We start from the raw sequence: 56268 nt of genomic DNA, 5'->3' as shown, positions 1-56268 counted from the left end.
GATCGCGGCGCTCGACCAGCTCGAGCACGGCGGCGTCCCGGCCGGGGCCGTGGCCGGCGGCAAGGAGGAGAGCAAGTGAAGATCCAGGGCAAGATGTTCCTCTGGCTGAGCGTCTTCATCCTGGCCGTCGCCGTCCTGTACGGCGTCTGGTCGAAGGAGCCGGTCGGAACCACCGCACTCTTCCTGGCCTTCGGCCTGGCCGCCATGATCGGCTACTACCTGGCCTTCACGGCCCGGCGGGTCGACCAGATGGCGCAGGACGACAAGGAGGCCGACGTCGCGGACGAGTCCGGCGAGGTCGGGTTCTTCTCCCCGCACAGCTGGCAGCCGCTGTCGCTGGCGATCGGCGGTGCGCTCGCCTTCCTGGGCGTGGCGATGGGCTGGTGGCTGCTCTACTTCTCGCTGCCCGTCATCCTGATCGGCATCTTCGGCTGGGTGTTCGAGTACTACCGCGGTGAGAACCAGAACCAGTAGCGCCGTGTCCTAGACCCGGTGCCGCGAACGGCGCACCGTCCGCCCGGTCGGACGGCCCGAGGGCCCGGAACCGCCTCGCTCGACGAGGCGGTTCCGGGCCCTCCGTCACTCCGGAAAGGTGGTTGCGGGCCCCTCGTTCGGAGTCATCCAGCGCGCCGCTGCTGACAGCCGTCCATAGCGTGTGCTCATGAACCACACGCCGCGATTCCGTACCGCAGTCGGAGGCATCCTGCTGGTCGTGACCCTCGGGACGGTCGCGACCGCGTGCGGCGACCCCGACGCCCACCCGCTCTCCGCGCAGCCCTACGACGCCGCGCGGCAGATCGCCTTCAACACCGAGACCGACGGCCGCAAGGTCGACCCGGACAAGCCGCTGGAGATCACCGCCAAGGGTGAGGGCGGCCGCATCACCGACGTCACCGTCATGGACGACGCCGGGCGCTTCCTCGCCGGCGAGCTCTCCGCCGACGGCGTCCGCTGGCGCTCCACGGCCCCGCTCGCGGCCGGTGCCCGCTACACCGTGCGGGTCTCCACCGAGGACGAGGACGGCGCCCCCGGCGTCCGGGTGCTGACCTTCGAGACGAAGCCCGCCGAGCGCTTCCTGGCCGCCGAGTTCGGCCCCGAGGCCGGCACCTACGGCGTGGGCCAGCCGGTCACCGCCAAGCTCAGCCTGGCCGTCAAGGACGAGGACGCCCGGCGCACCGTCGAGCGCGCCCTCAAGGTGACCTCCAGGCCCGCCGTGGAGGGCTCCTGGTACTGGGTGGACGACAAGACGCTCCACTACCGGCCCAGGGAGTACTGGCCCAGCGGGGCGACGGTCACCGCCTCCAGCAACCTCAAGGGCGTCAAGGTGACCGGCCAGCTCTACGGCGGCCCCTCGAAGCCGCTCGAACTCTCCATAGGCGACCGCATCGAGGCGGTCACCGACGCCGCCGCCCACACCATGGTGGTCAAGCGGAACGGAGAAGTGATCAACACCATTCCGGTGACCACCGGCAAGCCCGGCTTCGACACCCGCAACGGGATCAAGGTGGTGCTCGGCAAGGAGTCCTACGTCCGGATGCGCAGCACCAGCATCGGCATCGCCGCGGGCAGCTCCGAGTCCTACGACCTGCCGGTCTACTGGGCCACCCGGGTCACCTGGAGCGGGGAGTACGTGCACGCCGCGCCCTGGTCGGTGGGCTCGCACGGTGCCGCGAACGTCAGCCACGGCTGCACCGGCATGTCCATGGCGAACGCCAAGTGGTTCTTCGAGACCGTCCGCCAGGGCGACCTCGTCTCCGTCGTCAACAGCTACGGCGACATGATGACCCCGTTCGGGAACGGGTTCGGGGAGTGGAACCTGTCCTGGGAGAAGTGGCGCGAGGGCTCGGCGCTGACCGGGGGCACCGCCGAGGACACCGGTCCCAGCGCCGCCACGGCCCGTCTGCGGCCCGTGGCCCTGTAGCCCGGCCGGGTGCCCGCGACGTCCGGCCGGGGAGCGGGAGGCCGCTCCGCGGCCCCGTGCGCGCCCCCCTCGGGCCCGCCGGGCCCGAGGGGGGCGAAGGCCGCGAGGGCGGCCCGGACCGCCTCAGACGCCCGAGGAGAGCCGCTCACGCAGCAGCGAGGCCAGGGCCTCGGCCAGCTCCACCGGCTCGACCGGCAGGGTGACGGCGGCCTCGGCCCGGCTCCAGGTGGCCAGCCAGGCGTCCTGCGGACGCCCCATGAGCAGCAGCACGGGCGGGCAGTCGTAGATCTCGTCCTTGATCTGCCGGCAGACGCCCATGCCGCCCGCGGGGACCGTCTCGCCGTCCAGGACGCAGGCGTCCACCCCGCCCTGCTCCAGGGCCTTCAGGACGGCCGGCAGCGTCGCGCACTCCACGAACTCCACCGGCGGCACATCGGCGGCCGGCCTGCGCCCGGCCGCGAGGCGCACCTGTTCGCGCGTGTTCGCGTCGTCGCTGTAGACCAGGACCGTGGCGCTCGACTGCATGGTTCCTCCGCCTCGTACGAACAGAGCCTGTGGACGCGGATGCTACTCCCCCCGACTCGCTGTCAACACCGGTTCGGACAGCCCTTCGATGGGCCGTTCGGGCTGGACAGCGCCCACGGACACACCGAACGGCACCCCCGGAGTGAGGGCGGGATAAGCGACCGACATAATGTCGGTCGTGGCGACAGCAACGACAGTAGAAACCGGGCACGCGCACCCGTCGGTCAATCGGCCGAACCTCACCAGCGTCGGAACCATCATCTGGTTGAGTTCCGAGCTGATGTTCTTCGCGGCCCTCTTCGCGATGTACTTCACCCTGCGATCGGTGACGGGTGCCGAGTTCTGGTCAGAGAAGGCCGACACGCTGAACCTGCCGTTCTCGGCGACCAACACCACGATCCTGGTGCTCTCCTCACTCACCTGCCAGCTCGGCGTCTTCGCCGCGGAGCGGGGCGATGTGAAGAAGCTCCGGACGTGGTTCATCATCACGTTCGTGATGGGCGCGGTCTTCATCGGCGGCCAGGTCTTCGAGTACACCGAGCTGGTCAAGCACGAGGGGCTCTCCCTCTCGTCCGACCCGTACGGCTCGGTGTTCTACCTGACGACCGGCTTCCACGGCCTCCACGTGACAGGCGGCCTCATCGCCTTCCTGCTGGTCCTCGGCAGGACGTACGCGGCCAGGAGGTTCACCCACGAGCAGGCAACCGCCGCCATCGTCGTGTCCTACTACTGGCACTTCGTCGATGTCGTCTGGATCGGCCTCTTCGCCACGATCTACCTGATCAAGTAAACGGCGGAGGCGCCGGCCCGGAGCCGAGCCGCCCGAAGCAGACACAGTCCAGAAGCATCGACGCAGAAGATCCTGACACCGGGGTAATCCGTGAAAAAGCTCTCCGCACGACGACGCCATCCGCTGGCGGCGGTCGTCGTCCTACTCCTCGCGCTGGCGGCCACTGGGGGGCTGTACGCCGCGTTCGCACCCGCGGACAAGGCGCAGGCCGATGAAACCGCCCAGTCCCTCGCCATCAAGGAGGGCCAGAAGCTCTACACCGTGGGCTGCGCCAGCTGCCACGGAACCGGCGGTCAGGGCACCAGCGACGGTCCCTCCCTGGTCGGCGTGGGCTCCGCCGCGGTCGACTTCCAGGTCGGCACCGGCCGGATGCCCGCCATGCAGCCCGGCGCGCAGGTGCCGAAGAAGAAGAACATCTACTCCCAGACGGAGATCGACCAGCTCGCGGCGTACGTCGCCTCCCTGGGCGCCGGACCGATCACTCCGACCGAGGAGCAGTTCGACCCGGCCGAGGCGGACATCGCCAACGGCGGCGAGCTCTTCCGCACCAACTGCGCCCAGTGCCACAACTTCACCGGCAAGGGCGGTGCGCTGACCGAGGGCAAGTACGCCCCGGCGCTCGACGGCGTGAGCCCCAAGCACCTCTACGAGGCCATGCAGACCGGCCCGCAGAACATGCCGTCCTTCCCGGACACCGTGATGCCCGAGCAGGAGAAGCGGGACATCATCGCCTACGTCAAGGCCGTGAACAGCGACGACACCCCGTCTCCCGGCGGCTTCGGCCTCGGCGGCCTCGGCCCGGTGAGCGAGGGTCTGTTCGGCTGGATCTTCGGTCTGGGCTCGCTGATCGCTGTTGCCGTCTGGGTTGCGGCCCACACCGCTAAGGCCAAGAAGTCATGAGTAGCCAAGAGAATCCTGAAGAGAACCTGCCCGCAGAGCAGGGCTCCGCGCACGACGCGGCACACGCCGGCGGTACGACCGTCGTCCAGCACGACGAGGACCCGCTCGCCGACCCGGGGCTGCCGGCCCACAAGCCGCGCATCCAGGACATCGACGAGCGGGCGGCCAAGCGCAGCGAGCGCACCGTCGCCCTGCTGTTCACGCTGTCGATGCTGGCCACGGTCGGCTTCATCGCCTCGTTCGTGATCTTCGACATCGACAAGATCATCTACGTCTGGCCGCTCGGCCACATCAGCGCGCTGAACTTCTCGCTGGGCCTGACCCTGGGCCTCGCGCTGTTCTGCATCGGCGCCGGCGCCGTCCACTGGGCGCGCACCCTGATGTCCGACGTCGAGGTCGCCGACGACCGTCACCCGATCGAGGCGGCGCCCGAGGTCAAGGCGAAGGTCATGTCGGACTTCGCCGACGGCGCGCGCGAGTCCGCCATCGGCCGGCGCAAGCTCATCCGCAACACCATGTTCGGCGCGCTGGCCATGGTCCCGCTCTCCGGCGTGGTGCTGCTGCGCGAGCTCGGCCCGCTGCCCGAGGACAAGCTGCGCAAGACGCTGTGGGCCAAGGGCAAGCAGCTCATCAACATGAACACCAACGAGCCGCTGCGTCCCGAGGACATCACGGTCGGTTCGCTGACCTTCGCCATGCCCGAGGGCCTGGAGGAGGACGACCACGACTTCAACACCGAGATCGCCAAGGCCGCCCTGATGATCGTCCGGATCCAGCCGGAGGACATCAAGGACAAGCGCGAGCTCGAGTGGTCGCACGAGGGCATCGTGGCGTACTCGAAGATCTGCACCCACGTCGGCTGCCCGATCAGCCTGTACGAGCAGCAGACGCACCACGTGCTGTGCCCGTGCCACCAGTCCACCTTCGACCTGTCCGACGGCGCCCGCGTCATCTTCGGCCCGGCCGGCCACCCGCTGCCGCAGCTGCGGATCGGTGTGAACGCCGAGGGCAACCTCGAGGCGCTCGGCGACTTCGAAGAGCCCGTCGGTCCTGCCTTCTGGGAGCGCGGATGAGTACTGCAACGGCAACAGACAGCAACAAGAAGGCGCCGGCCGGCGAGCGGGTCGCCGACTGGGCCGACGGCCGCCTCGGGATCTACTCCCTGGCCAAGGCCAACATGCGGAAGATCTTCCCGGACCACTGGTCCTTCATGCTGGGCGAGATCTGCCTCTACAGCTTCATCATCATCATCCTCACGGGTGTGTACCTGACGCTGTTCTTCCACCCGAGCATGAACGAGATCGAGTACCACGGCTCGTACGTGCCGATGCAGGGCATCCGCATGACCGAGGCGTACGCCTCGACCCTGGACATCAGCTTCGACGTCCGCGGCGGCCTGCTCATCCGGCAGATCCACCACTGGGCCGCGCTGATCTTCCTCGCGGGCATGTTCGTGCACATGATGCGCGTCTTCTTCACCGGCGCGTTCCGCAAGCCGCGTGAGATCAACTGGCTGTTCGGCTTCCTGCTGTTCGTCCTCGGCATGTTCACCGGGTTCACCGGCTACTCGCTCCCGGACGACCTGCTCTCCGGCACCGGTGTGCGCTTCACGCAGGGCGCGATCCTGTCGGTGCCGATCGTCGGCACCTACATCTCGATGTTCCTGTTCGGCGGGGAGTTCCCGGGCCACGACATCATCGCCCGGTTCTACTCGATGCACATCCTGCTGCTGCCGGGCATCATGCTCGGCCTCGTGGTGGCGCACCTGATCCTGGTCTTCTACCACAAGCACACGCAGTTCGCGGGCCCCGGCAAGACCAACAAGAACGTCGTCGGCATGCCGCTGCTGCCGGTCTACATGGCCAAGGCGGGAGGCTTCTTCTTCCTGGTCTTCGGCCTGATCGCGATCATCTCCGCGCTGTTCACGATCAACCCGATCTGGGCACTGGGCCCCTACCGCTCGGACCAGGTGTCCACGGGCGCCCAGCCGGACTGGTACATGGGCTTCGCCGAGGGACTCATCCGCGTGATGCCGGGCTGGGAGATCAACCTCTGGGGCCACACCCTGGTCCTGGGCGTGTTCATCCCGCTGGTGGTCTTCGGGCTGGTGCTCGGCGCGATCGCGCTCTACCCGTTCATCGAGTCCTGGATCACCGGCGACAAGCGCGAGCACCACATCCTGGACCGCCCGCGCAACGCGCCGACGCGCACCGCGCTCGGTGTCGCCTGGGTCACCGCCTACGTGATCATGCTCCTCGGCGGTGGAAACGACATCTTCGCGACGCACTTCCACATGTCGATCAACGCGATCACGTGGTTCGTCCGCATCGCGTACTTCGTCGGACCGGTCCTCGCCTTCGTCATCACCAAGCGCATCTGCCTCGGCCTCCAGCGCCGCGACAAGGAGAAGGTGCTGCACGGGCGCGAGTCCGGCATCATCAAGCGCCTGCCGCACGGTGAGTTCGTCGAGGTCCACGAGCCGCTCTCGCAGGCGGACCGCTACAAGCTGACGGCGCACGAGCAGTACGCCCCGGCCGAACTCGGTCCCGAGGTCGACGAGAACGGCGTGCGCCGCAAGATCGGGCGCATGGAGAAGCTGCGCGTCAAGCTCAACAAGGGCTACTACGGCGGCGACAACCAGGTCGCCAAGCCCACGTCCGAGGAGTACCGGGAGATCACCAGCGGCCACGGCCACCACTGACCCCCCCCCGGCACACGCGTCGCCACACGCCCGAAGGGCCCCGTCCATCCGCTGGACGGGGCCCTTCGGGCCGTCCGGCGCTGGATAGGGTGGAACCCGAACCCCATTGGCTGTGGACCCCAGGAGCGGACCATGAACGTTGTGACCCCGGACGGCGGCGACAGCGTGGCGGACCTCTCCTGGCCCGCCGTGCTGAACGCCGTCCTCGACGGGAGCGGCCAGGGCGCCGAGGCCACCGCGTGGGCCATGGACCGGATCCTGCGGGGCGAGGCCACCGACGCGCAGATCGCCGGCTTCGCCGTCGCCCTGCGCGCCAAGGGCGAGACCGTGGAGCAGATCTCCGGCCTGGTCCGCACCATGTACGCGCACGCCAACCTGATCGAGGTGCCCGGCCGCAGCGTCGACATCGTCGGCACCGGCGGCGACGGCGCCAAGACGGTCAACATCTCCACCATGTCCGCGATCGTGGTCGCCGGCACCGGGGCCAAGGTCGTCAAGCACGGCAACCGGGCGGCCTCCTCGGCGAGCGGCGCCTCCGACGTCCTGGAGAAGCTCGGCGTCAACCTGGAGCTCACCCCCCAGCGGGTGGCCGAGGTCGCCGAGGAGGCGGGCATCACCTTCTGCTTCGCGGTGCGCTTCCACCCGGCGCTGCGGCACGTGGCCTCCGCCCGCAGGGAGCTGGGCATCCGCACCGTCTTCAACTTCCTGGGCCCGCTGACCAACCCGGCCCGGGTGAAGGCCCAGGCGACCGGTGTCGCCGACGCCCGCATGGCGCCCATCATGGCCGGGGTGCTCGCGGCCCGGGGCTCCTCCGCCCTGGTCTTCCGGGGCGACGACGGCCTGGACGAGCTGACGACCACCGCGACCTCCCGCGTGTGGGTGGTGCGGGACGGCGCCGTCCGCGAGGAGCGCTTCGACCCCCGGGACATCGGAATCGACCTGGTGCCCGTGGAGGCGCTGCGGGGCGCGGACGCCTCCTACAACGCCGATGTGGCCCGCCGGCTGCTGGGCGGGGAGACGGGACCGGTGCGCGACGCGGTGCTGCTCAACGCGGCGGCCGCGCTGGTGGCCCTGGAGCCCACCGACGGCACCCTGGACGAGCAGCTCGCGGCAGGGGTGGCGCGCGCGGCCCGGTCCGTCGACTCGGGCGAGGCCCGGGCCGCCCTGGAGCGCTGGGTGGCCGCGAGCAACGCCTGAGGTCCGCGGCGGCGGTGGGGCGGGGGCGGGGTCCGGATGGCGGACCCCGCCCCCGCCCGGTCCCGCGCGTGTGGCAGGATGCCCACCAAGGTCATGAGTGACAGCGACCACGGCCCCGGCCCGCTGTCCGGCAACCCTCCGTCCGTGGCGGGGTGCCCCGGGTGAAGACCAGGCCGCAGGCAGCGAGGTCTGCGGCAAGCGCGGACCCCTCACCGCTCCGGGGTCCTGGTCGAGGAGCTGTCCCGTGAGCAAGCGAATGCGCTAGGGCGTCGTTCGGCGGCCCCGTCCCGCCCTGCCGCGGACGGCGGCGCCCGCCCGAACCACGCCCCGGAGGTGCCCTCGGGGCTCCTCCTCCGCCCCCTCCGCACACCGCTTCCGCGTGTGCGTCGAGGCATCCCCGTACGCCGCGACGGGTCGTCGCCGCCCGTTCGCCCTTCCCGCCGGGAGACTCCGCCATGTCCGTGCGCCCCGCCACCACCGCGACCCCCTCCGTCCCGTCCGCCCTCCGCGCCCCGGCCGCCGCCACCGGCGCCGCGGCCCGTCGCTCCGAGCCGCTCGCCGTCCTCGGCAGGGACGTCACCGTGCCCCTGGCCACCGGCGGGGAGACCGGCTACGCCTCCCTCGACTACGCGGCCAGCGCCCCGGCGCTCCAGCGGGTCTGGGACGACGTCGCCGCCTACGCCCCGTACTACGGCAGCGTCCACCGGGGTGCCGGGTACCTCTCCCAGCTGTCCACCGACCTCTTCGAGAGCAGCCGGGCGGCCGTGCGCACCTTCCTCGACTGCCGCGAGGACGACCAGCTCCTCTTCACCCGCTCCACCACCGACTCGCTCAACCTGCTCGCCTCGGCCCTGCCCGCCGGCTGCCGGGTGTTCGTCTTCGAGACCGAGCACCACGCCTCCCTGCTGCCCTGGCGCGGTGCGGAGGTGACCGTCCTCGACGCGCCCCGCACGCCCGACGGGGCCGTGCGCGCCCTGGAGCGGGCACTCGCCGACCGGGACCCGCACGGACCGGCCCTGGTCTGCGTCACCGGAGCCTCCAACGTGACCGGCGAGCTCTGGCCGGTGCGGGAGCTGGCCGCGGCGGCCCACGCCCACGGCGCCCGGATCGTGCTGGACGCCGCCCAGCTCGCGCCGCACCGCCCGGTGTCCCTCCGGGAGACCGGCGCGGACTGGGTGGCCCTCTCCGGGCACAAGCTGTACGCCCCGTTCGGCTCGGGCGTGCTCGCCGGGCGGGCGGACTGGCTCCGGGCCGCGGAGCCCTACCTCGCGGGCGGCGGAGCCTTGCGCACCGTGACCCGGCGCCCGGAGGGCGGGGGAGCCGGCGGGCTCGACGTGGAGTGGCACACCACCGAGGCCCGGCACGAGGCGGGCTCGCCGAACGTGATCGGCGCCTACGCCCTCGCCTCCGCCTGCCGGGCGCTGACCGAGGCGGGCTTCCCCGGCCTCGTCGCCCGGGAGCAGCGCCTGGTCGCCGAGGTGCGCGCGGGGCTGGCGGGCATTCCCGAGGTGCGGGTGCTCTCGCTGTTCGGGGACGACGCGCCGCGTGTGGGCGTGCTGTCCTTCACCGTCGACGGCTGGAACAGCTCCCACTTCGCGGCGGCCCTCTCCGCCGAGTACGGGATCGGCGTCCGCGACGGCCTGTTCTGCGCCCATCCGCTGGTGCGCACGCTGCTCGGCGCGGGCCGGGGCGAGGCGGGGGAGTGCGGGGCACCGGAGCCGGCGCCCGGGGGCTCGGTGCCGCTGAACGCCGTCCGGGTGAGCTTCGGCGCGGGGACCCCCGACGAGCACATCCTGCGCTTCCTGGCCGCGGTGCGGGAACTGGTCCGCGACGGCGCGCGCCTGCGCTACCGCACCGAGGGCGGCCGCTGCGTGCCGGACCGCGGCTGACCGCCGCGTACCGGGACCGGCCGGGTGGCTCCCGGGCGGCTCAGGCGTCGAGGCCGATCGCGAACGCGGCCTCCAGGTCGTGCTGCGAGTACGTCCGGAAGGCGACGTGGGTGTCGGTGCCCTCGACGCCCGGGATCTTGCTGATGCGCCCGGGGATGACGTCGGCGAGGTCGTCGTGGCGCGCGACCCGGACCATGGCGATCAGGTCGTACGTCCCGGTCACCGAGAAGACCTCGCTGACGCTGTCCAGCGCGGCGATCGACTCGGCGATCTCGGGGATGCGGTCCACGCTGGTCTTGATGAGCACGATCGCAGTGATCACGGCTTGCCTTCTCCCTCGCTGGCCGCTGTAGACGACCTCACTCTAGCCCCAGCCCGGAAGCGGCCCCAGGCACAGAGGAACCCGGTGGTGAACCCCGCCAGGTGCGCGAGGTAGGCGACGCCCGGCCCGGGTCCGGCGTTCTGCGCCGCCACCCACTGGACCGCGAACCAGAAGACGAGCACGGCCCAGGCCGGGAAGCGCAGCGGAACGAAGAACAGGAAGGGGAAGAGGCTGGTCACCCGTGCCCGGGGGAAGAGATGGAGGAAGGCGCCCAGGACCGCCGAGATGGCCCCGGAGGCACCCACCAGCGTCTGCGCCGACTCGGCGTTGGCCACCGCGTACACCAGCAGGGCGACATAGCCCGTGCCGAGGTAGAACAGGACGAAGCCGCTGCGCCCCATGCGTTCCTCGGTCATGGCCCCGAAGACGTAGAGGAAGAGCATGTTGCCGAGCAGGTGCAGCCAACTGCCGTGGACGAACGGTGCGGTCAGCGGGGTCAGCAGTGCCCGGGGCGAACCGGACAGCAGCTCCGCGGGGACCACCCCCCAGCGTGCGAAGTAGGAGGACTGCGCCTCCAGCAGCTGCTCCGCGCTCCCGTGGGCCGGGTTCAGCCCCGAGACGGGGCTGACGGCGAAGAGCGCGCAGCACAGGGCGATCAGGGTGTAGGTCGCCACCGGGGTGCGCACCGCCCCGGTGACGGCTCTGCTCGCAGTGGGCCACCGACCGATCATGGACAGAGCATGGCGCAGCGGGAGGAAACGGTACAGCGTGCCTCGCCGTGACCGCGGGTACCCGTGAGGCCGTAGGGTTGCAGGGAGTACATCCGCAGTTCGACGGCGCACCGCGGGTCCCGGCACCGTGAGACGAAAAGGACGGCACGATGACGACGGTTCCCACGCCGACGGCCGACACCCGGTGGCGCTGCACGCTCTGCGGCAACCTCACCCGCTTCGACGTCACCCGCTCGTCCAAGGTCGTGGAGTACGTCCACCTCGACCTCGCGGGGGAGCCGACGGTGGAGGAGCGCGAGGTGGTCAGTGAGACCATCGAGTCGGTCCGCTGCCGCTGGTGCAACGCGGTGGACCAGATCGAGCTGGTGGACAGGCCGGGTGCCGCTTCCTGAGAGAGCGGCCCCCTGAGGGTGTAGGGGTGACGGATCGTGGAGCAGCCCGCAGGCGACGCGGAACCGGCCGGTGCGGCCGCAGGCGCCGCGGAGGCCCTCGACCGCCCCCTGCCCGAGGGTGTCCGGCGGAGGGTCGTCGCCCTGGTGTCCGACGCCTTCGGCGGCCTGACCGTCGCCGAACTCCCGCCCCAGTTGCGGCAGTACGCCCGGTTCACCCCGACCCGCAGGGCCAAGTTCGCCGGGAACGCCATGGCCGCCGCGCTCGACGGGGACCCCGTGTTCCGCCGGCGCGTCGCCGAGCGGCTCGCGAAGGGCCAGCCGGAGCTGGCCGGGGCGCTGGAGGCGGGGGCGCCGCCCGGGGCGGCCGACCCGGTGGACGTGGCGGCCGCCGCCTATGTGCTGCGCCCCGCCGGATGGGTGAAACTCGTCGCGGCCGCGGGCGAGGAGGTCGAGCGCGCGGACGCCGAGCGGGCCGAGGAGGAGGGCCGGCGCGAGCTGGAGCGCCTGCGGGCGGAACTCGCCGAGGCCCGCGGCCAGGTCAGGTCCGAGACCGACCGGCTGCGCGCGGAGCTGGAGGCGGCCCGCAAGGAGGCCGACTCCCTCGCCCGCAAGCTGCGCAGCGCGCAGGCGGACGTCAAGCGGGGCGAGGCCGCGCTGCGGCGATCGGCCTCCGAGATCGAGTCGGTGCGGGCGCAGGCGGCCGCGCAGGTGTCGGCCGCGGAGAGCGAGACCCGGCGGCTGAAGGCGCGCCTGGGCGAGGCGGAGGCGGCCGTGGAGGCCGGGCGCCGCGCGGCCCGCGAGGGGCGCTCCGTGGAGGACATGCGCCTGCGCCTGCTCCTGGACACCGTCCTGGACGCCGCCCAGGGGCTGCGCAGGGAGCTGGCGCTGCCCCCGGCGGGCATGCATCCGGCCGACACGGTCGACGCGGTGGAGCCGGGCCGGATGTCGCCCAAGGACATCGCGGCGCGGGCGCTGTCGGAGACCGATCCGGCGCTGCTGGACCAGCTCCTCGAACTGCCCCAGGCGCACCTGGTGGTGGACGGCTACAACGTCACCAAGACCGGCTACCCGACCATGCCGCTGGAGAAGCAGCGGCTCCGGCTGCTGGGCGGCCTGTCCGTGCTGGCGGCCCGCACGGGGGCGGAGGTGACCTGCGTCTTCGACGGCGCCGAGCTGGCCGCCCCGGTGCTGCTCGCCCCGCCGCGCGGGGTGCGGGTGCTCTTCTCCAAGCCGGGCGTCACCGCCGACGAGCTGATCCGCCAGCTGGTCCGCGCCGAGCCTCCGGGGCGGCCGGTGGTGGTGGCCTCCACCGACCGCGAGGTGGCCGACGGGGTGGCCAAGGCCGGCGCCAGGCCGGTCGCGTCCCTCTTGCTCCTGAAGCGCCTTTCGCGCCTCTCGTAACTCTCGCCTCACATGCCCGAATTGATGCGCCTTGTGGGGGACGGCGTGTCAAGTTTCCGCTACGGCGCGTGGGGTGAGGGTAAAGAATGGTGTTTCCGGGGGAGATTTTCCCGATGAGGATTTGAAGTGATCACAGGAAGGTCACTAGGGTCTGGCCTCGAACCTTCGCGCGGTCGATCACCCAGCCGGGGTGGCAGCGAAGGAACCGCCGAGTTCGTACAGTTCGACCTCTCTGTCCCGGGGCTCCGACGTGCGGACGCCGGAGGCTGGGTGCCCCACACAGGCCCGGTAGGCGGCTGAGGCAGAAGGAGCTCGCCTTCGTGGCGTCCCACCGTCGTCCCAAGCAGCCGAGCCGCGCCCGTGTGACCGTGCTCACCGCGACCGCCGCAGCCGCCGTCGCCCTCACCGCCCAGAGCGCCCAGGCCGATCCGACCCCGAGCAAGAGCGAGGTCAAGGAGAAGGTCGACAAGCTCTACGAGGAGGCGGAGAAGGCCACCGAGAAGTTCAACGGGGCCAAGGAGAAGCAGGACAAGCTCTCCGAGCAGATCGACGCCCTGCAGGACAAGGTGGCCCGCGGCCAGGAGGAGCTCAACACCCTCCGGGACAGCCTCGGCTCGGTCGCCAGCGCGCAGTACCGCTCCGGCGGCATCGACCCCTCCGTGCAGCTCTTCCTCTCCGGGGACCCGGACACCTACCTGGACAAGGCCTCCGCCCTGGACCAGCTCGGCGCCAAGCAGACCGCCGCCATCCAGGAGATCCAGTCCAAGCAGCGCATCCTCGCCCAGCAGCGCCAGGAGGCCCAGGGCAAGCTGAAGGACCTGGAGGAGACCCGGACCGAGCTCGGCAAGAAGAAGCAGGAGGTCCAGAGCAAGCTCGCCGACGCGCAGAAGCTCCTGAACTCCCTCACCGCCGCCGAGCGGGCCGCCCTGGTCGAGGAGGAGACCCGCGCCGACCGCGCCAGCGAGCGCGCCGACCTCGGCCCGTCCGTCCCCGCCTCCCAGCGGGCCTCCTCCGCCTTCGCCGCCGCCCAGTCCAAGGTCGGCTCGCCGTACGTCTACGGCGCCTCCGGACCCAGCTCCTTCGACTGCTCCGGCCTCACCTCCTGGGCCTTCGCCCAGGCGGGCGTCTCCATCCCGCGCACCTCGCAGGCCCAGGCCAACGCCGGTACCCGCCTCTACTCGCAGAGCGAGCTCAAGCAGGGCGACCTGGTCATCTTCTACGGCGACCTGCACCACGTCGGCTTCTACGCCGGCAACGGCCAGGTGCTGCACGCCCCGAAGCCCGGTGCCAACGTGCGCTACGAGTCGATCAACAACATGCCGTTCCAGTTCGGCGTGCGCATCTGACGCAGGCACCGCGCCGTCCGGCCCGGGCGCCTCGGCCCGGCCGGCGCGCGACCCGTCCGAACGGGCGAATTCCGCCGCCCTCCCGCTGACGCCCCGCCCCGCCGATGACCTGTGGTCCGTCGACGGGGCGTCACCGTGCGCGCCCGCGGCGGTCGTTGGCCGCAGGGTGACGGCACGGCTACTCTCTGCCGCGCAACATGCCCAGTCCTTGCGTCCCAGCGACGTGTGCGGAAGGGAGCGCGGCCCGTGGTGTCCCACCGCCGACCCTCACAGACCGGTCTCGCAGCGAGCGCCCGGGTCACCGTGCTGTCCGCGGCGGCGGCCACCGCCGCGGCCGCCCTGGCCTCCGCCCCCGCGGGCGCCGAGCCCCGGGAGACGGCCGCGGCCACCCGTGCCGAGGTCGACCGCCTCTACACCGAGGCCGAGCGCGCCACCGAGCGCTTCAACCGGGCGGACGAGGACGCGGGGCGGCTCCGGGAGCGCGTCTCGGGCGCCCGGGACCGGCTCGCCCGCGGCCAGGAGCGCATCAACGGGATGCGCCGCACCCTCGGTTCGGTCGCCGGAGCGCAGTACCGCTCCGGAGTCGACCCCTCGCTGGAGCTCTTCCTCTCCTCCGACCCGGACAGCTACCTGGAGCGGGCGGCCGCGCTGGAGCGGCTCGGCGACCGCCACTCCCGCACCCTGGCGGAGTTCCGGGACGCGCAGCGCGCGCTGGACCAGCAGCGGGCCGAGGTGGCCCGCGACCTGACCGAGCTGGAGCGCAGCCGCTCGGCCGTGGCCCGCCACAAGCGCAGCGTCGAACGCAAGCTGGCACAGGCGAGGCGGCTGCTGGAGCGGCTGCCGGCCGCCGAGCGCGCCTCGCGCTCCGGACGGGACGGCGGCGCGCCCGGGCCCGTCCTCCTCGCCTCCGGGTCCCGCCACGCCTCCTCCGCCGCCGCGGCCGCCCGCGGCGCGGTCGGCAGCCCGTACGTGTGGGGTGCCAACGGGCCCTCAGGTTTCGACTGCTCGGGCCTCGTGCAGTGGTCCTACGCCCAGGCCGGGGTGGCACTGCCCCGCACCTCCCAGGGCCAGGCGAACGCGGGGCGGCGCATCCCCCTCTCCGAGGCCCGGCCCGGCGACATCGTCACCTATCGCGGCGACGCCAGCCACGTCGGGATGTACATGGGCAACGGGCAGGTCGTCCACGCCCCCTACCCGGGCGCGGCCGTGCGCTACGACCCGGTGGGCATGATGCCCGTCCACGCGGTGACCCGGGTCTGAGCGGCCGGGCCGTGCCGGGGCCCGGCCGCGGACCGGGCCCCCGCCCCGCCGGTTCCGTACGATCGGCAGGGTGGCAGGTCAGGGGCGCGTCCGGCGCGCGGTGATCCGCGGCACGGCGGGGCTCGGCCTCGCCGCGCTGCTGCTCCTGCCCGCCTGCTCTCCCGCCCCGTCCCCGCTGGACCCGGCGGCCGAGGGCATCCAGCGCACCCTGGACGCCCGTGCGGAAGCCGTCCTGGACCGCGACCGCGACGGCTACCTCGCGGCCCTCGCCCCCGGCGACCGGCAGCTGCGCACCGCGCAGGGCGAGGAGTTCGACCGGCTGGCCGAGGTGCCCGTGGGCACCTGGGAGTACCGCCTCGCGGGCGTGCGCCACGAGGGCGGCAGGGCCGTCGCCGACGCCGAGCTGCACTACCGGCTCGACGGCTACGACACCGAGCCCATGACCGCCTCCCGGGTCCTGGAGCTGACCGAGCGCGGCGGACGCTGGCTCATCACCGCCGACCGGCCCGCCACCGGCGCCGCCCAGCAGCTCTGGCAGCAGGGCGGGGTACGGGCCGTGCGGGGCGCGGACAGCCTGGTGCTGGGTGTCGGGCAGGACCGGGAGCGGCTGCGGGAACTGGCCGGGGTGGCCGACCGGGCGGTGCCCGCCGTGGAGGACGCCTGGCCCGGGAGCTGGGACGGCCGGGTCGTGGTGCTCGTCCCCGCCTCGCTGGAGGACATGGGGCGGCTGCTCGGGGGGCCCTCCGCGAGCTACCGGGGCATCGCGGCCGTCACCACGGCCGAGACCGGCGCCGGCGCCCCGGCCGACCGCGTCGTCGTCAACCCCGAGGCCTACGGACTCCTCGGCGACCTCGGGCGCCAGGTGGTGCTGACCCACGAGACCACCCACGTGGCCACCCGCGCGGACACCTCCGCCGCCACTCCCATGTGGCTGTCGGAGGGCTTCGCCGACTGGGTCGCCTACCGCCGCTCGGACCGCACCGATGCGCAGATCGCCCCCGCCCTGCACCGGGCCGTTCAGGCCGGGCGCACGCCCGCGGCCCTGCCCGAGGACGAGGAGTTCGCCTTCGGCGGCGACGCGGACGCCCTCGCCCGCGCCTACGAGGGAGGACGCCTCGCCTGCACACTGATCGCCGAGCGCTGGGGGGAGGACCGCCTGGCGGCCTTCTACCGCACCGTCGGCGCCGCCGAGCACCGGGAGGGCGCCGTCGAGCACGCGCTCCGCCGGGAGCTGGGCACCACCCTGGAGGCGTTCACCGGGCAGTGGCGCGACCATCTGCGGGGGCGGCTCGGCTGAGCCCGTCCCCGGCGCCGCCCCGCCCTGCCGAGGTCGCCCGCCACAGCCCCCGGCAGGCCCCCAGCGCGGCCGCCGCCAGCAGCCCGTTGCGCACCACCAGCATCGACACGCCCAGGGCGTCGCCGGCCACCACATGGGCGAAGAGGACGGGGAACTCCAGCAGCGTCACCCCGGTCGCCGCCAGTACCAGCAGCGCCGGGCGCACCATCCGCGTCCGGGGGTGCGCCAGGCAGACCGCCGCCAGCCCCACCAGCCACACCAGGTACTGGGGGCTGAGCACCCGGCTGGTGACCGTGAACAGCAGCACCGCCGCGAAGGCGGCGTCCGCGGGCACCTGGGGCCCCCAGTCGCGCGCCCGCAGCCGCCACAGGACCAGCCAGGCCCCCGCGGCTGCCGCCGCCGCCAGCGCCAGCCCGCTCACCAGCCCCACGTACGGGCCCACGAACTCCACCGACCCGTAGTTCAGCAGCACCTCGCCCTCCCAGCCGGCGTGCCGTGCCAGGTGGAACACCAGCGCCCCGAGCGACTCCACCTCCGTCCCCCGGTCCCGCTGGAAGGCGGCGAAGGCCAGCGCGCCCGGCAGCGCGGCCGCCAGCGCCGCCGTGCCCGCCCCCGCCACCACCAGCGCCGCCGTGAAGCAGCGGCGGGCCGCCCGCCCCCGGGGGACGCCCACCAGCAGCAGGGCGGGCCACACCTTCACCAGTGCCCCGAACGCGGCCAGCGCCCCCATGGCCCGCGGCCGCCGCACCCCCGCGGTGAGCGCCGCCACCGCGACCGCGGTGACCATCAGGTCGTAGCGGGTGTAGGCGGTCGGCCCCAGCAGGGGCAGCCCCACCACCCACGTCCAGGTGCCGCGCCGGGTGCCCGCCCGCAGGCCCGCGCGGTGCACCAGCACCAGGACCGCCAGGTCGCACAGGAGCAGCAGCACGGTGAAGGCCGCGACGTAGTCCAGCGGGCGCAGCAGGCCGGGGGAGAGGATCGCGAGCGCCGCACCGGGCGGGTACTGCCAGGTGACGTCGTCGGCCGGGTAGGCGCCCCGGCTCAGCACCCCGTACCAGCCGCGGTAGATGACGTCGACGTCGCTCGTGACGTCCGGACCGGGCAGGACGAGCACCCCCGCCGCGCACAGCAGCAGCAGGGCCCGGGTCCCCGCCCAAACGACGGGCGCGAGCACCCCGCCGGGGACCGGTGCCCTCGCCATGCCGTCCCCCTCGCGCCGCCGTCCGCGGCCCATCATGCCGGGCGGGGCCCCGCGGACCGGGGAGGACGCGTTCGGTACTGTCGGCGGCGATGGACAAGACCCTGATCGTGACCAACGACTTCCCGCCCCGGCCCGGTGGCATCCAGGCGTTCCTCCACAACATGGCCCTGCGCCTGGAGCCCGGGCGGCTCGTCGTCTACGCCTCCACCTGGAAGCGGGGCCGGGAGGGCGCGGAGGCGACCAGGGCCTTCGACGAGGAGCAGCCCTTCACCGTCGTCCGCGACCGCGCCACGATGCTGCTGCCGACGCCCCGGGTCACCCGCCGGGCCGCGGGGCTGCTGCGCGAGCACGGCTGCACCTCGGTGTGGTTCGGCGCCGCGGCCCCGCTCGGCCTGATGGCCCCCGCGCTGCGCCGTGCGGGCGCCCGCCGGATCGTCGCCACGACCCACGGGCACGAGGCGGGCTGGGCGCAGCTGCCGGTCGCCCGCGGGCTGCTGCGGCGGATCGGCGAGGGCACGGACACGCTCACCTACCTGGGCGAGTACACGCGCACGCGGATCGCCTCGGCGCTCACCCCGGAGGCCGCCGGGCGGATGGTGCAGCTGCCGCCCGGCGTCGACGAGAAGACCTTCCACCCCGGCTCCGGGGGCGACGAGGTCCGCGCCCGGCTCGGCCTGGCCGACCGCCCGGTGGTGGTGTGCGTGTCGCGGCTGGTCCCGCGCAAGGGCCAGGACACGCTCATCCGCGCGATGCCCGCCGTGCTGTCCGCCGTCCCCGACGCCGTCCTGCTGATCGTCGGCGGGGGCCCCTACGACGGGGAGCTCCACCGGCTCGCCGAGGAGACGGGCGTGGCCGGCTCCGTGCGCTTCACCGGCGCCGTGCCCTGGACGGAGCTGCCCGCCCACTACGGCGCGGGTGACGTCTTCGCCATGCCCTGCCGCACCCGGCGCGGGGGCCTGGACGTGGAGGGCCTCGGCATCGTCTACCTGGAGGCCTCGGCCACCGGCCTGCCGGTCGTCGCGGGGGACTCCGGCGGGGCGCCGGACGCGGTCCTCGACGGCGAGACGGGCTGGGTGGTGCGCGGGGACGCCCCCGAGGAGTCCGCCGAGCGGATCACCGCCCTGCTGGAGGACCCTGCGCTGCGCCGCCGCATGGGCGAGCGCGGCCGGGCCTGGGTGGAGGAGCGCTGGCGCTGGGACCTGCTGGCCGAGCGGCTCAAGGAGCTGCTGTAGGGGCCGGCGCGGGTACGCCGGGGCCCCGGCGGCCAGCCGCCGGGGCCGTGAGGGGCTGCGGGGTGCTCAGGAGGCGTAGATCGACTCGATCTCGTCCGCGAAGTCCTTGGCCACCATGGCCCGCTTCAGCTTCAGCGAGGGCGTGATGTGCCCCGCCTCCTCCGTGAACTGCGCGGCCAGGACGCGGAACCTGCGCACCGACTCGGCCTTGGACACCGCCGCGTTGCCGTCGTCCACCGCCCGCTGGACCTCCGCCAGCAGCTCCGGGTCCTCGCGGAGCGAGGCGGCCGTGGAGCCGGCGGGCTTGCCGTTGTCCGCGGCCCAGCGCGCCAGGAACTCCTCGTCCAGGGTCACCAGCGCGCCCACGAAGGGTCGGCCGTCCCCGACGACCATGCACTCCGCCACCAGGGCGTGCGCCCGGATGCGGTCCTCGATCACGGCGGGGGCCACGTTCTTGCCGCCCGCGGTGACCAGGATCTCCTTCTTGCGGCCCGTGATGGACAGGTAGCCGTCCTCGTCGAGGGTGCCGATGTCCCCCGTGTGGAACCAGCCCTCGGTGAGCGCCTCGGCCGTGGCCGCCTCGTTGTTCCAGTAGCCCGAGAACAGGTGCTCGCCGTGCAGCAGCACCTCGCCGTCGTCGGCGATGCGCACCACCGAGCCGGGCAGCGGCTGGCCGACCGTGCCGATCTTCTGGCGGTCCCAGGGGTTGAAGGCGGTGGCCGCACAGCTCTCGGTGAGCCCGTAGCCCTCCAGGACCGTGAAACCGATGCCGCGGAAGAAGTGGCCGAGGCGCTCGCCGAGCGGCGCGCCGCCGGAGATCGCGTACTCGCCCCGGCCGCCGAGCACCGCGCGCAGCTTGCCGAAGACGAGCTTGTCGAAGACCTTGTGCCGGATCCGCAGCCCGAGGGAGGGGCCGGACGGGGTCGCCAGCGCGCGGCTGTAGTCGATCGCCGTGCGGGCGGCCCGGTCGAAGATCGCGCCCTTGCCGTCGGCCTGGGCCTTGGCGCGCGCCGCGTTGTAGACCTTCTCGAAGACGCGCGGCACCCCAAGGATGAGCGTGGGGCGGAAGGAGGCCAGCTCGTCGGTGAGGTTCTTGATGTCCGGGACGCACCCGAGCTTGATCGGCGCCATCACCGAGGCGACCTCGACCAGCCGCCCGAAGACGTGCGCCGCGGGGAGGAAGAGCAGGACCGAGCACTCGCCCGTGCGGAACAGCGGCCTCAGCCGCTCCACGACGTTGCCGCACTCGGCGAAGAACGCCCGGTGGGTGAGGACGCACCCCTTGGGGCGGCCCGTGGTCCCTGAGGTGTAGACGATGGTCGCCGGGTCGTCCGCGCCGGCCGCGGAGCTGCGCTCGTCGACCGTCTCGTCGGAGATCCCCGCGCCCGCCGCGGTCAGCTCCCCGACCGCCCCCGCGTCGATCCCCCAGACGTGCCGCAGCTCCGGGAGGCTGCCGCGCACCGACTCCACGGCGGCCGCGTGCGCCTCGGTCTCCACCAGCACGGCGACGGCGCCCGAGTCCCCGAGGATCCAGGAGACCTGCTCGGCGGAGCTGGTCTCGTACACCGGCACGGTCACCGCCCCGGCGCTCCAGATCGCGAAGTCCAGCTGCACCCACTCGTAGCGGGTGCGGGAGATCAGGCCCACCCGGTCGCCCGGGCGGATGCCCGCGGCGATCAGGCCCTTGGCCGCGGCACGGACCTCCGCCAGGAACTGCACGGCCGTGACGTCGGTCCAGACTCCGGCGACCTTGCGGCCCATGACGGCCACATCCGGATGCTGAGCGGCATTGCGGCGGATGAGATCCGTCAGGTTGCCGTCCGTGGGGACCTCGTACAGGGCCGGAAGGCTGAACTCGCGCAAGACTGCTGCTCCTCATCGGGCTCCGGCGCCACGGCTCTGTGGTGCGCCGGCTGCGGTCCACAGTCGGGCAGGTGCTCAGTGGGGGTGAGCACGACTGGACTGCCCGGACGTTACCCATCGGTAGTCGGTTCTCGATAGGGGTTCCCGGCCAATGTTCCGCGCGTCACACGGCCCCGGCCGGACCTCGGGGGAAGTATTCCACTCTCCGATGGCGGCCGAGTAACCGCAGGTGAAAGCCTCTGTCGGAGGGCGGTGGCGCCCTCGTAGGCTGGCGGCCATGCGAGGGATGCGAGTCAACGTGGTCAGCGACGTGCACGGCAACGCCAAGGATCTGGCCACCGCGGGCGAGGGGGCGGACGCCCTGCTCTGCCTCGGTGACCTGGTGCTCTTCCTCGACTACGCGGACCACTCGCGCGGCATCTTCCCGGACCTGTTCGGCGTGGAGAACGCCCACCGGATCGTGGAGCTGCGCACGGCCCGCAGGTTCGAGGAGGCCAGGGTCCTCGGCCGCCGGCTGTGGGCGGAACTCGGAGCCGACCGCACCGAGGTCATCGAGTCCGCCGTCCGGCGGCAGTACGCGGAACTGTTCGCCGCCTTCCCCACGCCGACGTACGCCACCTACGGCAATGTCGACATCCCCCGTCTGTGGCCGGAGTTCGCCCGGCCCGGCACCACCGTCCTCGACGGCCAGCGGGCCGAGATCGGCGGCCGGGTCTTCGGCTTCGTCGGCGGCGGCCTCACCACTCCCATGCGCACCCCCTACGAGATCTCCGACGAGGAGTACGCCGCCAAGGTCGAGGCCCTCGGCGAGGTGGACGTGCTCTGCTCGCACATCCCGCCGGACGTGCCGGAGCTGACGTACGACACGGTCGCCCGGCGCTTCGAACGCGGCAGCCGGGCGCTGCTGGAGGCGATCCACCGCATCCGCCCGCGCTACGCCCTCTTCGGCCACGTCCACCAGCCGCTGGCCCGCCGGATGCGCGTCGGGGCGACCGAGTGCGTCAACGTCGGCCACTTCGCCTCCACCGGGCGGCCCTGGTCGCTGGAGTGGTGAGGGCCCCCTCCCGGGTCCCGCTCCCGGCCCGCCGCCCGCTTCCCCGCCCCGGCCGCGCGGCCCCTCCGGCCGGTCGCCGCCCCGGTGGACCGGGGGCCGGGGCGACCGCGCGGTCGCGATAGCCTGCACCCCGTCACACGCCCCCGGTACCACCGCACTGTCAAGGAGCCGCAGCGATGGCGGAACACACCAGTTCGAGCATCACGATCGATGCGCCTCCTGCCGAGGTGATGGGCGTGATCGCCGACTTCGGCCGCTACCCCGAGTGGACCGGCGAGGTGAAGGAGGCCGAGGTGCTCGCCTCCGACGCCCAGGGCCGCGCCGAGCAGGTCCGCCTGGTCCTCGACGCCGGTGCCATCAAGGACGACCACACCCTCGCCTACACCTGGCACGGTGCCGACGAGGTCAGCTGGACCCTGGTGAAGTCCCAGATGCTGCGGGCCCTCGACGGCACCTACCGCCTCGCCCCCGCGGGCGGCGGCGACCGCACGGAGGTCACCTACCAGCTCACCGTGGACGTCAAGATCCCCATGCTCGGCATGATCAAGCGCAAGGCGGAGAAGGTCATCATCGACCGCGCCCTGGCCGGTCTGAAGAAGCGCGTCGAGAGCGGCGCCGGCGCCTGATGCGCAGGGTCCTCGTCACCGGCCTCGGCGGCGCGGGCCGCACCACCGTGGCCGCCTCCGCGGCCCTCGCCTGCGCCGCCCGGGGCGGGCGCACCCTGCTGCTGTCCCCGGCCGCCGACGTCCCCCTGGAGCGGCCCGTGACCGGCACTCCCGAGGCGCCCACCCCCGTGGCCGACCGCCTCTGGGCCGCTCGGACCGACCCGGCCGGCGACTTCCGGGCCGAGTTCCTCGACCTCCAGCAGCGCCTGTCGACGGGCCTGGACCTGCTCGGCGCGGCCCGGCTGGAGGAGGCCGAGCTCACCGAACTCCCCGGCAGCGGCGCCTTCGCCCTGCTGCGCTCCCTGGCCGCCGCCTCCCGGGGCGACTGGGACGTCCTCGTCGTCGACCTGCCCCCGCTGGCGGAGGCGCTGGCCGCGCTGGCGCTGCCCGAGCAGCTCCGCCGCTACCTGCGCAGGCTGCTGCCCCCGGAGCGCCAGGCGGCGCGCGCCCTGCGACCGGTCCTCGCCCAGCTGGCCGGGGTCCCGATGCCCGCGCAGTGGCTCTACGAGACGGCCGCGCGCTGGGACGCCGAACTCGCCGGGGTCCAGGCGCTGGTCGCATCCCGCGGCACGGGGCTGGCCCTGGTCGCCGAGCCCGGACCCGCCGCCGCCGACGCCCTGCGGACCGGCCGGGCCGGGCTGAGCCTCTTCGGCCACCGCCTGGACGCCCTGGTCGCCAACCGCTGCGTGCCCGGCGACTCACCGGACCCGTGGCTGGCCTCGCTCGCGGCCCAGCAGCACAAGTGCACGACCGAATGGCGGGCCGTCCCGCCCGGCGGGTCCGCCGGCGCCCCGCTCGTCGAGGTGCCGCACCTGGGCCGCGACCCCCGCGGGCCGGAGGACCTCGAAGGACTCGGCACCGGCCCGCTCGCCCCCGCCGGGGACGGTGCCGGCCCGCCGTCCGCGGACGGGGCGGACGGGGCACGCCCCGCGCCCTGGACCGTGCTGGACCGGCGCGCCGAGGACGGCACCCTCGCCCTCCGGCTGCCGCTGCCCGGCGCCGTCAAGGAGGAGCTGTCGCTCGTCCGCCGCGGGGACGAACTCCTGCTCACCGTCGGGCCGTTCCGCAGGATCGTTCCCCTGCCCTCGGTCCTGCGGCGCTGCACCGTGTCCGGGGCGGCCCTGCGCGAGGGCGTCCTGGGCGTCCGCTTCACGCCCGACCCCGGCCTCTGGCCGCGGACCCGCTGAAGGCGGCACCGCCGTTCGGGTACCGTCGAAGCAGCGGGCAGCAGCCCGCCGACCGCCCTGCCGCAGGAGTACGCCATGAGCGATGCCACCCAGCGCCCCGACGTCGACGAGGACGCCTGGGCGACGGCGTGCGAGGAGGATCTGCGGGCGGAGCAGGCCCGCCGCCGCGCGACCCACGGGGCCCCGCCCGGATCCGCCGCGGACGAACTCCGCAGGCTGCTGGACGCCGTCGCCGACAAGGTCTCCGCCTTCCCGTCCTCGCTGCCCGGCAAGGCCGCGCAGAGCGCGGTGCAGCAGTTCGTGGACCAGGCGAAGGCCGTGGTGGAGCCGGTCGTCGAGCGGAACCCGCAGGTCTTCGACCACCTCGCCGCCGCGGGCGGGGAGCTGCTCGCCGCCTACCGCTCCGCCGTCGAGGGCCAGGAGCAGCGCTGGACCCGCGGAGCCCGGGAACCACAGGCGCCCCAGGAGTCCGGCCGCGGTCCCGGCGAGGACCCCGGACCGACCGAGCGCATCGACCTGGACTGACCGGACGGGGGCCGCCCCTCGGGTACGGTTGGCCGTAGCGGGGCTCGACCGAATACTGAGGGACACATGGGACTCACCATCGGCGTCGACATCGGCGGCACGAAGATCGCGGCGGGCGTGGTCGACGAAGAGGGCACCATTCTCGAAACGCACACCGTGCCCACGCCGTCGACGCCCGAGGGCATCGTCGACGCGATCTGCACCGCCGTCGCGGGAGCCGGCGAGGGGCAGGACATCGAGGCCGTCGGGATCGGCGCCGCGGGCTACGTCGACGACAAGCGCGCCACCGTCCTGTTCGCCCCCAACATCGACTGGCGCCACGAACCTCTGAAGGACAAGGTCGAGCAGCGCGTCGGCCTCCCCGTCGTGGTCGAGAACGACGCCAACGCCGCCGCCTGGGGCGAGTACCGCTTCGGTGCGGGCCAGGGCCACGACGACGTCATCTGCATCACCCTCGGCACCGGGCTGGGCGGCGGCATCATCATCGGGAACAAGCTCCGCCGCGGACGCTTCGGCGTCGCCGCCGAGTTCGGCCACATCCGGGTGGTGCCCGACGGGCTGCTGTGCGGCTGCGGCAGCCAGGGCTGCTGGGAGCAGTACGCCTCCGGCCGGGCCCTGGTCCGCTACGCCCGGCAGCGTGCCAACGCCACGCCCGAGCACGCCTCCGTCCTGCTCGCCCTCGGCGACGGGACCGTCGAGGGGATCCAGGGCAAGCACATCAGCCAGGCCGCGCGGCAGGGCGACAAGGTGGCCGTCGACTCCTTCCGGGAGCTGGCGCGCTGGGCCGGGGCCGGCCTGGCCGACCTGGCCTCGCTCTTCGACCCCTCGGCCTTCATCGTCGGCGGCGGGGTCTCCGACGAGGGCGACCTCGTCCTCGACCCCATCCGCAAGTCCTTCCGCCGCTGGCTGATCGGCGGCAACTGGCGTCCGCACGCCCAGGTGCTCGCCGCCCGGCTGGGCGGCAGGGCCGGACTCGTGGGAGCCGCCGACCTCGCCCGCCAGGGCTGAACCGCAGGCCCGTCCGGGCCCGCGCACCCGTGCCCGCCGCGTCCTCGACCGAACGCGGCGGGCACCGCCGTATCGTGACCGCCATGCCGCCCCGTACGCTGCCCGACCTGCCGGAATCCCGTACCGAGCCGGACGGTTCCGCCCTGGTCCGGGTCCTCAGCTACAACCTCCGCTCCCTGCGCGACGACGAGGAGGCACTGGCCCGGATCGTGCGGGCCTGCCGCCCCGACCTCCTCCTGGCCCAGGAGGCGCCCCGGTTCTTCCGCTGGCGCAAGCACGCGGCGCGCCTCGCGGCCGCCACCGACCTGGTGATGCTCTCCGGGGGCGCGACCGCGGCCGGTCCGCTGCTGCTCTGCTCGCTGCGGGCCGCCGTCGAGCACACCGAGGACATCCTGCTGCCGCGCACCCCCGGCCTCCACCGGCGGGGCTTCGCCACCGCCGTGGTCCGCGTCGCCGGGGCCCGGCTCGCCGTCGTCAGCTGCCACCTGAGCCTCCAGGAGGCCGAGCGCCAGGACCAGGCGCGGATGCTGCTGGAGCACCTCGCCTCCCTGGGGGCGCCCCACGCGGTCGTCGCCGGGGACGTCAACGAGCCGCCCGCGGGCCGTTCCTTCCGCCTGCTCGCCGACACCCTGCGGGACTGCCGCGCGGTGCGCCCCTGGGGCGACGAGGCCACCCACCCCTCGACCGCCCCGCGGCGGCGCATCGACGCGGTCTTCGCCACCCGGGGCGTCGAGGTGCTCGGATGCGGCGTACCCAGGGGGCTGCCGGGCGTGGCCGAGGCCGACCTGAGAGCCGCCACCGACCATCTGCCCGTGCTCGCCGCGCTCCGTGTGCCCGCGGTGTCCGCGCCGCCCCGCTGACCCGGTCCGGTCAGACGACCGCGCCGCGGCCCGGGTCGTCGTAGTCGTCGTCACCCGAGGACATGCGGGCCACCAGTGTGGCGAAGCCGCCGAGGAACCCGCCGATGCACAGCGTCGTCAGCCACCAGGTCATGTCCCACTGCAGCAGCACGGCGACCAGCATCAGCACCGGCCCGCCGATCACCGCCAGCCAGGCGAACTTGGCCGTGACGTCCGCCTCCGGCAGCGGAGGGGGCTCCGGCGGCACGAAGTGCCCCTCGTCGCCCTCGTCCTGCTCCTCGCCCGCGGCGCCGCCGTCCGGCTCGGCCACCCGGTAGTCGCGGGGGCCGCCCCCGACGCCGGGGGCGAAGGTGACCGAGCCGCCCAGGGGCCGGGCGGGCGGTTCGGCCGGCGGCTTCCCCTCCGTCTCGTCCTCCAGCAGGGCCAGGTCCTCGACCGACCGGAAGGGCTTGGCACCCGGCGGATCGGCCGGCTCCTCGCCGTATCCGGCGACGATCGCCGCCCAGGCGGCCTCCTCGTCGATCGGCTGCGGCTCACGGTCCGCGTCGTGCTGCTCAGCCACCGGTCCCACTCCCTCCCGAGGTCTCCGCCGCCGGGGCTCCGACGGCCCCGGCCCGTGGAGCGAGCCGGCTGACGAACGCATGGCTCTCTTCGAAGATCCGCTCCGCATCATGGTCCAACGTCGCCACATGGCGGCTGTGTTCCAGCAGCACCTCCGTGACGTCCACCGAGGAGACCCGGGCGAGGACCCGGGCGGAGTCGGCCGGGTCGACCACGCCGTCCTCGGCGCTGTGCAGGAGCAGCAGCGGCTGGGTGACCTGCGGCAGCTCGCGGTCGACGACCCGCAGGAAGCGCCGCGCCGAGTCCGCCGCACGCAGCGGCACCCGGTCGTACCCCGTCTCGGCCACGCCCGGCCGGGCGATGTCCCCGACGATCCCGGGGCCCGACGGCACCAGGTGGCGCACCACCGGCAGCAGCCGCCCCCGCACGCCGTGCACCCGGGCGGCCGGGTTGACCACCACGACGCCCCGGACCGCGTCCCCGTGCCGCGCGGCGAGCCGCAGGGCGAGCGCCCCGCCGAGGGACAGGCCGCACACGAAGACGTCCCGGCACCGGCCGCGCAGGACCGCCAGCTCGCGGTCCACCTCCGCGTACCAGTCCTGCCAGCCCGTCACCTGGAGGTCCTGCCAGCGGGTGCCGTGGCCGGGGAGCAGGGGCAGCGACACCGTCAGGCCCCGGGCCGCCAGGAACGAGGCCCAGGGGCGCAGCGGCTGCGGGGAACCGGTGAAGCCGTGGCAGAGGAGGACGCCGACCTCACCGCCTTCATGGCGGTAGGGCTCGGCTCCGGGGAGGACCGGCACCAAGGTCTCCTGTTCGTGAGGCGCGGGCGGGGCGCTGCGCGCACGCCGCCGGTACGCGGGAGGCGGGGTCGCTCCTCACGGTACGCGACCGGGCCGACACCGACCAGGGCCGTCGCGGTCCGGGCCGGACCGGGACGGGGGCGCCGGGGCGCCCACGGGATAAGGTCTGTTCGAGAGCACACAGGAGGATTTCGAGTTGATCTACGGCGCCATGAAGTTCTCCATCGGGGGATCGCTGAAGCTCGCGTTCAGACCCTGGGTGGAGGGGCTGGAGCACATCCCGGCCGAGGGACCCGCGATCCTCGCCAGCAACCACCTGTCGTTCTCGGACTCCTTCTTCCTGCCCGCGGTGCTGGACCGCAAGGTCACCTTCATCGCCAAGGCGGAGTACTTCACCTCCCCCGGGGTCAAGGGCAGGCTGACCGCCGCGTTCTTCAAGGGCGTCGGTCAGCTGCCGGTGGACCGTTCGGGTGCCCGGGGCGCCGGCGAGGCCGCGATCAAGGCCGGTATCGAGGTCATCGAGTCCGGCGGGCTCTTCGGCATCTACCCGGAGGGCACCCGCTCCCCCGACGGCCGCCTCTACCGCGGCAAGCCCGGAGGCCTGGCCCGGGTGGCGCTGGCGACCGGCGCGCCGGTCATCCCCGTCGCCATGATCGACACGGAGAAGATCCAGCCGCCCGGCAAGGTCGTCCCCAAGCTCATGCGCCCCGGCATCCGGATCGGGGCGCCCCTCGACTTCAGCCGCTACCACGGCATGGACGGCGACCGCTTCATCCTGCGCTCGGTGACCGACGAGGTCATGTACGAGATCATGAAGCTCTCCGGCCAGGAGTACGTGGACGTCTACGCCACCGCAGCCAAGCGCGCCATCGCCGAGGCGGAGAAGGCGCAGAAGGAGGCGGACAAGGAGGCGGAGAAGGCCCGCAGGGAGGCCGGGAAGGCCGGCCGGTCGGAGCGCCCGGCGGCCTAGGCCGCCACGGCCGGGCCGGGGCGGCCCGCGCCGGAGGATCCGGGCGGTACCCGTGCGGGATGGGGAGGGGCGATGGACGGTCGCGGTCGGGCCATGCGGATGTCGGTCGAGCTGCCGCTGTGGCGCGCGCTCGCCGGCTACCGGGTGCTCACCCTGGTCTACGCGGTGCTGCTCTTCGTCTTCGGGCAGGACCGGTTCGAACGCCCGGGCGTCGCCGTGGGCGTCCTCGCCGTGATGGCCGTCTGGACGCTCGCCACCCTGCCCCGGGTGTCCGGCGCGGCCCGCTGCACCCGCCCCTTCCTCGCCGTCGACCTCGCCATCGCCCTCACCGGCATCCTGCTCACCCCGCTCGCCGACGCCCAGGCGCAGACCCACGACGGGCCCACGCTGCCCTCGATCTGGACCGCGGGCTCGGTGCTCGCCTTCGCCCTCAAGGGCGGCTGGCGCTGGGCCGGTTTCGCCTCCTCCCTGGTGGCCGTCGCCAACATCGTCGAACGGGGCGAGCCGAGCGCCGACACCTTCCACAACGTCCTGCTGGTCTGGGTCGCCTCGATCGCCATCGGCTACGTGGTCGAGGTCGCGCGCGCCTCCGAGCGCACGCTCGCACGGGCCCTGGAGATCGACGCCGCGACCCGGGAGCGGGAGCGCCTGGCCCGGGACATCCACGACGGCGTGCTCCAGGTGCTCGCGATGGTCCAGCGGCGCGGCACCGCCCTCGGCGGCGAGGCGGCCGAGCTGGGCCGGATGGCCGGCGAGCAGGAGGTCGCCCTGCGCACCCTGGTCTCCGGCGGACTCGTGCCCCCCTCGCGCAGCCCGGAGGCCGCACCCGCCCCCGCGGAGAACGCCCCCGCGGAGAGCGGGCCCGCCGGGCCGGTGGACCTGCGGACGCTGCTGGCGCCCTGCGCGGGCGCCCGGGTGACGCTCTCCGGGCCCGGGGCGCCGGTCCTCCTCGCGCCGGGGGCGGCACGGGAGCTCGCCGCCGCGGTCGGCGCCGCACTGGACAACGTCCGCCGGCACGCGGGTGAGGCGGCCTCCGCCTGGATCCTGGTGGAGGACTGGCCCGACGAGGTGGTCGTCACCGTGCGGGACGACGGTCCGGGCATTCCGGAGGGCAGACTCGCGCAGGCCGAGGGGGAGGGGCGCCTCGGCGTGGCCCAGTCCATCCGCGGCCGGCTGCGGGACCTCGGCGGAAGGGCCGAGCTGCTCTCGGTGCCCGGCCAGGGCACGGAGGTCGAGTTGACGGTTCCCCGGGGGAAGGCGGACACATGAGCGAAGCACGGCCGATCACGGTGATGGTCGTCGACGACCACCCGATGTGGCGGGACGCGGTCGCCCGCGACCTCGCCGAGGCGGGCATGGAGGTCGTGGCCACGGCGGGCGACGGGGCGGGGGCCGTGCGGCGGGCACTGGCCGCGGTGCCCGACGTCCTGGTCCTGGACCTCAACCTGCCGGAGCTGCCGGGGGTGCAGGTGTGCAAGGAGCTGGTGGGCGCCCTGCCGGGACTGCGGGTCCTGGTGCTGTCGGCCAGCGGGGAGCACGCGGACGTGCTGGAGGCGGTCAAGTCGGGGGCCACCGGCTACCTGGTGAAGTCGGCGAGCACCGAGGAGCTCACCGAGGCCGTGCGCCGCACCGCCGCCGGGGACCCGGTGTTCACCCCGGGCCTCGCGGGGCTGGTGCTCGGGGAGTACCGCAGGCTCGCCTCGGAGCCCGCGCCGCCGGCCGGAGGCGGGCGGGACAAGGCGCCGCGGCTCACCGACCGGGAGACCGAGGTGCTCCGCCTGGTGGCCAAGGGCCTGTCCTACAAGCAGATCGCGGAACGACTGGTCATCTCGCACCGGACGGTGCAGAACCACGTCCAGAACACCCTGGGCAAGCTGCAGCTCCACAACCGCGTGGAGCTGGTCCGCTACGCCATCGAGGCGGGCCTGGACGAGGCCTGAGCCGCCACGCCCCCGCATGCGGGAGGCGACGTGCCGCCGGGAGGAGCCCCGGGAACCCTCCCGGGAGGGCAGAATGCGGCACGTCCCCCGGGCCCCGGCCCGGCACCCCGCCCCACCCCTGGGAGTGACCGTGGAAGTCCTCGCCTTCGGCGTCCAGGCCGACGAACGGCCCCTCATCGAGGAGGCGTTCTCCGGCCGGCACGAGCTGCACTGCACCGACGTCTTCCTCGGCGCCGACACCGCCCCGATGGCCGCGGGCTACGAGGCCGTCTCCACCAGCGTCAACGCCCGGCTCGACGCCCGGGTGCTCCAGACGCTCGCCGTCGGGGGGACGTCGATGATCGCCCAGCGCTCCACCGGGTTCAACAACATCGACCTCGACGTGGCCGAGCGCCTCGGCCTGACCGTCGCCCGGGTCTCGTACTACTCCCCCTACTCGGTGGCCGAGTTCGCCTGGACCCTGGCCATGGCCGTGAACCGCCGTATCGTCCGCGCCGGGAACCGCACCCGTGACTTCGACTTCCGGCTCGACGGGCTGATGGGCCGTGACCTGCGCGGACGTACCGTCGGGGTGCTCGGCACCGGCAAGATCGGGGAGGCGTTCACCCGCATCGCCCACGGCTTCGGGATGCGCCTGCTCGGCTGGGACATCGCCCCCAACCCCGCCTGCGAGGCCCTCGGCATGGAGTACGCGACCAAGGAGGAGCTCCTGGCGGAGGCCGACGTCGTCAGCCTCCACGTGCCCCTGGTGCCCGCCACCCACCACCTGCTGGACGCCGCGGCGCTGCGGGCGATGAAGGACGACGCGATCCTGGTGAACTCCAGCCGCGGGGGCCTGATCGACACCGACGCGCTCGTCGACGAGCTCCGCAGGGGCCGTTTCTCCGGTGTGGGGCTGGACGTCTACGAGGCGGAGGCCGGGCTCTTCTTCCTCGACAAGTCCGTCGAGGGCATCGACGACGACACCCTGGCGCGGCTGGTCACCTTCCCCCGGGTGGTCGTCACCTCCCACCAGGCGTACTACACCCGGGAGGCCGTCACCCAGATCGCGGAGACCACCGCCCGCAACGTCGACGACTACGTGGCCGGCCGGCGCGGCGAGAACGTGCTCGTCCCCGCCGCACCGACCGCCTGACCCTGCCTCAGGCCACCGGGACCAGGCCCGCCAGCAGCCCCGCGACCAGGGAGGCGCCGTTCAGCGTCAGTACCGACTCGGGATGGAACTGCACCCCGGCGAAGCCGGGTCCGCGCACGGCGTGCACATCCCCCGAGACCGCGTCGCGGCTCACCTCGACGCGGCCCTGCGCGAGCCGGTCCGCCTCCGCCGCGTCGCAGCGGGCGGTGAAGCTGTTGTAGAAGCCGACGGTCTCGGCGCGGCCGAAGAAGTCGATCCGCTCCTGGGCCCCCTGGTACGGATCGTCCCTGCGGACCACCTCCAGGCCGAGTCCGGCCGCCAGCAGCTCGTGTCCCAGGCACACGCCCAGCAGGCCGTGGCGGTGCTCCGCCAGCAGCTCGCGGGCCAGCTCCCGCAGGCGCCGCATCTTCGGCGAGAAGGTGTCCAGGGGGTCGCCCGGGCCGGGCCCGAGGACCACCGGCCCGCGGTGGGCCCGCAGACGCTCCCGCAGACCGGGCGCGTCGTGCCGCACCACCTCCACCTCGGGGCCGCAGGCCCGCAGCAGATGCGCCAGCATGGCGGTGAAGGTGTCCTCGCCGTCCACGACGAGGACGCGCGCGGCCGAGCGCGCGGACCGCTCCTGCATCCGCAGCCAGAACGGCGCCAGGCCGGCCCGGCGCGCGTCCAGCGCGGCCCGCACCCGGGGGTCGTCGGCGAGCCGTGCCCCGGCCGCGGCGGCGGCCGCGGGTGCCGGGCGCACCCCCAGGGCCGCCAGCACGCCCGCGGCCTTGGCGTGGGTCTCGGCCACCTCCCCGTACGGGTCGGAGTGGCGCACCAGCGTCGCGCCGACCGGCACCCGCAGGGCCCCCGACGGGGCGATGTCCGCGGTGCGGATCAGGATGGGCGAGTCCATCGTCTGGCGCCCCTCCGCATCGGTGCCGAGCAGGGCCAGCGCCCCGGCGTAGTAGCCCCGGGCCGTGCCGTCCGTGCCGGGCCTCTCGTGCCGCAGGATGACCCGGCAGGCGTTCTCCAGCGGGGAGCCGGTGACGGTGGCGGCGAACATCGTCTCCCTGAGCACCTCGCGCACGTCCCGGGAGGACCGGCCCCTGAGCTCGTACTCGGTGTGGGCGAGGTGCGCCATCTCCCGCAGCCGGGGACCCACGACCACCCCGCCGCGGTCGCCGACGGCGCACATCATCTTCAGCTCCTCGTCCACGACCATGGACAGCTCCTCGCGCTCCTTGCGGTCGGCGAGGAAGCCGAGCAGCGCCTCGGCGGACGGCCCCTCGGGCGGATAGCGGAAGGTGCCGCTGATCGGGTTCATCACGACGGTGCCGGCGTTCATCCGCACGTGCACCTCGGGGCTCGCCCCCACCAGGGTGCGCTCGCCGGTGTGCACCACGAAGGTCCAGTACGCGCCCCGCTCCCCGGCGAGCAGCCTGCGGAACAGGGCCAGGGCGTCCGCCCGGCCGAAGCCCTCGATCTTCCCGGTGTAGGTGCGCCGGATGACGAAGTTCGCCCCCTCGCCCCGGCCGATCTCCTCCTCGACGACGCGCCGGACGGTCCGCGCGTACTCCTCGTCGCCGGTGTCGAAGGCGCCGTCCTCGACGTGGACGCGGTGGCGGGGGAGGGCCTCCAGCAGCTCGGCCAGGGGCAGCTCGCGATAGGTCCCGGCCGTGAGCACGGCCAGCGGCGTGCCGTCGTCGTGCACCTCGAAGCCCCGCTCGGCGAGTTGCCTGAAGGGCACCAGCGCCAGGGAGGGCCGCTCGCCCACGGGCAGGTCGGCGAGGCGCCCCACCCGGTGCACCGGGCCGGTGAGCACCTCGGCCCGTGCGTGGTCCCGGCCGGGCGTGCGCCGGTGGAGCAGGGCGAAGGGCTCGTCGCCGCGCAGCAGCTCGGCGACGAGCCGCCGCGCGGACGGCGGTGCTGCGGGGGAGTGGTCGTGCATGCGGTGTTCCTTCCGTGGGGGAGGAACGGCCGCGGTGCCCGGGACGGACCCGGGGCGGAAACGCGTCGAGGCCGCCCCTCGGGCGGCCTCGGTGATCGGGTCGGTGCGCGCGATCAGGGGGTGGGCCGCCGGAGAGCGGGCCACCACCAGTCCAGGTTCACGGTCTGCTGCGCGGGCACGGGGCGACCCTAGCGCATCCGCCCGCGGGGCCGCCCGCACCGGGCCTTCGCCCCTCCCGTCCGGCGACCGGCCGGGCGGCGGGCCGCCAGCCCCGCCGTCTCACCTTGTGAGAGCGGGGCTGGACAGGCTGCGGGACCCCGTAGTGTTGACAGGGTGACCGTGAACGCTAAGACCACCGCAGACGGTGGCAACACCTGGCGAGACCTTCCCGCGGCGCAGCAGCCCGAGTACCCGGATGCCGAGGCTCTGCGCGATGTCGTCGCGGACCTCGAGTCGTATCCGCCGCTCGTCTTCGCGGGCGAGTGCGATCAGCTGCGTGCCCGGATGGGCGCTGTCGCCAGGGGCGAGGCGTTCCTCCTCCAGGGCGGCGACTGCGCGGAGGCCTTCGACGCCGTCTCCGCCGACCACATCCGGAACAAGCTGAAGACGCTGCTCCAGATGGGTGCCGTGCTGACGTACGCGGCCTCCGTGCCGGTGGTCAAGGTCGGCCGGATCGCGGGCCAGTACTCCAAGCCGCGCTCCAAGCCCACCGAGACCCGCGACGGGGTGACGCTGCCGACCTACCGGGGCGACTCGGTGAACGGCTTCGACTTCACCGAGAAGGCGCGGATCCCGGACCCGGAGCGCCTGAAGCGGATGTACCACGCCTCGGCCTCCACGCTGAACCTGGTGCGCGCCTTCACCACCGGTGGCTACGCCGATCTGCGGCAGGTGCACGCCTGGAACCAGGACTTCGTGAAGTCCTCCCCCTCGGGGCAGCGCTACGAGCAGCTGGCGCGGGAGATCGACAACGCCCTCAACTTCATGAAGGCGTGCGGCACCGACCCGGCGGAGTTCCGGACGGTGGAGTTCTTCGCCTCCCACGAGGCGCTGCTGCTGGACTACGAGTCGGCGCTCACGCGGGTGGACTCGCGTACCGGGCACCTGTACGACGTGTCGGGCCACATGGTCTGGATCGGCGAGCGGACGCGGCAGCTGGACGGGGCGCACATCGAGTTCGCCTCCCGGATCCGCAACCCCGTCGGGATCAAGCTGGGGCCGACGACCACCGTCGACGAGGCGCTCCAGTACGTCGAGCGGCTGGACCCGGAGCGCGAGCCGGGCCGGCTGACGTTCATCGTGCGCATGGGCGCGGACAAGGTCCGCGACCGGCTCCCCGAGCTGGTCGAGAAGGTGACGGCCTCCGGTGCCACCGTGGCGTGGGTGACCGACCCGATGCACGGCAACACCTTCGAGGCGGCCTCCGGGCACAAGACGCGGCGCTTCGACGACGTGCTCGACGAGGTGAAGGGCTTCTTCGAGGTCCACAAGGCCCTCGGCACCCACCCGGGCGGCATCCATGTCGAGCTGACCGGCGACGATGTCACGGAGTGCGTGGGCGGCGGCGACGAGATCTTCGTCGACGACCTCCACCAGCGCTACGAGACGGCCTGCGACCCGCGGCTCAACCGCAGCCAGTCCCTCGACCTGGCCTTCCTGGTCGCCGAGATGTACCGCGACCAGTAGCGGTCGGAGCGGCACCGGTGGGGCGCGGATCCGTGTGATCCGCGCCCCACTGCCGTGTCCGGGGCTGTCGCACGCCTCGCGCGCCGGGTAAGGTTAGGTTAGCCTCACCGACACGGAGGGCCCGGGAAGCGGGCCCCGGCGCATCGGGCGGGGCGACCCGGGACGGCTCCACCGGCGCCTCCCGCCCGATTCCTCAAGGGGAGGTGAACGGCGTGTACGTCTGCTCGTGCTTCGGCATCACCGAGAAGCAGGTCAAGGAGCATGCCGCCGCGGGCGCCTGCACGCCCCGGCAGATCGCCTCCGTCTCCAAGGCCGGCACCGACTGCGGATCCTGTGTGCGCCGCATACAGGGACTCCTCGGCCGGGGCGCCTGCCCCCGCCGGGAGCTGCTGGAGCAGGGCGGGGAGTCCGCGCTGCCGGCCGCCGCCCCGGCGCGGCCCGTGGCCGTGCCGCACCCGGCCGCCGCCCTGGGGCGCGCCCTCGACGAGGCCGCCTGACCCGGGCGGGTTCCCCCGTCGACGCGGTTCCGGGCCGTCCGCCGGGCCGCGGCCGGGCTCAGCTCTCCGGCTGCTCGATCAGCTGCGCGATGTAGAGCGGCTCGCCGAGCTTCTCGATCAGCTCCAGCTGGGTGTCGAGGTAGTCGATGTGGTGCTCCTCGTCCGCGAGGATCGACTCGAAGATGTTCGCCGAGGTGATGTCGCCCTTCGCGCGCATGACCTCGATGCCCCGCTTGAGGCGGTCGATCGCCTCGACCTCCACCTGCCGGTCGGCCTGGAACATCTCCGTGACCGTCTGGCCCACCCGCACGTGGAACAGCCGCTGGTAGTTCGGCAGTCCGTCGAGGAAGAGGATCCGGTCGGTCAGGGTCTCCGCGTGCTTCATCTCGTCGAAGGACTCCGCCCGGGTGTACTTGGCGAGCTTCGTCCAGCCGAAGTTCTCCTGCATCTTGGCATGCAGGAAGTACTGGTTGATCGCGGTCAATTCGGCGGTCAGCTGCTCGTTGAGGAACTCGATGACCTCGGGGTCGCCCTGCATCGCAGAGGCTCCTTCCGCGTGTGTGGCTGGACGGTCCCGCGCATCCTCGCACCAAGGTCAGAGACCGTCCAGTAAGTTCCCCCTTAGTGGGAGTTGCCCGAATCGGGCCAGACCTGGTCATGACCACCCCTCCCGGTCTGTCACCATGGAAGGCATGGGTCAGCCGGAGAGCCGGGAACAGCGTGCAGCACAGGAGTCCGAGCTCCCGCCGGGACAGCGCATCCAGCGCGGCTGGCCGGTCACCCACTACGGGCCGGTGCCCCGGTTCAAGCCCGACCGCTGGGAGTTCAGGGTCTTCGGGGCCACCGCCGACGGCGACAAGCACTGCTGGAACCACGAGGAGTTCTCGGCGCTGCCGTTCACCACGGTCGTCGGCGACCTGCACTGCGTGACGAAGTTCAGCATGCTGGGGGCCGAATGGGGAGGAGTGGCCGCCCGGACGGTGGTGGACCTCGCCCCGCCCGCGCCCTCGGCCACCCATGTGATGGTCTGGGCCGAGTACGGCTACAGCGCCAACCTGCGCCTCGACGACTTCACCGGGCGCCGGTCCCTGCTGGCCACCCACAAGGACGGCGAACTGCTCACTGCCGAGCACGGTTTCCCGCTGCGCCTGGTCGTGCCGCAGCTCTATGCCTGGAAGGGCCCCAAATGGGTCCGGGGCATCGAGTACATGACCGCCGACCGGCGCGGCTTCTGGGAGGAGCGCGGCTACCACAACCTCGGTGACCCCTGGAGGGAGCAGCGCTACTCCTACCAGGAGGAGCCCGGGGACGGCCCCGAACTCTGACCTCCGGGGGGCGGCCCGCACCCCCGGTCGCGCGTGCGGGACCCGCCGCCCGCGCCGGCACCCGTACCCCGGCCGTGTGCGCCGTTCAGCGCAGGCGCTTCAGCAGCTCCACGTCCGCCCGGTGGCCGGCCGTCCCGCCCGGTGTCTCGATGACGAAGGGGACGCCCTCGGTGGCGGGGTGGGCGAGCAGTTCCCGGAAGGCCTCCGCCCCGATCGTCCCGTCCCCGATGTTGGCATGGCGGTCGCGGCGCTCCCCGGCCCCCGCCCGGGAGTCGTTGGCGTGGACCAGCCGCAGCCGCCCCGGCCCCACCGCCGCCACCAGCTCGTCCAGCAGCCGCCCGGCGCCCCCGGGAGAGGCCAGGTCGTGGCCCGCCGCGTGGACATGGCAGGTGTCCAGGCAGAAGCCCAGCCGGGGATGGGCGTCCAGCGCCTCCACGTACGCGGCCAGGTCCTCCATCCGGGAGCAGAGCGAGGACCCCTGGCCGGCCGTGGACTCCAGCAGCAGCCAGGGGTCCTCCTGCCCGGCCGACTCGTCCAGCAGCGGCAGCATCCGCTCGCGCACCTGCGCCAGCGCGGTCGCACGCCCGCGGCCGCCGGTCGCCGAACCGGTGTGCACCACCACGCCGAGCGCCCCGATCTCCCCGGCCCGCCGCAGGGAGTGCCGCAGCGAGTGCACCGAGTGCTCCACCGTCGCCTCGGTGTGCGAGCCGAAGTTGATCAGGTAGGGGGCGTGCACCCAGGCCGACAGGCCCTCGGCCGCGCATGCGGCCCGGAACTTCTCGTCCTGCGCCGGGCTGCCCGCGGGCGTGGCCCAGCCGCGGGGGTTGGCCACGAAGACCTGCACGGCCTCCGCGCCCAGCTCACGGGCGTAGGCCAGGCCGGTCGTGGCCAGTCCGCCGGCCACGGGGACATGGCTGCCGACAGGGTTGCGCCTCACGCCCCTACAGCCCCTCGATCCGGAGGGTGACCGTGCTGCCCTCGGGTGCCTCCTCGCCGCCCGCGACGGACTGGCTCGCGACCTCGTCGCCGAGGAAGGGGAAGGTCTTGCGGACCTCCACCGCGAACCCGGCCGCCTCCAGCCGGGCCTTCGCCTCCTCCACGGGGGCGCCGACCACATCCGGCACCGGCACCATCCGGGGCCCCTTCGACAGGGTCAGCGTCACCGTGTCGCCGGCGGCGAGCCGGGTCCCCTCGGCGGCGGACTGGCGGGCGACGCTCCCTGCGGGATGCGGCGAGTTCACCCGCTCGGGAGCGAGTTCCACGTTCAGCCCGGCGCCCTCCAGCGCCTGCCGCGCGGCGGCCGCCGACCCGCCGGTGACGTCCGGGACGTCGACGGGCGCGCCCCGGCTCACGACCAGCGACACCGCGCTGTCCGGGCTGCGGCTGCTGCCCGCCTCCGGGTCCGTGCGGATCACCGATCCCTGCTGCACGGTCTCGTCGAACTCCCGCGTCACCACGCCCGGGGCGAGCCCCGCCTTCCGCAGCGCCTCCTGCGCCTGCTCCAGCGGCCGGCCCGCCAGGTCGGGGACCTTCACGATCCGCGGACCGCGCGAGACGACCAGCGTCACGGAACCGTTGCCGCGGACCCGCTCGTTGGTGCCCGGGTCGCTGCGGAGCACCGAGCCCCGCGGCACGGACTCGCTGAACTCGCGGCGCACCTGCCGGACGTCCAGACCCGCGGCGTCCAGCCGCTCACGGGCCTGCGCCTCCGTGGTGCCGATCAGCGCCGGCACCCGCGTGAACTGGCCCGAGTTGATGTACCACACGCCGGCGCCGAGGCCCAGGACCGCGAGGACCACGGCCACCAGGGTGAGCACCGGGCGTCGCGGCAACCGGTCCCGCAGGCCCCCGCGACCGCCCGGCCCGGCCCCGGAGGGCCCGGGCACCGGCGCGGCCAGCCGGGCCGTGCGGTGCACCTCGGCCTCCGGCGCCGCCCGGCGGGCGACGGTGCGCGGCAGGACGTCGGTGCGCTCCGCGTCCCCGTCCCCCGCGCCGGGTGCGGCCGCCCCGGGCGGCACCGCGTCCAGCTGCGCCTCGTCCAGGGAGCCGCGGGCCGAGCGCACCGCGGCGAGCAGCGCCACCGCGTCCTGCGGGCGCACCTCGGGGGTGCGGGCGGTGGCGCCCGCCACCAGGTCGTCCAGGGCCGGGGCGAGGCCCGCGACGGCGGCCGAGGGCGGCGGGACGTCCTCGTTCAGGTGCCGGTACAGCACCTGGGCCGGGGTCTCGCCGCCGTGCGGCTTGCCGCCGGTGAGCATCTCGTAGAGCACCACACCGCAGGCGTAGACGTCGGCCCGGGGATCGGCGGTGCCGTACTCGATCTGCTCGGGGGCCAGGTAGGAGACGGTGCCCAGCAGCGCCCCCGAGGTGTTGGTCACGGTGTCCACCGCGCGCACCAGGCCGAAGTCGGCGACCTTGACCCGGCCGTCGTCCCCTATCAGGACGTTCTCCGGCTTCATGTCGCGGTGCACGAAGCCCGCCCGGTGCGCGGCGCCGAGCGCGGCGAGCACCGGCTCCAGGATGTCCAGCGCGGCCCGCGGCGACAGCGCCCCCCGCTCGCGCAGCACGTCCCGCAGGGTGCAGCCCTCGACGTACTCCATGGCCAGGTAGACGTACGCGCCCTCCGCGCCCTGGTCGAACGCACCGACCACATTGGGGTGCGCCAGGCGCGCGACGGACTTGGCCTCGCGGATGAACCGCTCGACGAAGGTCGCGTCGGCCGCCAGCTCCGGGTGCATCACCTTGAGCGCGAGCACCCGGTCGAGCCGGGTGTCGACGGCCCGGTAGACCGTGGCCATGCCGCCGACGGCGATGCGCGCCTCGATGCGGTAGCGGCCGTCGAGCAGCTGCCCGACGAGGGGGTCCTGGAGGGTCGTGTCCACGGGGAGAGTCTACGAGCCGCGCACCGGGCCCCCGGCGCTCCGGTACGGGCTTGCAGCGCGGTTGTGACGCACGCCGCGCCGCCCCGCGCCCGGCGGCGCCCGGTTCCGGGCCCGCCGGGCGCGGTCTCAGAAGGCCGGGCGCTCCGGGTCGTGCGCCAGGTCCGCCCGGCCCTCGACGGGGGAGGACGCCTCGGCGAAGTGGCGGCGCGGGATGCGCCCCGCCCGCCGTGCCAGCCGCCCCGCCTCCACCGCGTGCCGCATGGCCTCGGCCATCAGCACCGGCTCCTGCGCCCGCGTGACCGCCGAGGCCAGCATCACCGCGTCGCAGCCCAGCTCCATCGCCAGCGCCGCGTCCGAGGCCGTACCGGCCCCCGCGTCCAGGATCACCGGCACCCTCGCCTGCTCCACGATCAGCCGGAAGTTGTGCGGGTTGCGGATGCCCAGCCCGGAGCCGATCGGTGAGCCGAGCGGCATGACCGCCGCGCAGCCCGCCTCCTGGAGCCGCCGCGCCAGGACGGGGTCGTCGTTGGTGTACGGCAGGACCGTGAACCCGTCGTCGACCAGCGTCTCGGCGGCGTCCAGCAGCTCCCCGCCGTCCGGCAGCAGGGTGCGCTCGTCCGCGACGACCTCCAGTTTGATCCAGTCCGTGCCGAGCGCCTCGCGGGCCAGCCGGGCCGTGAGCACCGCCTCGCCCGCCGTGTAGCACCCGGCGGTGTTCGGCAGCACCCGGATGCCGAGCCGCGCCAGCACGGAGAGGACGGAGCCCTGCACGGTCGGGTCCAGCCGCCGCATCGCGACGGTGGTCAGCTCGGTGCCGCTGGCGGCCAGCGAGTGCTCCAGCACCTCCAGGCTCGGCGCACCGCCGGTGCCCATGATCAGGCGGGAGCCGAAGGACGTGCCCCCGATGACGAGACGGTCGTCGGCCACGGCGCTCACCCTCCCTGCACGGCGGTGAGGACCTCGACGCGGTCGCCGTCGGACAGCAGGGTCGCGGTCCACTGCCCGCGCGGCACGACCGTCTCGTTCACCGCGGCGGCCACCCCGGTCGGAGCCGTGCTCAGCGAGCCGACCACCGCGTCCAGGGTGGTGCCGGGGTCCAGGTCGCGGCGGGTGCCGTTGACGGAGACGTTCATGCGGGGACTTCCTGTCGTGAGAAGCGGCGGGGGCTGAACGGGCGCGCGGTCGCGGGCGGTTCGCCGCCCGCGAGCACCTCGGCCAGCACCTCGCCGGTCACCGGGGTGAGCAGCACGCCGTTGCGGTAGTGCCCGGTGGCCAGCAGCAGCCCGGGCAGCGCGGTGCGCCCGAGCAGCGGGGCGTTGTCGGGGGAGCCCGGACGCAGCCCGGCCCGGGTCTCCACCAGGGGGAGCTCGGTGATGCCCGGCACCAGCTCGTGGGCGTCGCGCAGCAGTTCGTAGACGCCGCCCGCGGTGACCGTGGTGTCCCAGCCCAGTTCCTCGCTGGTCGCCCCGACGACCAGTTCGCCGGACTCCCGCGGCACCAGGTAGACCTGGCTGCCCCGGACCACCGCGCGCACGGTCCGGGAGAGGAAGGGCCCGAAGGCCGGCGGCACGGTCAGCCGCAGCACCTGCCCCTTGACGGGCCGGACCGGCGGCAGCACGTCCCGCGGTACGCCCGCGAGCCGCCCGCTGAGACTGCCGCCCGCCAGCACGACCTGGTCCGCGGAGACGCGGGTGCCGTCGGCGAGGAGCGCCCCCGCCGCCCGGTCGCCCGAGACGGTGAGCTCGCGCGCCCACTCGCGGCGGAACTCCACCCCGCCGCGTCGGCAGGCCGTCAGCAGCGCCGAGGCGAGCAGCCGCGGGTCGACCTGGTGGTCGCCGTCGACGCGCAGCCCGCCGCGGACTCCTGGCGCCAGCATCGGCTCCAGCCTCCGGCACTCGCGGCCGCTCAGCCAGGCGGAGTCCAGGCCCGAGCGCACCTGGAGGTCGTGCAGCTCCCTGAGGTGCGCGCGGTCGTCCGCGTCGAGGGCCACGGCGAGCGTGCCGCAGCGGCGGTAGCCCGTGGGCATGCCGCTCGCCTCCTCGAGTTCCGCCGTGAACGCCGGGTAGCGGCGGGCGGAGTCGAGGTTCAGCGCGAGCAGCGCCTGCTCCCCGTAGTGGAGTTCGGTCACCGCGGCCAGCATCCCGGCCGCCACCCGGGCGGCCCCGCCGCCCGGTTCGGGGTCGGCGAGGGTGACGCGCATCCCGCGCTGCGCCGCCCGCCAGGCGGTGACCAGTCCGATGACGCCGCCCCCGATGACGAGGACGTCGGGCGTGGTCGGTGTACGAGACATGGGCGTCCAGCCCCTCCCTTCGCCGGCATGACCCGGATCAGGTTCGTACGGTCGGAGGCCGGCCAGCCTCCCTCTCAGCCCGGTGCGTCCGGGCTCCCGCGTGTGCCTTACGGAGGCCACCCTAAACCCAGGGCCTCGGGCGCGGTAAGGCAGCCGCCGGGCCCCGGGAGGGCGGGGAGGGCACCGGCGGCCGGTCCGCCCGGCGGGCGGGTCCTCGCGCGCACCCGGTCCGCCCGCCGCGGGCGGTAGGGGCGCGTCCGGGCCGGGAGCGGGAGCGGGCACGTGGTGCGCGGGTACCCGGCCGGGCGGCGCGCTCGACGCCCGCCGCGTCCGGCCGGAGCGGACGGCAGCGCCGCCTCGGCTCGCGCGGGTCCGAACTCCCGGACGGCCGCCCGCGCCTGGAGGGGACGCGGCCGTGGGAGTCGCCCGAGGGCCGCGGCACCGGCGCCGTCGGGCAGCCGGCGCCCTGACGTCCCGTCGGCGGTGGCGTCCGGGCCGGGGGCTGCCCTTAGGGTGGCCGGGTGAGCGAGCAGACGCACGGCGGAGGTACCGGGGTACGGGACGCGCGGCGGGTCGTCGTCGCGGGCGCGGGCATGGCGGGGGTGCAGACCGCGGTCGCCCTGCGCGAGGCCGGCTTCGCCGGGGCCGTCACCCTGATCGGAGCCGAACCGCACCAGCCCTACGACCGGCCGCCGCTGTCCAAGGCGGTCCTGCTGGGTACCGCGGAGGGCTCGGCCTTCGACATCGACTTCGACGCCCTCGGCATCGAGCTGCGCCTCGGCTGCGAGGTCACCGGGGTGCGCCCCGAGGACCACGAGGTGGACACCGAGGCCGGTCCGGTGGCCTACGAGGCCCTCGTCCTCGCCACCGGCGCCGTCCCCCTGGCCCTGCCCGGTACGGAGGGCGTGCCCGGGGTGCACCTGCTGCGCACCCTGGACGACGCCGAGCGGCTGCGGCCCGTCCTCGCACGGCGGCACGAGATCGTGGTCGTCGGCGCCGGCTGGATCGGGGCGGAGTTCGCCACGGCGGCCCGGGCGGCGGGCTGCGCCGTCACCGTGGTGGAGGCGGCCGACCGTCCGCTGGCCGGCTCGCTGCCGGCCGAGGCCGCCGCGCCCATGGCCCGCTGGTACGCCGAGGCGGGGGTCCGGCTGCTCACCGGCGAGCGGGTCGCCGCGGTGGAACCGGGAGCCGTCACGCTCGCCGGGAGCGGGGCCGGACGCCGGATCGCCGCGGACGCGGTGGTCGTGGGGATCGGGGCCCGGCCGGCCACCGATGCCCTGGCCGGCAGCGGCATCGCCCTCGGCCCCGACGGCGCTGTCCTGGCCGACGCGGGGCTGCGCGCCTCCGCGCCCGACGTCTACGCGGTGGGGGACTGCGCCTCCTACCCGTCCGCCCGGTACGGCAGGCGGCTGCTGGTCCACCACTGGGACAACGCCCTCCAGGGCCCGCGCACCGTGGCCGCGGCGATCACCGGGGGAGGGGCTGAGCCCTACGACCCCGTGCCGTACTTCTGGTCCGAGCAGTTCGGCCGCTTCGTGCAGTACGCCGGCCACCACCCGGCGGCCGACACCCTGCTGTGGCGCGGCGACCCGTGGGCGGACACCGCGTGGACCGCGCTGTGGCTGCGGGAGGGCGTGCTCGTCGCCGTGCTGGCCGTGGACCGGCCGCGCGACGTGGCCCAGGGGCGCAGGCTGATCGCCGCGGGCGCCCGGCCGGACCCGGTCCGCGCCGCGGATCCCGCCGTCCCGCTGAAGTCCGCCACCCTCTGAAGCGTCCCCGTGGGCGCGGCCGGACGGCGGATCCCCGAGCCCTCGCGCAGGCGTCGGCTACCGGCTGTCCGCCGCGGATGGCAGGCTTGTCCCCGTGACCGAGATTGACGCTAAGACCGACGCCCTCGTACCCGCCTGGCTCCACCTGCCGGACATCGCGGAAATGCTCGATGTCGAGGTGACCCGGGTGCGGCAGCTGGTCAAGGAGGGCCAGCTGATCGCCGTCCGCCGGGGCGAGAACCGGACCCTCCAGGTGCCGGCCGCCTTCATCGACGGCGACCGGGTCGTCAAGGGACTGTCCGGGACCCTGACCCTGCTGCGGGACGACGGCTTCACCGACGAGGAGATGCTGGAGTGGCTGTTCACCCCTGACCCGACCCTGCCGGGCACCCCGGCCCAGGCCCTGGGCGAGAACCGCGGCACGGAGGTGAAGCGCCGGGCGCAGGCGCTCGCCGTCTGACAGCCGCGTCCGACCCCGCGGCGGCCGCTGCCGCCGCACCCGACACCGCCGAGGCGCGGTGCCGTCCCGACGCCCGCCGTCCGGTCGGCACCGCGCGCTTCGCACCCGCACGTCCACCCGGGGGGAACCACCCATGTCCACGCTCCGCGACCGGCTCGCCGACGCCCGGCTCTACCTCTGCACCGACGCCAGGAGGCGCCAGGGCGACCTGCCCGAGTTCCTGGACGCCGTGCTCTCCGCGGGCGTCGACATCGTGCAGCTGCGCGACAAGGGGATGGAGGCCGGGGAGGAGCTGGAGCACCTGAAGGTCCTCGCCGACGCCTGCCGACGCCACGGGGCCCTGCTCGCGGTGAACGACCGCGCCGACGTGGCCCACGCCGCCGCCTCCGACGTGCTCCACCTCGGACAGGGCGACCTGCCGGTGCCCGCGGCCCGCGCGGTGCTCGGCTCCGGGGTGCTGATCGGCCGCTCCACGCACGCGGAGGCCGAGGTGGACGCCGCGGCGGCCGAGCCGGGGGTGGACTACTTCTGCACCGGCCCCTGCTGGCCCACTCCGACCAAGCCCGGCCGTCACGCGCCCGGCCTCGGCCTGGTGCGCTACGCGGCCTCGCTCCCCACCCCGCGCCCCTGGTTCGCGATCGGCGGGATCGACGCGGGCAACCTGGACGCGGTGCTGGACGCGGGCGCCCGCCGCGTGGTCGTCGTCCGTGCCGTCACCGAGGCGGAGGACCCGGGGGCGGCGAGCGCGGAGCTGGCCCGGCGGATCCGGGAGCGCGCGGTCTGAGGGGCGCGTCCCGGGGCGGGCGGCCGTGCCCTGCGGGGCCGGCCGCCGTCTCACGGGAGTCCGCCATGTGGACGGCAGTCGGGCATTTCGGGACGGAAACCCCTGATCCGGTTGGGGGACCCGCCAACCCTGGCTAACCTGCGGGTATGGCCCTCGGCACTGCTTCCACCAGGACGGACCGCGCGCGCACCGTGCGCGACATGCTCGCAGCCGGTGAGACGACGTACTCCTTCGAGTTCTACTCCCCGAAGAGCGACAAGGGGGAGCGCAACCTGTGGAACGCCCTGCGCAGAGTGGAGGCGGTGGGCCCCGACTTCGTCTCCGTCACCTACGGTGCCGGCGGCTCCACCCGCTCCGGGACGGTGAAGGCCACCCAGAAGATCGCCTCCGACTCCACCCTCACCCCGGTCGCCCACCTCACCGCCGTCGGCCACTCGGTGGCCGAACTGCGGAACATGATCGGCCAGTATGCGGACGCCGGCATCCGCAACATCCTCGCCCTGCGCGGCGACCCGCCCGGCGACCCGATGGCCGCATGGGTCCGGCACCCCCAGGGCGTGACCTACGCCGCGGAGCTCGTCGGCCTCATCAAGGAGGCCGGGGACTTCTGCGTGGGCGTCGCCGCCTTCCCCGAGATGCACCCCCGCTCCTCGGACTGGGACACGGACATCCGGCACTTCGTGGACAAGTGCCACGCGGGGGCCGACTACGCCATCACGCAGATGTTCTTCCACCCGGACAGCTATCTGCGCCTGCGCGACCGGGCCGAGGCGGCCGGTTGCGAGACCCCGATCATCCCCGAGATCATGCCCCTCACCAGCGTGCGGCAGCTGGAGCGCTTCCCGGAACTCAGCAACGCCGAGATCCCCCGGGAACTGAAAGACAGGATCCTCTCGGTCAAGGACGATCCGGCCGCTGTACGCTCCATTGGCATCGAGTTCGCGACGGAGTTCTGCGCGAGGCTGCTTGCCGAGGATGTTCCGGGTCTGCACTTCATCACGCTCAACAACTCCACCGCCACACTCGAGATCCACGAGAATCTCGGACTGCACCGGCAGTCGTGACAGGCCGTATCCGCCCCGCCGCGGGGCGGCGGCCGCTGGAGAGGGGCGGGCATGGGCTGGACGGTCCTCTACATCGCGTTCGGCATCGTCGCGCTGTGGTTGCTGGGTGAGGTGCTGCTCCAGTACAAGGCGCGGCTGCGCTGGCGGCTGCTGGCCTTCGCCGGCTTCCTGGCGGTGGTCGGCGGTGTGCTGCTGTCGTCGCGGGCGGTCATCGCCGTCGGAGGGGTCGCCTTCGCGGTGGGCCAGACCTATGTGACGCTCTCCTTCCGCCGTGGCTTCTCCACCGGCTGGGCGCTCGGCGGGAAGCCCGGTGCCAGCCGCCGCCGGCGCTCCGCCGGCGGGGCCCGCAAGGACCCCACGCTGGAGGTCTCGGAACTCTCCGACGACAGCCACGGGGCCACGGACGAGGCCCACGGCGCGGAGGCCCCCTTCGGCGGGGAGGCCGACGGCTACGGGGCCTACGGCGGCTACGACCCCGCCGGCAGCGGCGCGGACGGCGACGCCGGGACCTACGGGCAGCAGCCGGAGGACACCGACCGGTACGGCGCCCGCGGAAGCGGGGCCTGGGGCGAGGACCGGGCGGGGGACGCGGACTCCGACGGGGCGGGACGGGTCTACGGCGCCTACGACGCCTACGCCGAGCCCGGTACCGGTCACGAGGACGGTGCGGCCGGGCACGAGTCCACCGGCTACGGCGCGTCCGAGTACGGTTCCTCCGAGTACGGTTCCTCCGACTACGGGTACGGCGACAGGCAGCACCAGTACGCCGCCTACGCGGACGCCTACGACACCGCCCAGTACGCGGGCTACACCCCCGCGGACGGCCACGCGCCCGCGGCGGAGGGCTACGGGGCCCAGGACTACGGCACGCAGGGCTACGCGGACCCCTACGCCCCCGAGGAGTACCAGCCCTACCCGCAGCCGTACACCGACACCCCGCCCGGTGGCGTGTGGGTCCCCCAGCAGCGGGAGACCGGCCGGGAGGCCGCGTCCCAGGACGGGCAGCCGGACCCCTACGGCTACGACCCGGCCCACGACGAGCAGCGCTACCGCTACTGAGCCGCGGCCGCCCCGCCCGGCGTCCGACGCCTCCGGTCTCAGCGGGAGCCGCGGAACCCCGCGCCCTCCACGACCAGTCCGGCCACCAGCGCCCCGGACATGCCCGCGTGCGCCAGCCCTCCGCCGGGGTGGGCCCAGCCGCCCACCGCGTAGAGGCCCTCCACGGGCCCGGCGTTGGCCGCGGGCAGCAGGGTCCCGGACACCCCGGGCAGCGCCGGGGGCGGAACCACGGCGGAGCCCGTGTCGGCACGGGTGTCCTCCGGGGTGCGCACCTCGCGGAACAGCACCCGGTCCGGCAGGTCCGGCACCGCGGCCCGGGCGGCCTCGACCATCCGGTCCGCGAACTCGCCGCCCGTGTCCGCCGTCCAGGCCCCCGAGGCCGGTTCCGCGGGCACCGTGGCGGTCAGGGTGAGCGCCTCGTGCGCCCCGTCGGGGCGCACCAGCGGGTCGTCCGGGCGCAGGACGGTCACCGTCGGGCGCTCCGGCAGCCGCCCCGCCGCCAGGGCCCGCCACTCGCCCGGGCCGTCCGCCCCGTGGACCACCGTGCGGTGCACGGCGTTGGGGGACCGCTCCCCGCGCAGGGCGAGCAGCACCGTCACACGGCCCGTCCGCACCTGCGACTGGCACCGGGGCCATCCACCGGCCTCCCGGCCGGGCAGCGCGCCGTCCCGGGACAGCGCGGGCAGCGGCGCCCCGGAGACCACCGCGTCGGCGGGCACGGCGGTGCCGTCGGCGAGCACCAGCCCGCAGGCGCGTCCGCCCGCCACGTCGGTCGCCACCACCCCCGTGCCGAAGGCGAACTCCACCCGGCGGGCCAGACACCGCTCGTACAGGGCCTCGGCGAGGGCGCGCATCCCGCCCGCCACGTACCAGGAGCCGAAGGTCTGCTCCATGTAGGGCAGGACGGCGGCGGCCGCGGGCGCGGTGTGCGGGTCGAGTCCGTAGGAGGCGGCGTACGCGTCGAGCAGCGCGGCCAGGCGCGGGTCGCGCAGCTCCCGGCCGCCGACCTCGGCCAGGGTGGCCGCGCGGCGGCGCAGCAGGCCCCGCCGGACGGCCGGGTAGGGGTCCTGCGAGGCGAGCGCCGCCGGGTCGGCGGGCAGCGGCTCCTCCAGCAGCGGACGGCGCACGCGCTCCCAGGTCTGCCTGGCCCGCCCCAGGAACTCGCCCCAGCGCTCCCCGGCCCCGGCGCCCAGCGCCGCGTCGAGAGCGGAGACGACCCCGGCCCGGGAGGCGTTCGGCAGCAGGACGGAGGTGCCGTCGGCGAACAGGTGCCTGCTCGCGGGGTCCACCTGCGTGAGCGTCACGGACCGCTCCAGGGGCTCCTTGCCGGTCTTCACGAAGACGTCCCGCCAGACGGCGGGGAGGTGCAGCAGGCCCGGCCCGGTGTCGAAGGCGAAGCCGTCCCGGGTGCGGCGGCCCACCGAGCCGCCGTACGTCCCCCCGCGCTCGTACACCGTCACCCGGTGGCCCGCCGTGGCCAGCCGGGCCGCAGCCGCCATCGCGCCCATCCCGGCGCCGATCACCGCAATCCGTGCCATGGGCCGACCCTATCGACCTGGCGGAACGCTCATTCCGGTGGCCCCGCGGCGACACCGGCCGGGGCCGCCCGGCCCTCCCGGCGGCGGGCCCGACGCAGCAGGAAGCGGCGGATCCTGGACGCCAGGAAGAGCGTGGTCGCGATGCCGGCCAGGAGCAGCGCCGCGGCGACCGACGCCGCGGCCACCGGGTGGAAGAGGGCGAAGGTGACGATCCCGGCGACCCCGAGGTCCTCGGCGATGCTCACCAGGATGTTGCTGAACGGCTCCGGCGAGGTGTTGACGGCCATCCGCGTCCCCGCCTTGACCAGGTGGCTGGCCAGCGCCGTCGCCCCGCCGACGGCGCCGGCGGCGAGCTCGGGCAGCGAACCGCTCTCGCCCGCGAGCAGTGCCGCGACCACCGCCCCGGCGACCGGCCGGACGACGGTGTGCACCGAGTCCCACACGGAGTCGACGTAGGGGATCTTGTCGGCGACCGCCTCGCAGGCGAACAGCACACCGGCGGCGATCAGCACGTCGGGGCGCTGGAGCGCCGCGGGCACGTCGTCGCTGACGCCGGCGGCGCCGAAGAGGCCGAGCAGGAGGACCACCGCATAGGCGTTGATCCCGCTCGCCCAGCCGCTCGTGAAGACCAGGGGGAGTACCGACACGGAGGCGATGGTAGCCAGCCCGCCCGCGCCGCGTGGGGCCGCCCGCGGATCCCCCTGAGTATCCGTACCTAGGCGGCGGGTTGAGTAGGGGCGCGGATGGGAGCGGGACGTCCGGGACGGGAGAGTGGGGGCCGCGGAGGGGGAGCGGCGCCGCACCGGCGACACGGGGTGCCGGAACGGCGCGGTGCCCCACCCGCGACGGGGAGCAGGGCCGAGGGGCCAGGACCGCGGGGGACGCTCGGGGGACGGGGCTCTTCGCGCCGGGGTGTCCGGGGGGATGCCCGACGCGGCCCGGACCGGCCTCAGCCGGTCCGGGCCGCGCGCCGTGCCCGGCCTTCCGCGGGCGCGCCGGGTTTCAGTCCCGGCGCCCGCTCACCCGCCCGTGCAGCAGCAGCGACAGCGCGCCGTGCACCTCGTCCAGCGAGCGCTCCGGCTGGAAGGCCTTCCAGTCCAGCGCGGCGACCAGCACCATGCCGACCAGCGCGGCGGCCGTCAGCGGGATGTCGATCTCAGGGCTCAGCTCGCCCTCCTCGACCCCGTGGCGCAGCACCCCCTCCACCACGGCCACCGCGTCCTGGCGCACCACCAGCAGGGTGTCCTGCCAGGCCCGGTTGGTCCGCCACAGCTCGGCCACGTAGAGCTGGGTGAACGCCTGGTAGCGGTCGATGAACACCAGTCCGGCGCGGATCATCGCGTCCAGGGCCTCGACCCGCGTCCCGCCGCGTGCCGCGGTCGCGTCGGCCGCCTCCCGGAGCGAGGCCGTCAGCAGCCCCACACCGTGGCGCAGCAGCTCCTCGAAGAGCTCGGTCTTGCTCTTGAAGTTGTAGTAGACCGTGCCCTTGGCCACCCCGGCGCGCTCCGCGATCTCGTCCACCGTGGTGGCGGAGAAGCCCTGCTCCGCGATGAGGGTCACCGCGGCCTCGTAGAGCTTCGCACGGGTCGCGCGCCGTCTCGTGCTCGTGCTGTCCATACCGGTGATTCTCACAGGTCGCGCGGTGGTCACAGGCTCAGCTCCGGGTGCAGCCGGTCCAGTGTCCACACCTGCCGGCGCCGGGCGGAGAGCGCGGTGAGGGCCAGCGCCCCGGCGGTGAACGCCGCCAGCACGGCAACGGCCTCCCACACGGGGCCGAGGCCGCCGCCGGTGATGAGCCGCCGCAGGGCGTCCACCACGTAGCTCATCGGCAGGAACGGGTGGACGGCGTTGAAGAACCCGGGGGAGGTCTGCACCGGGTAGGTGCCGCCCGCCGAGGTGAGCTGCAGCATCAGCACCGCGAGCACCAGGATCCGGCCCGCCGCGCCGAAGCGGGCGTTGAGCCACTGGATGATGGCGGCGAAACAGCAGGTCACCAGGGCAAGGAAGGCGACCGTCCCGGCGGCTCTGGCGGTCTGCAGGCCGAGGCCGAAGTGCAGCACCGACATCAGCGCCCCGACCTGCAGCAGACCGATCGACGCGACCGGCAGCCAGCCGGCCAGGGCGATTCGCCAGGCGGAGCCTCCCGCGGCCAGCGCGCGCCGGTTCATCGGCTGGATGATCATGTAGGCGACCATGGCGCCCACCCACAGCGAGAGCGGGATGAAGTACGGGGCGAAGCCGGTTCCGTAGTTCGGCGCCTCGTGCAGCGATCGCGCCGCGAGCTGCACCGGGTCGGACATCACCGAGGTCCGCCGGTCGCGGTCCCGCTCGTCGTAGTCGGGGATCTTCTCCACGCCCTCGCCGAGCCCGGCCGCGAGCTCCTCGGATCCCCCGGAGAGCCGGTACAGCCCCCCGTCCAGGTCGCCCGCACCCTTCTTCAGGCGCCCCACGCCGCTGTCCAGCTCGGCCGAGCCGGTCTTGGCCTCGGTCAGCCCGGTGTAGAGCGAGGCCGCGCCCTTGGAGACCTTGTGGGCGCCGGAGTTGAGCTCGTTGATCTTGCCGACCGCGAACTCGAGGTCCTCCTCCAGCCGCGGGCCCCGTGCGGCGAGCTCGTCGGCCTGCTTCTCCAGCTTCTTCAGCTGGTCCCGCATGGTTTTCAGGTCGCCGTCGGCGTCCTTCACCAGCGTCTCGACATCGTCGGCGACGGCCGCCACGTCGGCGGCGGTGACCTTGGCCCGCTCCAGCGCCGGGCAGGCCGGGTCGTCCGCGTCCGCCTCCTCGCAGCGGGTCCGGTGGATCCCGGCGAGTTCCTCGGCCGATGCGTGGGCGAGCGCGGAGGTCCCGGGCGCGGCCTTCACCAGCAGATCGAGGTTGTGGCGCACCGCGCGGGAGGAGTCGGCCACCAGGCGGGCCGTGTTGCGGATGTTCCTGCCGTCGTTCTTGAGATAGGGGCGGACCTCCTCGGCCACGCCGTTGACCTTGTCGGCGAGCTGCTGGGTGCCCTCGGCGACCTGGCGCGAGCCCGTCCTCAGCTCGCCCGCCCCCGTGTGCAGCTTGCTGATGCCGCCCGACAGCCTGGTGCTGCCGGACTTCGCGTCCGTCAACCCGTCCGCGAGGTCCTTGGAGCCCTTCTTGGCCCGGCCCACGCCGTCCTTGAGCTCCTCGGCGCCCTCCGCGGCCTTCTCGGTGGCGTCGTGGATGTCGGAGAAGGAGATGAAGATCCGGTCCAGGAAGGTGCGCGAGGCGTCGGTCGACGCGGCGTTGCGGACCTCGGAGAACACGCTCCGCGAGATCTGCCCGACGATGTAGTTGTTGGCGTCGTTGGTGCGCACCCGCAGCGCGCTGGTCTCGGGCGTGTCGCCCGAGCTGGAGGCGATGCGCCGGCTGAAGTCCTCCGGCATGGTGAGCGACAGGTAGTACGTGCCGTCCTCGACCCCCTCGCGGGCCTGCGCGTCGCTGACCTCGTGCCAGTCGAAGACCTCGCTGTCGAGCAGCTTCCCGGCGATCTCGTCGCCCGCGGCGATGCGGCGGCCGTCCGCCGTGGCCCCCTCGTCGGCGTTGACCAGGGCGGCGGGGATGCGGTCCAGCCGGCTGTAGGGGTCCCAGAACGAGCACAGGTACAGCGCCCCGTACAGCAGCGGGAGCAGCAGAACGGCGATCAGGGCGGCCATCGGCAGTTTGCCCCTGCCGAAGCGCCTCAGTTCAAGAGCGGCCAGTCTCGGCGAGCGCATCGGCCGCCCCTTCCGTGTCGTCCTCGGCCTTCTTCGCGGGCTTTCCGCCAGGGCCCTGTCGTCCCTGGCGCACGGTGGTGTCCGGGGTGTCGCCCGCCGTCGCCCCCTCCCCGCTCCCGGGGGCCTTCGGGCGCCCGGGAGCCCGGTCCTTTCGGTGTCCGGCCCCCCGCCCGGCGCCTGGCCGGGCACCGGGCCCGTCCCCGCGGGCGTCCGCACCGGTGTCCGCGTCGGCCGCGTCCGTGGCGGTGCTCGCGTCCGTGTCCGCGTCGGCCGCGTCCGTGGCGGTGCTCGCGTCCGTGTCCGCGTCGGCCGCGCCCCTGCCGGTGCCGGTGCCGGTGCCCGCGTCCGATCCGCCCGGGGCCTGCGCCGCCCCGGCAGGGCCCCCGGGCCGGACCACGACCGCGTCCTCGGGGGCGTCGCTGCACACGGCGAGCACGGTGGTGCCGGACGCGGCGACGGAGCGCAGCATCGCCCAGGCCTCCTCGCGGTCGCCGTCCGAGAGCTTCAGGTCCGTGTCGTCGACCGCGAGCAGCCGGGGCCCGCCGATGAGGGCCAGTGCCACGGAGAGCCGCAGCGCCTGAAGCCTCTCCAGGTCCCGCACGGCGGTCCGCTCCCCCTTGGGGAGTGCCGCGGTGTCCAGCCCGGCGGCGGCGAGGGCCGCGTCGATCAGGGTGCGCGCCGTGGCGGCCCGGGCCCCGCGGGGCCGCAGCAGCTCCCTGAGGGAGCCGTTGAACCTGCGCCGGAGCAGGACGCGTTCGCGCAGGTGCTCGGCCACCGTGAGCGCCGGTTCCAGTTCGCTGACGCCCGGCACATGGCCCAGTGCGCTGATCCGCCGTACGGCCGCCATCCGGCGCGGGAGGTCGAGTCCGGCCACCTCGGCGGTGCCCTCGGCCGTCCGCATCCGCCCCGTCAGGGCGAGCAGCAGACAGGTCCGCCCCGAACCCGACGGCCCGGTGATCGCGACCAGCGATCCCGGCTCCGCTCTGAAGGACACCGACCGGAAGGCCCATCCGCGCGGGCCGCGCAGCCCGAAGCCCTCGGCGCCGACGCCCGCTCCCCGCGGTCCGCCGGGCGGTTCCGCCCCCTGCTTCCCCACGATCACCCATTCTTTGAACTGACTGGTCAGTTCAAAAGTAGCCCGAGGCCCCCGGCGGGTGCAAGGCGGCCCCGGCCTCCTCCCGCCCCGCCGCCCGGGCCGGTGCCTCGCGGGTCCCGGCCGCCGCGCCCCGCGGGTTCCCAGGTCGGAGCCCTTGTCAGTGGGTGCCCCCACCATGGGTGCAGACGGCTACCGCACCGTCACCCGACGACAGGAGGCTCGTCATGGCCAGCCGCTCGACAGCAGCCGCTTCCCCGCGCCGCGCCGCCGCCCCCGCCCCCTCATCGACCGGACCGGCGCAGGACGTCCACCCCGTGCGGCGGCGCTCCTCGGCTCCGCCCGCCGCCCTCGCCCTGCTCGCCCGCGCCCGCACCGCCCTGGACGAGGCCGCGGGCCTGTCCGCGCCCAACGAGCGGTTCGCCGCCGCCCACCTGTCCGCACTGCGCTCCGCCGCGGCCGTGCTCGCCGTCCGGGGGCGCCCGGAGCCGGCCCCCCGGCGCAGGCGGCGCATACGCAGTGCCTGGGAAGTCCTGCCCGAGGCGGCGCCGGAGCTCGCCGAGTGGAGCATGCTCTTCGCCGCGGGCGCCGAACGCCGCGCCCGGGCCGAAGCCGGCATCCCCGGCGCGGCCACCGCCCGCGACGCGGACGACCTGCTGCGCGACGCGGCGATGTTCCTGCGCGTCGTGGAGCGCCTGCTCTCCCTCCGGTCCGCCGTCCCGCGATCCCGGACGGACCGGACCGGTCCGTCCCCCGGCGGCTGATCTGCCGGAGGGGCGGCCCCGTGCTCGGGCAGGGCCGCCCCGCGTTCCCGCGCCGCCGCCCGCGGAGGGTCGCCGCGGCCGGGTGCCGCGCGGGACCGGGCGGCGGAGGCGACGGGGCGGAGGCAATAGGGTGGACGGCACAACGCCAGCACACCGCCCGAGGAGCCACCTGCCGTGTCGGACCGTTCTCCTGCCTCCGGTGGGGAGACCCCACCGCGACCCTCCCGTGCGTCCCTGCGCACCGCCGTGGTCTGGGACGTGCTCCAGGACGCGATCGACCGCCGGGCGAAGGCGGCGGGAGCACAAGCGCTGGACGTCCTCGACACCGGCGGCGGCACCGGCAACTTCGCGGTACCGCTCGCCCGACTCGGCCACCGCGTGACCGTGGTCGATCCGAGCCCCAACGCCCTGTTCGCCCTGGAGCGCCGCGCGGCCGAGGCCGGAGTGGCCGAGCGGGTCCGGGGCGTCCAGGGCGACGTCCACGGCCTCTTCGACGTCGTCGGCCGCGAGGGCTTCGACGCGGTGCTGTGCCACGGGGTGCTGGAGTACGTCGACGACCCCGCCGAGGGGCTGCGCAACACGGTGGCCGCTCTGCGCCCCGGCGGTGCGCTGAGCCTGCTCGCGGCCGGTCTCGGCGGCGCGGTCCTGGCCCGCGCCCTCGCGGGCCACTTCGCCGAGGCCCACCGGGCCCTCGACGATCCCGACGGGCGCTGGGGGGAGGGCGACCCGGTGCCGCGGCGGTTCACCGCGGAGCAGCTCACCGAACTCGTCTCCGCCACCGGTGCCGAGGTCTCGGCCGTCCACGGGGTGCGGGTCTTCGCCGACCTGGTCCCCGGGGTGCTCGTGGACACCGAACCGGGTGCTCTGGAGGCGCTGCTCAGACTGGAGGCCGCCGCGGCGGAGCTCGCCGCCTTCCGCTCCGTCGCCACCCAGCTGCACGTCCTCGCGGAGAGGCGGGCCTGATCAGCGGCGCAGCGGCAGACGGAGTACGGCTCCGACCCCCCGGCCGCGCCGTTCGCCCCGTATGATCGGGGGACACCGTCCGGCATGACGGATCGGAGGTTGGGGAATCTACGCCTCAGGACTTCGATCGGGCATGGCGGCCCGGACTGGCGTGAGGCGAGTGGGCGGGTTTCACGGGGGCGAAACCCTGCCTATCCTGAAAGGGCCGCATACCGGTCGCCCCCGCGACCGACGACGAGGAGGACTCCGTGCCGCTCTCGGAGCACGAGCAGCGCATGCTCGAGCAGATGGAGCGAGCGCTGTACGCCGAAGATCCCAAGTTCGCGACAGCGCTCGAGGGAAGCGGGCTGCGTACGTACACCCGGCGACGGGTCTACCAGGCGGTCGCCGGCTTCCTGGTGGGTATCGCGCTCCTCATGGCCGGAATGGTCGCGCAGCAGATCTGGATCAGCGTGGTGGGCTTCCTGGTGATGCTCGGCTGCGCGGTGCTGGCGGTCACCGGCTGGCGCAAGGCCCCCAAACCGGGCGAGCAGCAGGCCGCAGGCGGCCATGGCACCCGGCGCCAGCGCCATCAGCGCAGGTCGGTGATGGACCGCATCGAGCAGCGGTGGCAGCGCCGCCGCGATGAACAGCAGGGACAGTGAACCGCAGACGCGGCTGACACGCGTGCACTGGAGGCGAGGGGCGACGCACCGCGTCGCCCCTCGCCCGTTCCGTGCCTCGCCCGTTCCGTGCCTCGCCCGTTCCGTGCCTCGCCCGTTCCGTG

The 56268-nt window shown here is 74.3% G+C and carries 55 protein-coding genes and 2 riboswitches (1 of these 57 only partly in view); of the genes, 36 read left to right on the top strand and 19 right to left on the bottom strand.

Going from position 1 to position 56268, the window contains the following annotated elements:
• The 3 genes from NPS70_RS27690 to NPS70_RS27680 all read left to right on the top strand — a co-directional run.
• The coding region annotated (locus tag NPS70_RS27690; RefSeq protein ID WP_256527196.1) for a cbb3-type cytochrome c oxidase subunit I crosses the window boundary (this coding region is incomplete at its 5' end): on the top strand, positions 1-79 show 79 of its 588 nt. Its footprint begins 509 nt before the window's first position.
• Positions 76-474: a cytochrome c oxidase subunit 4 gene (locus NPS70_RS27685; protein WP_256527195.1), complete on the top strand. Its 399-nt coding sequence runs from the start codon at positions 76-78 to the stop codon at positions 472-474. The genes NPS70_RS27690 and NPS70_RS27685, both read left to right, overlap by 4 nt.
• Before the next feature lie 187 nt (positions 475-661).
• Complete coding sequence (locus tag NPS70_RS27680) at positions 662-1921, top strand: Ig-like domain-containing protein (protein WP_256527194.1); 1260 nt, start codon at positions 662-664, stop codon at positions 1919-1921.
• Positions 1922-2044: 123 nt separating this feature from the next.
• On the opposite strand, the gene NPS70_RS27675 is transcribed toward NPS70_RS27680, so the two are convergent.
• On the bottom strand, positions 2045-2446 hold the full coding sequence (locus NPS70_RS27675; RefSeq protein ID WP_256527193.1) for a hypothetical protein: 402 nt from the start codon (positions 2444-2446) through the stop codon (positions 2045-2047).
• Positions 2447-2615: 169 nt separating this feature from the next.
• On the opposite strand from NPS70_RS27675, the gene NPS70_RS27670 reads away from it, so the two are divergent.
• The 6 genes from NPS70_RS27670 to NPS70_RS27645 all read left to right on the top strand — a co-directional run bounded on the left by NPS70_RS27670 (position 2616) and on the right by NPS70_RS27645 (position 9923).
• Entirely contained in the window at positions 2616-3236 is a 621-nt protein-coding gene (locus NPS70_RS27670; RefSeq protein ID WP_256527192.1) for a heme-copper oxidase subunit III, read from the top strand.
• Between the two features lie 90 nt (positions 3237-3326).
• Complete coding sequence (locus NPS70_RS27665; RefSeq protein ID WP_256527191.1) at positions 3327-4136, top strand: c-type cytochrome; 810 nt, start codon at positions 3327-3329, stop codon at positions 4134-4136.
• Complete coding sequence (locus tag NPS70_RS27660) at positions 4133-5209, top strand: ubiquinol-cytochrome c reductase iron-sulfur subunit (protein ID WP_256527190.1); 1077 nt, start codon at positions 4133-4135, stop codon at positions 5207-5209. The genes NPS70_RS27665 and NPS70_RS27660 overlap by 4 nt, the downstream gene beginning before the upstream one ends.
• Complete coding sequence (locus tag NPS70_RS27655) at positions 5206-6837, top strand: ubiquinol-cytochrome c reductase cytochrome b subunit (protein WP_256527189.1); 1632 nt, start codon at positions 5206-5208, stop codon at positions 6835-6837. Before NPS70_RS27660 ends, NPS70_RS27655 begins: the two co-directional genes overlap by 4 nt.
• Positions 6838-6969: 132 nt before the next feature.
• A complete protein-coding gene (gene trpD, locus NPS70_RS27650; RefSeq protein WP_256527188.1) occupies positions 6970-8034 on the top strand; it encodes an anthranilate phosphoribosyltransferase in 1065 nt (354 codons plus the stop codon).
• 89 nt (positions 8035-8123) lie between these two features.
• Positions 8124-8241: riboswitch (SAM riboswitch) on the top strand.
• 248 nt (positions 8242-8489) lie between these two features.
• Positions 8490-9923 (top strand): aminotransferase class V-fold PLP-dependent enzyme, encoded by a 1434-nt coding sequence (locus tag NPS70_RS27645; protein WP_256527187.1) that lies wholly within the window; start codon positions 8490-8492, stop codon positions 9921-9923.
• 40 nt (positions 9924-9963) lie between these two features.
• Here NPS70_RS27645 and NPS70_RS27640 read toward each other — a convergent pair whose 3' ends face one another.
• Together NPS70_RS27640 and NPS70_RS27635 are read right to left on the bottom strand one after the other, a co-directional pair.
• The gene (locus NPS70_RS27640; protein WP_065488891.1) at positions 9964-10245 is read right to left on the bottom strand and encodes an Lrp/AsnC family transcriptional regulator; all 282 of its coding nucleotides are present in this window, start codon (positions 10243-10245) and stop codon (positions 9964-9966) included.
• Entirely contained in the window at positions 10242-10976 is a 735-nt protein-coding gene (locus NPS70_RS27635) for a rhomboid family intramembrane serine protease (protein WP_256527186.1), read from the bottom strand. Before NPS70_RS27635 ends, NPS70_RS27640 begins: the two co-directional genes overlap by 4 nt.
• A gap of 149 nt (positions 10977-11125) precedes the next feature.
• On the opposite strand from NPS70_RS27635, the gene NPS70_RS27630 reads away from it, so the two are divergent.
• The 5 genes from NPS70_RS27630 to NPS70_RS27610 all read left to right on the top strand — a co-directional run bounded on the left by NPS70_RS27630 (position 11126) and on the right by NPS70_RS27610 (position 16672).
• On the top strand, positions 11126-11368 hold the full coding sequence (locus NPS70_RS27630; protein ID WP_256527185.1) for a hypothetical protein: 243 nt from the start codon (positions 11126-11128) through the stop codon (positions 11366-11368).
• A 36-nt stretch (positions 11369-11404) separates the two neighbouring features.
• Positions 11405-12769, top strand: a complete 1365-nt coding sequence (locus tag NPS70_RS27625; RefSeq protein WP_256527184.1) for an NYN domain-containing protein — start codon at positions 11405-11407, stop codon at positions 12767-12769.
• A 320-nt stretch (positions 12770-13089) separates the two neighbouring features.
• Positions 13090-14115, top strand: a complete 1026-nt coding sequence (locus NPS70_RS27620) for an NlpC/P60 family protein (protein ID WP_256527183.1) — start codon at positions 13090-13092, stop codon at positions 14113-14115.
• A 246-nt stretch (positions 14116-14361) separates the two neighbouring features.
• Complete coding sequence (locus NPS70_RS27615) at positions 14362-15375, top strand: C40 family peptidase (RefSeq protein ID WP_256527182.1); 1014 nt, start codon at positions 14362-14364, stop codon at positions 15373-15375.
• 70 nt (positions 15376-15445) lie between these two features.
• Entirely contained in the window at positions 15446-16672 is a 1227-nt protein-coding gene (locus NPS70_RS27610; RefSeq protein ID WP_256527181.1) for a hypothetical protein, read from the top strand.
• On the opposite strand, the gene NPS70_RS27605 is transcribed toward NPS70_RS27610, so the two are convergent.
• A complete protein-coding gene (locus NPS70_RS27605; RefSeq protein WP_256527180.1) occupies positions 16629-17873 on the bottom strand; it encodes a glycosyltransferase 87 family protein in 1245 nt (414 codons plus the stop codon). The two genes, NPS70_RS27610 and NPS70_RS27605, sit on opposite strands and share 44 nt — an antisense overlap.
• Positions 17874-17962: 89 nt before the next feature.
• On the opposite strand from NPS70_RS27605, the gene NPS70_RS27600 reads away from it, so the two are divergent.
• The gene (locus NPS70_RS27600) at positions 17963-19105 is read left to right on the top strand and encodes a glycosyltransferase family 4 protein (protein ID WP_256527179.1); all 1143 of its coding nucleotides are present in this window, start codon (positions 17963-17965) and stop codon (positions 19103-19105) included.
• A 66-nt stretch (positions 19106-19171) separates the two neighbouring features.
• Here the strand turns inward: NPS70_RS27600 and NPS70_RS27595 are convergent, their stop codons facing one another.
• Positions 19172-20968, bottom strand: a complete 1797-nt coding sequence (locus tag NPS70_RS27595; RefSeq protein ID WP_256527178.1) for a long-chain fatty acid--CoA ligase — start codon at positions 20966-20968, stop codon at positions 19172-19174.
• A gap of 298 nt (positions 20969-21266) precedes the next feature.
• Here NPS70_RS27595 and NPS70_RS27590 point away from each other — a divergent pair, with 298 nt between their 5' ends.
• The 6 genes from NPS70_RS27590 to NPS70_RS27565 all read left to right on the top strand — a co-directional run bounded on the left by NPS70_RS27590 (position 21267) and on the right by NPS70_RS27565 (position 26267).
• Positions 21267-22022, top strand: coding sequence for a metallophosphoesterase (locus NPS70_RS27590; protein ID WP_256527200.1), 756 nt, complete (start codon positions 21267-21269; stop codon positions 22020-22022).
• Between the two features lie 176 nt (positions 22023-22198).
• Positions 22199-22648 carry an SRPBCC family protein gene (locus NPS70_RS27585; protein WP_256527177.1) on the top strand — a complete coding sequence of 150 codons (450 nt, stop codon included), beginning with the start codon at positions 22199-22201 and terminating at the stop codon, positions 22646-22648.
• Positions 22648-23874, top strand: coding sequence for an ArsA family ATPase (locus NPS70_RS27580; RefSeq protein WP_256527176.1), 1227 nt, complete (start codon positions 22648-22650; stop codon positions 23872-23874). The genes NPS70_RS27585 and NPS70_RS27580 overlap by 1 nt, the downstream gene beginning before the upstream one ends.
• A gap of 75 nt (positions 23875-23949) precedes the next feature.
• Positions 23950-24399 carry a DUF5304 domain-containing protein gene (locus tag NPS70_RS27575; RefSeq protein ID WP_256527175.1) on the top strand — a complete coding sequence of 150 codons (450 nt, stop codon included), beginning with the start codon at positions 23950-23952 and terminating at the stop codon, positions 24397-24399.
• A gap of 66 nt (positions 24400-24465) precedes the next feature.
• Positions 24466-25407, top strand: a complete 942-nt coding sequence (locus tag NPS70_RS27570; RefSeq protein WP_256527174.1) for an ROK family glucokinase — start codon at positions 24466-24468, stop codon at positions 25405-25407.
• Positions 25408-25490: 83 nt separating this feature from the next.
• Complete coding sequence (locus NPS70_RS27565; RefSeq protein ID WP_256527173.1) at positions 25491-26267, top strand: endonuclease/exonuclease/phosphatase family protein; 777 nt, start codon at positions 25491-25493, stop codon at positions 26265-26267.
• Positions 26268-26277: 10 nt separating this feature from the next.
• Here the strand turns inward: NPS70_RS27565 and NPS70_RS27560 are convergent, their stop codons facing one another.
• The gene (locus NPS70_RS27560) at positions 26278-26829 is read right to left on the bottom strand and encodes a hypothetical protein (RefSeq protein WP_256527172.1); all 552 of its coding nucleotides are present in this window, start codon (positions 26827-26829) and stop codon (positions 26278-26280) included.
• The gene (locus NPS70_RS27555) at positions 26822-27628 is read right to left on the bottom strand and encodes a carboxylesterase (RefSeq protein WP_256527171.1); all 807 of its coding nucleotides are present in this window, start codon (positions 27626-27628) and stop codon (positions 26822-26824) included. Before NPS70_RS27555 ends, NPS70_RS27560 begins: the two co-directional genes overlap by 8 nt.
• 211 nt (positions 27629-27839) lie before the next feature.
• Here NPS70_RS27555 and NPS70_RS27550 point away from each other — a divergent pair, with 211 nt between their 5' ends.
• The 4 genes from NPS70_RS27550 to NPS70_RS27535 all read left to right on the top strand — a co-directional run bounded on the left by NPS70_RS27550 (position 27840) and on the right by NPS70_RS27535 (position 31673).
• On the top strand, positions 27840-28598 hold the full coding sequence (locus tag NPS70_RS27550; RefSeq protein WP_256527199.1) for a 1-acyl-sn-glycerol-3-phosphate acyltransferase: 759 nt from the start codon (positions 27840-27842) through the stop codon (positions 28596-28598).
• Positions 28599-28670: 72 nt separating this feature from the next.
• Positions 28671-29867, top strand: a complete 1197-nt coding sequence (gene macS / locus NPS70_RS27545; RefSeq protein ID WP_256527170.1) for a MacS family sensor histidine kinase — start codon at positions 28671-28673, stop codon at positions 29865-29867.
• Positions 29864-30538: a response regulator transcription factor gene (locus NPS70_RS27540; protein ID WP_256527169.1), complete on the top strand. Its 675-nt coding sequence runs from the start codon at positions 29864-29866 to the stop codon at positions 30536-30538. Before macS ends, NPS70_RS27540 begins: the two co-directional genes overlap by 4 nt.
• A gap of 130 nt (positions 30539-30668) precedes the next feature.
• The gene (locus tag NPS70_RS27535) at positions 30669-31673 is read left to right on the top strand and encodes a 2-hydroxyacid dehydrogenase (RefSeq protein WP_256527168.1); all 1005 of its coding nucleotides are present in this window, start codon (positions 30669-30671) and stop codon (positions 31671-31673) included.
• Positions 31674-31680: 7 nt separating this feature from the next.
• Here the strand turns inward: NPS70_RS27535 and NPS70_RS27530 are convergent, their stop codons facing one another.
• Entirely contained in the window at positions 31681-33600 is a 1920-nt protein-coding gene (locus NPS70_RS27530) for an anthranilate synthase family protein (RefSeq protein WP_256527167.1), read from the bottom strand.
• A 333-nt stretch (positions 33601-33933) separates the two neighbouring features.
• Between NPS70_RS27530 and NPS70_RS27525 the strand changes: the two genes are divergently transcribed.
• Positions 33934-35286 carry a class II 3-deoxy-7-phosphoheptulonate synthase gene (locus tag NPS70_RS27525; protein ID WP_256527166.1) on the top strand — a complete coding sequence of 451 codons (1353 nt, stop codon included), beginning with the start codon at positions 33934-33936 and terminating at the stop codon, positions 35284-35286.
• Positions 35287-35498: 212 nt separating this feature from the next.
• Complete coding sequence (locus tag NPS70_RS27520) at positions 35499-35783, top strand: (2Fe-2S)-binding protein (protein ID WP_256527165.1); 285 nt, start codon at positions 35499-35501, stop codon at positions 35781-35783.
• A 58-nt stretch (positions 35784-35841) separates the two neighbouring features.
• Here NPS70_RS27520 and bfr read toward each other — a convergent pair whose 3' ends face one another.
• Positions 35842-36321: a bacterioferritin gene (bfr, locus tag NPS70_RS27515; RefSeq protein ID WP_256527164.1), complete on the bottom strand. Its 480-nt coding sequence runs from the start codon at positions 36319-36321 to the stop codon at positions 35842-35844.
• A gap of 154 nt (positions 36322-36475) precedes the next feature.
• On the opposite strand from bfr, the gene NPS70_RS27510 reads away from it, so the two are divergent.
• On the top strand, positions 36476-37108 hold the full coding sequence (locus NPS70_RS27510) for a sulfite oxidase-like oxidoreductase (protein WP_256527163.1): 633 nt from the start codon (positions 36476-36478) through the stop codon (positions 37106-37108).
• An 85-nt stretch (positions 37109-37193) separates the two neighbouring features.
• Here the strand turns inward: NPS70_RS27510 and NPS70_RS27505 are convergent, their stop codons facing one another.
• From NPS70_RS27505 to thiO, 5 genes are all read right to left on the bottom strand, one after another.
• Positions 37194-38045: a deoxyribonuclease IV gene (locus NPS70_RS27505; RefSeq protein WP_256527162.1), complete on the bottom strand. Its 852-nt coding sequence runs from the start codon at positions 38043-38045 to the stop codon at positions 37194-37196.
• 4 nt (positions 38046-38049) lie between these two features.
• Positions 38050-39987 carry a Stk1 family PASTA domain-containing Ser/Thr kinase gene (pknB, locus tag NPS70_RS27500; RefSeq protein ID WP_256527161.1) on the bottom strand — a complete coding sequence of 646 codons (1938 nt, stop codon included), beginning with the start codon at positions 39985-39987 and terminating at the stop codon, positions 38050-38052.
• Between the two features lie 126 nt (positions 39988-40113).
• The gene (locus NPS70_RS27495) at positions 40114-40914 is read right to left on the bottom strand and encodes a thiazole synthase (protein ID WP_256527160.1); all 801 of its coding nucleotides are present in this window, start codon (positions 40912-40914) and stop codon (positions 40114-40116) included.
• A gap of 5 nt (positions 40915-40919) precedes the next feature.
• On the bottom strand, positions 40920-41120 hold the full coding sequence (thiS, locus tag NPS70_RS27490; RefSeq protein ID WP_256527159.1) for a sulfur carrier protein ThiS: 201 nt from the start codon (positions 41118-41120) through the stop codon (positions 40920-40922).
• Positions 41117-42277, bottom strand: coding sequence for a glycine oxidase ThiO (gene thiO, locus NPS70_RS27485; protein WP_256527158.1), 1161 nt, complete (start codon positions 42275-42277; stop codon positions 41117-41119). Before thiO ends, thiS begins: the two co-directional genes overlap by 4 nt.
• A riboswitch (TPP riboswitch) is annotated at positions 42275-42387 on the bottom strand. (Overlaps the previous gene by 3 nt.)
• 411 nt (positions 42388-42798) lie before the next feature.
• Between thiO and NPS70_RS27480 the strand changes: the two genes are divergently transcribed.
• From NPS70_RS27480 to NPS70_RS27460, 5 genes are all read left to right on the top strand, one after another.
• A complete protein-coding gene (locus NPS70_RS27480) occupies positions 42799-44046 on the top strand; it encodes an NAD(P)/FAD-dependent oxidoreductase (protein WP_374212065.1) in 1248 nt (415 codons plus the stop codon).
• 94 nt (positions 44047-44140) lie between these two features.
• Positions 44141-44506: an Rv2175c family DNA-binding protein gene (locus tag NPS70_RS27475; RefSeq protein WP_256527157.1), complete on the top strand. Its 366-nt coding sequence runs from the start codon at positions 44141-44143 to the stop codon at positions 44504-44506.
• 133 nt (positions 44507-44639) lie between these two features.
• Positions 44640-45290 carry a thiamine phosphate synthase gene (gene thiE / locus NPS70_RS27470; protein WP_256527156.1) on the top strand — a complete coding sequence of 217 codons (651 nt, stop codon included), beginning with the start codon at positions 44640-44642 and terminating at the stop codon, positions 45288-45290.
• A gap of 146 nt (positions 45291-45436) precedes the next feature.
• Positions 45437-46354, top strand: coding sequence for a methylenetetrahydrofolate reductase [NAD(P)H] (gene metF, locus NPS70_RS27465; RefSeq protein ID WP_256527155.1), 918 nt, complete (start codon positions 45437-45439; stop codon positions 46352-46354).
• Between the two features lie 51 nt (positions 46355-46405).
• On the top strand, positions 46406-47413 hold the full coding sequence (locus tag NPS70_RS27460) for a hypothetical protein (RefSeq protein ID WP_256527154.1): 1008 nt from the start codon (positions 46406-46408) through the stop codon (positions 47411-47413).
• Between the two features lie 38 nt (positions 47414-47451).
• Here the strand turns inward: NPS70_RS27460 and NPS70_RS27455 are convergent, their stop codons facing one another.
• The 5 genes from NPS70_RS27455 to NPS70_RS27435 all read right to left on the bottom strand — a co-directional run bounded on the left by NPS70_RS27455 (position 47452) and on the right by NPS70_RS27435 (position 53778).
• Positions 47452-48951: an NAD(P)/FAD-dependent oxidoreductase gene (locus NPS70_RS27455; RefSeq protein WP_256527153.1), complete on the bottom strand. Its 1500-nt coding sequence runs from the start codon at positions 48949-48951 to the stop codon at positions 47452-47454.
• A gap of 29 nt (positions 48952-48980) precedes the next feature.
• Positions 48981-49598 (bottom strand): DUF4126 domain-containing protein, encoded by a 618-nt coding sequence (locus NPS70_RS27450; RefSeq protein WP_256527152.1) that lies wholly within the window; start codon positions 49596-49598, stop codon positions 48981-48983.
• A 355-nt stretch (positions 49599-49953) separates the two neighbouring features.
• Positions 49954-50568, bottom strand: coding sequence for a TetR/AcrR family transcriptional regulator (locus NPS70_RS27445; protein ID WP_256527151.1), 615 nt, complete (start codon positions 50566-50568; stop codon positions 49954-49956).
• 29 nt (positions 50569-50597) lie between these two features.
• The gene (locus NPS70_RS27440; protein ID WP_256527150.1) at positions 50598-52682 is read right to left on the bottom strand and encodes a YhgE/Pip domain-containing protein; all 2085 of its coding nucleotides are present in this window, start codon (positions 52680-52682) and stop codon (positions 50598-50600) included.
• Complete coding sequence (locus tag NPS70_RS27435) at positions 52654-53778, bottom strand: ATP-binding cassette domain-containing protein (RefSeq protein WP_308315056.1); 1125 nt, start codon at positions 53776-53778, stop codon at positions 52654-52656. Before NPS70_RS27435 ends, NPS70_RS27440 begins: the two co-directional genes overlap by 29 nt.
• A gap of 224 nt (positions 53779-54002) precedes the next feature.
• On the opposite strand from NPS70_RS27435, the gene NPS70_RS27430 reads away from it, so the two are divergent.
• The 3 genes from NPS70_RS27430 to NPS70_RS27420 all read left to right on the top strand — a co-directional run bounded on the left by NPS70_RS27430 (position 54003) and on the right by NPS70_RS27420 (position 56146).
• Complete coding sequence (locus tag NPS70_RS27430) at positions 54003-54539, top strand: SAV_6107 family HEPN domain-containing protein (RefSeq protein ID WP_256527149.1); 537 nt, start codon at positions 54003-54005, stop codon at positions 54537-54539.
• Between the two features lie 174 nt (positions 54540-54713).
• On the top strand, positions 54714-55502 hold the full coding sequence (locus NPS70_RS27425) for a methyltransferase (protein ID WP_256527148.1): 789 nt from the start codon (positions 54714-54716) through the stop codon (positions 55500-55502).
• Positions 55503-55750: 248 nt separating this feature from the next.
• Positions 55751-56146 (top strand): DUF3040 domain-containing protein, encoded by a 396-nt coding sequence (locus NPS70_RS27420; RefSeq protein WP_256527147.1) that lies wholly within the window; start codon positions 55751-55753, stop codon positions 56144-56146.
• Positions 56147-56268: the final 122 nt, after the last annotated feature.

It is taken from the genome of Streptomyces sp. C10-9-1, from assembly GCF_024497955.1.
GTDB classification, from domain to species: domain Bacteria; phylum Actinomycetota; class Actinomycetes; order Streptomycetales; family Streptomycetaceae; genus Streptomyces; species Streptomyces sanyensis.
The sequence above is the reverse complement of the archived record's forward strand: the minus strand, read 5'-3'. Positions and strand labels throughout refer to the sequence as shown.

Coding starts and splice junctions, on each gene's coding strand:
- NPS70_RS27680 (WP_256527194.1), top strand. CDS start 662: ATGAACCACACGCCGCGATTCCGTACCGCAGTCGGAGGCATCCTGCTG.
- NPS70_RS27675 (WP_256527193.1), bottom strand. CDS start 2,446: ATGCAGTCGAGCGCCACGGTCCTGGTCTACAGCGACGACGCGAACACG.
- NPS70_RS27670 (WP_256527192.1), top strand. CDS start 2,616: ATGTCGGTCGTGGCGACAGCAACGACAGTAGAAACCGGGCACGCGCAC.
- NPS70_RS27660 (WP_256527190.1), top strand. CDS start 4,133: ATGAGTAGCCAAGAGAATCCTGAAGAGAACCTGCCCGCAGAGCAGGGC.
- NPS70_RS27655 (WP_256527189.1), top strand. CDS start 5,206: ATGAGTACTGCAACGGCAACAGACAGCAACAAGAAGGCGCCGGCCGGC.
- trpD (WP_256527188.1), top strand. CDS start 6,970: ATGAACGTTGTGACCCCGGACGGCGGCGACAGCGTGGCGGACCTCTCC.
- NPS70_RS27645 (WP_256527187.1), top strand. CDS start 8,490: ATGTCCGTGCGCCCCGCCACCACCGCGACCCCCTCCGTCCCGTCCGCC.
- NPS70_RS27635 (WP_256527186.1), bottom strand. CDS start 10,976: ATGATCGGTCGGTGGCCCACTGCGAGCAGAGCCGTCACCGGGGCGGTG.
- NPS70_RS27630 (WP_256527185.1), top strand. CDS start 11,126: ATGACGACGGTTCCCACGCCGACGGCCGACACCCGGTGGCGCTGCACG.
- NPS70_RS27605 (WP_256527180.1), bottom strand. CDS start 17,873: ATGGCGAGGGCACCGGTCCCCGGCGGGGTGCTCGCGCCCGTCGTTTGG.
- NPS70_RS27600 (WP_256527179.1), top strand. CDS start 17,963: ATGGACAAGACCCTGATCGTGACCAACGACTTCCCGCCCCGGCCCGGT.
- NPS70_RS27585 (WP_256527177.1), top strand. CDS start 22,199: ATGGCGGAACACACCAGTTCGAGCATCACGATCGATGCGCCTCCTGCC.
- NPS70_RS27580 (WP_256527176.1), top strand. CDS start 22,648: ATGCGCAGGGTCCTCGTCACCGGCCTCGGCGGCGCGGGCCGCACCACC.
- NPS70_RS27575 (WP_256527175.1), top strand. CDS start 23,950: ATGAGCGATGCCACCCAGCGCCCCGACGTCGACGAGGACGCCTGGGCG.
- NPS70_RS27570 (WP_256527174.1), top strand. CDS start 24,466: ATGGGACTCACCATCGGCGTCGACATCGGCGGCACGAAGATCGCGGCG.
- NPS70_RS27565 (WP_256527173.1), top strand. CDS start 25,491: ATGCCGCCCCGTACGCTGCCCGACCTGCCGGAATCCCGTACCGAGCCG.
- NPS70_RS27550 (WP_256527199.1), top strand. CDS start 27,840: ATGAAGTTCTCCATCGGGGGATCGCTGAAGCTCGCGTTCAGACCCTGG.
- macS (WP_256527170.1), top strand. CDS start 28,671: ATGGACGGTCGCGGTCGGGCCATGCGGATGTCGGTCGAGCTGCCGCTG.
- NPS70_RS27540 (WP_256527169.1), top strand. CDS start 29,864: ATGAGCGAAGCACGGCCGATCACGGTGATGGTCGTCGACGACCACCCG.
- NPS70_RS27530 (WP_256527167.1), bottom strand. CDS start 33,600: ATGCACGACCACTCCCCCGCAGCACCGCCGTCCGCGCGGCGGCTCGTC.
- bfr (WP_256527164.1), bottom strand. CDS start 36,321: ATGCAGGGCGACCCCGAGGTCATCGAGTTCCTCAACGAGCAGCTGACC.
- NPS70_RS27510 (WP_256527163.1), top strand. CDS start 36,476: ATGGGTCAGCCGGAGAGCCGGGAACAGCGTGCAGCACAGGAGTCCGAG.
- thiS (WP_256527159.1), bottom strand. CDS start 41,120: ATGAACGTCTCCGTCAACGGCACCCGCCGCGACCTGGACCCCGGCACC.
- thiO (WP_256527158.1), bottom strand. CDS start 42,277: ATGTCTCGTACACCGACCACGCCCGACGTCCTCGTCATCGGGGGCGGC.
- thiE (WP_256527156.1), top strand. CDS start 44,640: ATGTCCACGCTCCGCGACCGGCTCGCCGACGCCCGGCTCTACCTCTGC.
- metF (WP_256527155.1), top strand. CDS start 45,437: ATGGCCCTCGGCACTGCTTCCACCAGGACGGACCGCGCGCGCACCGTG.
- NPS70_RS27460 (WP_256527154.1), top strand. CDS start 46,406: ATGGGCTGGACGGTCCTCTACATCGCGTTCGGCATCGTCGCGCTGTGG.
- NPS70_RS27455 (WP_256527153.1), bottom strand. CDS start 48,951: ATGGCACGGATTGCGGTGATCGGCGCCGGGATGGGCGCGATGGCGGCT.
- NPS70_RS27445 (WP_256527151.1), bottom strand. CDS start 50,568: ATGGACAGCACGAGCACGAGACGGCGCGCGACCCGTGCGAAGCTCTAC.
- NPS70_RS27440 (WP_256527150.1), bottom strand. CDS start 52,682: ATGCGCTCGCCGAGACTGGCCGCTCTTGAACTGAGGCGCTTCGGCAGG.
- NPS70_RS27430 (WP_256527149.1), top strand. CDS start 54,003: ATGGCCAGCCGCTCGACAGCAGCCGCTTCCCCGCGCCGCGCCGCCGCC.